Source organism: Streptomyces sp. NPDC051561 (assembly GCF_044454195.1).
Taxonomy (GTDB): domain Bacteria; phylum Actinomycetota; class Actinomycetes; order Streptomycetales; family Streptomycetaceae; genus Streptomyces.
This window is the reverse complement of record NZ_JBITDM010000011.1, coordinates 1-56,414: the sequence shown is the minus strand read 5'-3', so window position 1 is coordinate 56,414 and position 56,414 is coordinate 1. Positions and strand designations below refer to the sequence as shown.

The following is a 56,414-nucleotide window of genomic DNA, read 5'->3' as shown; positions in this document are numbered from 1 at the left end:
GGGCGGTCCGTCCCGCAACCACGAGCACACCAAGGCCATGATGTACGGCGACCCGCAGCTGTGGGCCGACCTGGTGGACCGGCTGGCCGCCATCACCGGCGACTTCCTCAAGGTGCAGATCGAGGCGGGCGCGAGCGCCGTCCAGCTCTTCGACTCCTGGGTGGGCGCGCTGGCCCCCGCCGACTACGTGAAGTCCGTGATGCCGGCTTCGGCGAAGGTCTTCGCGGCCGTGGAGTCGTACGGCGTGCCGCGGATCCACTTCGGTGTGGGGACGGGCGAGCTGCTGGGGCTGATGGGGCAGGCCGGTGCCGATGTGGTGGGCGTCGACTGGCGGGTTCCGATGGATGAGGCCGCGCGCCGGGTCGGTCCCGGCAAGGCATTGCAGGGCAACCTCGACCCGGCCGTTCTCTTCGCGGGCCCGGAAGCGCTCATGGCGAAGACGGACGAGGTGCTGGAGGCGGCCAAGGAGCTTGAGGGGCACGTGTTCAACCTGGGGCACGGGGTGCTGCCGTCGATGGACCCGGACGCGCTGTCGCGGCTGGTGGAGTACGTCCACACGCAGACCGCGAAGTAGTCCCGGGGGTACGGAGTTCCCGGGGGGGGGGGGGGGGGGGGGGGGGGGGGGGGGGGGGGGGGGGGGGGGGGGCGCGCCGCGCCCCCCCCCCCCCGCCCCCCCCCCCCCCCCCCCCCCCGCCCCCGCGCCTAGTGACCCGCCTTGCGGACCGCTGCCACCGCCTTGCGGGCGGCCACCAGGACGGGGTCCCAGACCGGGGAGAACGGTGGGGCGTAGCCCAGGTCCAGGGCGGTCATCTGATCGACCGTCATACGGGCGGTGAGGGCGACGGCGGCGATGTCCACGCGCTTGGCCGCACCCTCGCGGCCGACGATCTGGACGCCGAGCAGGCGTCCCGTGCCGCGTTCCGCGGTCATCTTGACCGTCATCAGGGAGGCGCCGGGGTAGTAGCCGGCGCGGCTGGTGGACTCGATGCGGACGGTCACGAACTGGAGGCCCTCCGCGGTGGCGTCCTTCTCGCGCAGGCCGGTGCGCGCGATCTCCAGGTCGCAGACCTTGCTGACGGCGGTGCCGACCACGCCGGGGAAGGTGGCGTAACCGCCGCCGACGCCCGAGCCGATCACCTGGCCGTGCTTGTTGGCGTGGGTGCCGAGGGGGATGTGGCGGGGGCGGCCCGAGACCAGGTCGAGTACCTCCACGCAGTCGCCGCCGGCCCAGATGTCGTCGTGGCCGCGGACGCGCATGGCCAGGTCGGTGATCAGTCCGCCGGAGGGGCCGAGCGGGAGGCCCGCGGCCTTGGCGAGGGTGGTTTCGGGTTCGACGCCGATGCCCAGCACGACGACGTCGGCGGGGTAGGTGGTCTCCTCGGTGGCCACTGCGCTGACCCGGCCGTCCGCGCCGGTGAGGATCTTGGTGACCTCGGCGTGGGTGACGGTGGTGATGCCCAGACCGTTCATCGCCTCGTGGACCAGGGCGCCCATGTCGGGGTCGAGGGTGGCCATGGGCTGCTCGCCCCTGTTGAGGACGGTGACCTCGTAGCCGCGGTGCAGGAGGGCCTCGGCCATTTCGACGCCGATGTAACCGGCACCGACGACCACCGCGCGGCGGCCCTCGGTGCGCTCCAGGGTTTCGATCAGGGAGCGGCCGTCCTCCAGGTTCTGCACGCCGTGTACGCCCGGGGCGTCGATGCCGGGGAGCGGCGGGCGGATCGGGCGGGCGCCGGTGGCGATGACGAGTTTGTCGTACGAGGTCCAGGAGTCGTTGCCGGACTCCAGGTCGCGGGACTTCACCCGGCGGCCCTCGACGTCGATCTCGGTGACGGCGGTGCGCATTCTGAGGTCGATGTCGCGGTCGCGGTGCTGTTCGGGGGTGCGGGCCACGAGGTCGTCCGGGGAGGCGACGTCGCCGCCGACCCAGTAGGGGATGCCGCAGGCGGAGTAGGAGGTGTAGTGGCCGCGTTCGAAGGCGACGATTTTCAGTTCCGCGGCGGGCTTCAGGCGTCTGGCCTGGGAGGCGGCGGACATGCCGGTGGCGTCGCCGCCGATGACGAGGAGGGTTTCCTGCCTTGTGGTGGTCATGGGGACACGGTAGACACGGTGGGGTCTGCTTCGGGGGTGCGGCGGGGTGGGGCTTTGCGCCTGCGGCGGGGTTTGCCCCTCCCCGCCCCTTCCCTGAACCGCTGGCCGCGGGGCTGGGGTGGGGCGGGGAGGGGAGTGGCGCTCGGTGGGGGTGGCCGCCTCGGGTTACTTCATTTCCGGGTTGGGGGCAGGCGTCTCCGGGGCGGGGGTGCCCTGGGCCGGGACTCCCCGCGAGGGCGGCGCCTGCGCAGGCGCCCCCTGGGGCGGGTTCCCCTGCGATGCGCCCTGTGTCGGGCTCCCCTGCGAGGCGCTCCCCGCAGGGCTCCCCTGTGAGGCCCCCTGTGACGGGGTCCAGGTTTCTGGTCGGTGTCCGGGGCCCGACGGGTAGTTCGTGGGGTGGTGGGGGAAGGCGGGGGCGCGGTGGGTGCGGCGGGGGACGTGGGGGGCGATCAGGCGGCGCCACAGGAGGTAGAGGAGGACCAGGGTGACGGCGAAGGGGGCCACGGCACCCAGGACCATGGCGATCCAGCGGACGGTGGTCAGGAAGGCCTGCCAGCCGCCGTCCAGTGCGTCGAGGAAGCCGGGCTCGTCCTCGACGGGCGGTTTCGGGGCTGCCTTCTTCGGGGGTGCCTCGGAGACGACCAGGGTGATGGTCGCCATGGCGGTGCGCTCCTTCAGGGAGGCCTGCTGGGCCATCAGGCGGTCCAACTCGCCCTGCCGGTTGGCGAGTTCCGCCTCCAGGGAGACGATGTCGGTCAGCTTGTCCGCGCGGTTCATCAGGTCCTGGACGCGGGCCACGCTGATCCGCTGCGACTTGATGGCGCTCTCGGTGTCGACCACCTCGTTGGTGACGTCCTTCGCGTCCGACTTGCGCCCGAGGAACTTCGCACCCTTGTCCTTGAGAGTGGCGCGCTCCAGGGCGGTGAGCGTCTCCGAGTACTTGTCCTGGGGAACGCGCAGCGAGATGCGGGAGTAGATGTGGCCGCGGGAGTCGCGTTCGGTGGACTCGTTGCCGACGTAACCGCCCACCGATTCGGCGGTCGTGCGGGCGTCCATGAGGGAGGCCGTCGCGTCGGACACCTGGATCTGCAGTTCGGTGGTGCGGATGATGTGGAGCTGGGACGGGGCCCTGGGCGCGGTGGGCGCCTTGGGGGCGCCGGGGGCTGCCGGAGCGTTCGGCTTCTGCGGTACGGAGCCCTCGTTGCCCGGGTTGGCCCGGTCGGCCGCCCCCGGCTTCTGCGCCGGAGCGGCCGCGTCCCGCCTGGCGTCGCCGCCGTCCGAGCTCGCGCTGTTGCCGCTCGCCCCGCACCCTCCTGCCGCGAGCGTCGCGGCGACCACGGCCGCGCCCACGAAGGACAGGCGCCTCCGACGCCTTGCCGCACGAGCTGTCGTACGTACTGCTGCACGCATTTCGGTCCCCCCGGAAGTGGTGAACGATGTTGCAGGTTCGACGTACGGGACGGGCGTGCGGGTTGCCCTTCGCCGGTTCCGAAGAGGCTCCGAAGCGGTCACGGTCGGGACTCGAAGGGCGGATTCCGGGACTCCGGGGGGCGGCGGTGACGGGCCGCCACGAGTACGTACGGGCGTTTGAGACAGTGGGGGCATGAACGGTACGGACGCCACGGCCCCCACCACGCCCCATGTCGTCGTCATCGGCGGCGGCATCTCCGGCCTCGCGGCCGCCCACCGGCTCATCGGTTCGGGAGCCCGGGTGACCGTCCTGGAGGCAACCGACAGGCTGGGCGGCAAGCTCAGCGCCGGTGAGATCGCCGGAGCACCGGTGGACTTCGGGGCCGAGTCGATGCTGGCCAGACGGCCCGAGGCGGTGGCTCTGGCCAGGGAGGTCGGGCTCGGGGAGCGGCTCCGGCCGCCGTCCACGGCCAGTGCCTCGCTCTGGAACCGGGGCGCGCTGACCCCGATGCCCAAGGGCCATGTGATGGGCGTTCCCGGCGATCCCTCCGTACTGACCGCAGTGCTCTCGGCCGCCGCGCTCGCGCGCGCCGAGCAGGACCGGACGCTGCCGCGCACCGAGGTCGGCGACGACATGGCGATCGGCGAGTACGTCGCCGCCAGGCTCGGCCGGGAGGTCGTGGACCGGCTGGTGGAGCCGCTGCTCGGCGGGGTGTACGCCGGTGATGTCTACCGGACGTCGATGCGGGCCGCCGTACCTGCCCTCTACGACGCGGCGACCTCGTACGACTCCCTGCTCGAAGGCGTGCAGGAGCTTCAGCGGCGAACGGCGGCCAACCAGCAGACCGGTCCGGTCTTCATGGGCATCGACGGCGGCATCGGCACCCTCCCGGACGCGGTCGCCGCCGCGGTACGGGCCGGCGGCGGACGCGTCCTGACCGAGACGCCCGTGCTGGACCTGGCCAGGGAGGGCGGCCGCTGGCGCATCCGTACCGACGAAGCCGTCTTCGAGGCGGACGGGGTGGTGCTCGCCGCGCCCGCCTGGTCCGCCTCCGCGCTGCTCGCCGAGGAGTCCCCGGCCGCCTCGGCGGAGCTGTCCGCGGTCGAGTACGCGTCGATGGCGTTGGTGACCATGGCCTTCTCCCGCAAGGAAGTCGAGGCCGTGCTGCCGGCCGGGTCCGGGTTCCTGGTGCCGCCGGTGGACGGGCACACCATCAAGGCGTCCACCTTCTCCACCCACAAGTGGGGGTGGGTCGACCAGCACGCCCCCGACCTCTTCGTGCTGCGCACCTCGGTCGGCCGTTACGGCGAGGAGGAGCACCTGCACCGCGACGACGCCGACCTGGTCGAGGTGTCGCTGCACGATCTCGGGGCCGCCACCGGCCTCGCCGCCGCGCCCGTGGAGACCCGGGTGACCCGCTGGATCGGCGGGCTGCCGCAGTACCCGGTCGGCCATCTCGGAAGGGTTTCCCGCATCCGCGATGCCGTGGCGAAGCTGCCCGGACTGCGGGTCTGCGGAGCCGCGTACGACGGTGTCGGCATCCCCGCCTGCGTCGGCAGCGGACAGCGCGCGGCGACGGAGATCATCGACGAGATTTTGGCCACGCCCACCCTGGTGGAAGGCACGGCGAACGGCGCGGGACAATAGCCACATGACTGCTCAGGAGAACGCCGCGAACGAGGCCCCCGCCAAGGCGCCGAACGCCGGTAAGAAGGCCAAGGACCTCAACGAGGTCATCCGCTACACCCTGTGGTCCGTCTTCAAGCTGCGCGACGTGCTGCCGGAGGACCGCGACGGCTACGCCGACGAGGTCCAGGCGCTCTTCGACAAGCTCGCCGCCGAGGACGTCACCGTCCGTGGCACCTACGACGTCTCCGGCCTGCGCGCCGACGCGGACCTGATGATCTGGTGGCACGCGGAGACCGCGGACGAGCTGCAGACCGCGTACAACCTCTTCCGCCGCACCAAGCTCGGCCGCGCCCTGGAGCCGGTCTGGTCGAACATGGCGCTGCACCGCCCCGCCGAGTTCAACAAGTCGCACATCCCGGCGTTCCTGGCCGACGAGAACCCGCGCGACTACGTCTCGGTGTACCCGTTCGTGCGCTCCTACGACTGGTACCTGCTGCCCGACGAGGACCGTCGCCGGATGCTCAAGGACCACGGCATGATGGCCCGCGGCTACCCCGACGTGCGCGCCAACACCGTCGCCTCGTTCTCGCTGGGCGACTACGAGTGGCTGCTGGCCTTCGAGGCCGACGAGCTCTACCGCATCGTCGACCTGATGCGTCACCTGCGCGCCTCCGAGGCCCGGATGCACGTCCGCGAGGAGGTGCCCTTCTACACCGGGCGCCGCAAGAGCGTGGCGGACCTGGTGGCCCAGCTGGCGTAAGCGCCCGCGCACAAGTCACCCCGCGCGTACGGTTTTCCGTAGGACTCGTACGGTTACGCGTACTACGCAAGGCGAACCGCGCAGGGCGTACAGCAGAAGACTTGGTGGCGGGGACGGGGACCATGGGTGCGTGGTCCCCGCCTCCCGCCACCCCAGCCCGGAAGATCAGACGGCGGCCGGCATCCTCTTGGGGACGGCCCTGTCCAGCGACACCGGGTTCGGCTCCCGGTGCGGCGCGCAGGCAGCGCGCCGCACCGGTGTTCTACCGGTCAGCAGGTACGTCTCCAGGTGCGTGTTGACGCAGGCGTTCGCGCCGCCCGCGATGCCGTGCGTACCGGCGTCCTTCTCGGTGATCAGCACCGAGCCCGCCAGCCGCTTCTGGAGTTCCAGGGCGCCCTTGTACGGGGTCGCCGCGTCCCGCTCGGCGGCCAGGATCAGTGTCGGGGGCAGTGCGCCCTTCGCCGCCCGGACCTCGACCGGACGCTGCCGGGGCGCGCTCCAGTACGCGCACGGCAGGTTCATCCACGCGTTGTCCCAGGTCTCGAACGGGGCGCGCTTGGCGAGTTTGGTGTTGTCGCGGTCCCAGGTGGCGAAGTCGGTCGGCCACGGGGCGTCGTTGCACTCGACGGCGGTGTAGACGGCGGTGCCGTTCTCGTCGTCCTTGGCCGCCTCCGGGCGGGGCGAGGCCATGTCGATCAGTGGCTTGGGGTTGCCCTTGCGGTACTCGGCCAGCGCGGTGGCGCGCTGCGCCCACACGTCGTCGTAGTAACCGGCCGTGAGGTACGCCGCCTGGAGCTGGCCGGGGCCGACCACGCCGCCGGCCGGCCGGTGGGACAGCTCGGCGCGGATCCGGGCGTAACTGTGCGCGACCTGCTCGGGTGTGGAGCCCAGCCGGTACACCTTGTCGTGCTTGGCGACCCAGGTGCGGAAGTCCTCCCAGCGGTCCTCGAAGGCGGCGGACTGGGTGAGGTTGTTCTCGTACCAGATCTGGCCGGGGTCGGGGTTGACCGCCGAGTCGAAGACCATCCGGCGCACGTGCGAGGGGTAGAGCGTGGCGTACAGCGCGCCGAAGTAGGTGCCGTAGGAGGCGCCGATGAAGTTGAGGCTCGGCTCGCCGAGGGCGGCCCGCAGGACTTCCAGGTCACGGACGTTGTTGAGCGAGTGGTAGTGGCGCAGCGCCTCGCCCGCGTTGCGCGCGCAGCCCCGGGCATAGGTCTTGGCGCGGGCGATCCGTTCCTTCTTGTACGAGGCGGAGGGGTGCGACGGGGCCTGGGTGGGGGCCTGGGCGAAGTCGGCGGGGTCCATGCAGGAGAGCGGGGCGCTGCGGCCCACCCCGCGCGGGGAGTAGCCCACCAGGTCGTACGCCGCCGCGGCCTTCGTCCACTCGGGGAGCCGGGAGACCAGCGGGAAGTACATGCTGGAGGCGCCGGGGCCGCCGGGGTTGAAGACCAGGGCGCCCTGGCGGGGGGTGGCCGTGGCCTTTCCGGACGACTTGCCGTTTCCGGTGGTCCTGCCCGTGGCCTTCAGGCGGCTGACGGTCAGTTCGATCTGCTTGCCGTGCGGCTTGGCGTAGTCGAGCGGGACCTTGACCGTGCCGCACCGGATCGGGTCGGGCAGGTCCTCCGAGGCGGGGCACTTCTCGAACTTGATGCCCTGGGCGAGGGCCCGTCCGGCGGCGAGAGCGGTGCCGTGCGCCTCGGGGGAGGGGGCCCGGGAGGCGGGATCGGCGGGGGCGGTCAGGCTGCCCGCGGGGGCCGCGGCGAGGGCGGACAGGACCAGGGAGCCGAGGGTGGTGGCGGCTCCGTACAGCGCTAGTGCTCTCATCGCGATCCCTTGCTGGTGCGGCGGCCACAGCCGTGGCGGATAAAAGGGATAATTGGCAAGGTAGTTGACGATGTAAAGCACCTGTGTGCGGTGTCGGGGTCATTGACCCCGATGCGCCAGGGGCTGACGGCCGCGCGGCCCGGCGAGCGCGGAGCGCAGCTGCGGATCGGGTATCGCCCGTACGCCACGGACGGCGACCGCGGCGAGCAGTGCCTGCTCCGGACCCGCGTCGGGGTCCGGTCCACGCGACAGGGCGCGCAGCAGCTGCTGCCCGGAGAGGGACGCCCAGCGGGTGTACGGGTGGACCTCGACGCGGGCGATGGCGAGCGCGCCCAACGTCAGTACCAGTGGCAGCGAGAACCAGAGCGCCGCCGCGTCCCGCTCCTCGGGATCCTGCGGCAGTACGAGGACGGAGACGACCCCCAGCACCAGGGTGAGCAGCGTCGCGCCGCGCACCGCCCGGACCCCGGCGGACAGCGCCCGGCGGGAGTTCGCGGGAACGGCCAGCCCGCTCGCCACCAACCGTTCCGCGAGCACCCGCACGGCGTCCGCCTCCGCCACCGCCCTGCGCACCTCGGCGGTGCGCGACTGCCCGCCGGGTCCGGCCGCGCCGATCACGGCACGCTCCAGGGCGTCCTCGCCGTGCGGCGCGACCACGGTGGTCCAGCCGGTGTGGGCCAGCATCAGCCGGCGGCGGGTGTGCAGGGTGAGGAGCGTCAGATCGGCGACCCGGCCGGGGCCGCCGGAGAGGAAGGCGGCCTCGGGAAGCGTCAACGCGTCCTCGGTGAACGGGACATCGGCGAGGGTGTCGGCGCACGCCTGCGCGGCGAGGCACAGCCGGGCGCAGGCGGCGATGACCGCGACCCAGGAGACGAGGAGGAACAGGACCCAGAACATGCCGGATTCTGATGCGGGGTCCGGGCCCTGCGCTATGGCGTGTCCATGATGTGGGCGGGGTGTTGTCGATCTGTGACCGGGGGCGGGGGGAACTGTGGGGTGGTGGGGGTTTTGCGAGGCCAGGGGCTCGGGCAGGGTGAGCTGGAGGTGACGCCTACGGACCGGGCCGTGAGGTCAGGAGCTGCCACCGCCTCCACCGCAACTGCTTCCGCCGCCCCCTCCGCAACTGGAACCGGAGCTGCTGCCTCCGCAGCTGCTGCCGCTCGAACCCCCGCAGCCGCCGCCGGAGCCGCAGCCACCTCCACCGCCGCCCGAGCAGCCGCCGGAGCCGCACGAGGAGGAGGCGCCGCAGGCCGTGCCCGCGCCGCCGCCCGGGACCGAACCGGCGCACCACATGACGGGGACCAGGACGGGGGCGGCCTGCGACGACGACGAGGTGTGCACGAGGTCGGGGCGCTGACGCAGGGCGATGCGGAGCTGGTCGCGCAGGTCGGGGTCGGTCAGGCTGCGGATGCCGTTGACCGCGACCTGCTGCTCCGGTGAACCCGCCACGGAGGGGTCGGTGCGGTGGGCGAGCAGGGCGTTGCGGCCCGCGACGCTGACCCGGTGGTTGGCCTGGGCGGCCACCACGAAACCGGCCGCCGCACCGCCGAGCAGTGCGGGAATCGTCCCCAGCGCGAAGGGAATCCGCTCCAGGAAGTCGCTGGGGGAACCGGCGGCGGTCTGGAGGGCGAAGGTGACGAAGACCAGGACGGGGAGGACGGTCAGGCAGACCACTGCCTGGACCAGGCCCCAGCGGCGCCAGCCGCGGGCCCCGCCCGGTGGCAGCAGCAGCCCGCGCGCGGCGAGCCCGTCACCGACCTCCTGGACGGCGGGGTGGCGCATCACCGCGTAACGCAGCTGGTGCAGCGCCCCGTTGGGCGCCGCGTCGCACTCCTGGAGCACCGCGCGCTCCACCGGGTCCCGGGCCGTCCGGTACCGCACGACGACGATGCCCGGTCCGCCGACGGCCAGCCGCCCGTCCGTGTGCAGGGCGGTCAGCGCGGTGTCCACGACGCGGCCGGGGCCGCCGGCCAGGAAGGCGGCCTCCATGACGTCGTGCACGGCGGCGGGGCGGCCGCCGCTGAGGCGGCTGCGGGACCGGGAGAGGGTGACCAGCAGGATTATGCTGGAGAGACCTACGGCGCAGTAGAGCAGGACGAGGAGGACGGCGTTCATACGGGCTTCGCCTCCTGGGTGGTGTTCCGGTCCTGAGGCGTGGAGTGCCGGTTTTGGTGACCGATGTGCGGCTCCTGGCGGGACGGTGTGCCGCTCGGCCTGCCCCGGCGGGGCAGGCCGCGGACGGTTGCCGCGCGGGCGGCGCGCAGCAGGCGGGTGGCGCGGGTCGGCGGGCGGGCCGAGGCGCGGTCCTGCCACCAGTGGGTGAGGGCGCGGCGGGCCGTCGGGTCGAGAGTGCCGTGTACGAGGGTGTGTTCGGCGAAGTCGAGGGCGTCGCGGCGGTAGCCGGAACGGAGGGGGCGGGAGAGGGCGTACCCGAAGAAGGCCTTCCGGTAGTCCTCGCCGAGGATCCGGGGCAGTTCGGGGGCGACCTTGGCGACGATGCCGGCGCGCTTGGCGGTGAGCGCGCGGGACTGGACGCGCAGGCGCGGGCCGTCGAAGCCCTCGGGGACGGGGGCGCCGGAGACCAGGGCGGCCAGGAGGGCGGTCTGGGCCAGGGCGAGGCGTTGGCGGGTGGGGGCTTCCTGTGCGGGTGTCTGTGCCTGTGCGGGTGGGTTGGACGCGGGGTGGTGGGGGTGCCGGGGTGCGGTGGTCGCCCGCGCGGCCCCTCGTGCTTCCGGCGGGGTGGGGGTGGCGCTGGAGATCTCGACGGTGGACCGGATCAGGTCCAGTTCGGCCGCCAGTACCTCCGGTGCGGGGAAGTTCTCGTCGCGTTCCAGCAGGACGCCGGGTGGGGAGACGCGGGAGCGGAGCTCGGAGAGGACGTCCAGGACGGGGCGGGTGACCGGGTGGGCGTGGGTGTCGTGCCAGACGCCGTCGCGTTCGATGCCGCCTGCCACGTGGACGTAGGCGATGGCCTCGACGGGGAGCTCGTCGAGTGCCTTGGCGGGGTCCTCGCCGCGGTTGACGTGGTTGGTGTGCAGATTGGCGACGTCGATGAGCAGACGTACGCCGGTGCGCTCGACCAGTTCGGCCAGGAACTGGCCCTCCGTCAGCTCCTCGCCGGGCCAGTTGATCAGCGCCGCGATGTTCTCCAGGGCGAGCGGCACCGGCAGCTGGTCCTGGGCGATCCGGACGTTCTCGCACAGCACGTCCAGCGCGTCCCAGGTGCGGGGGACGGGCAGCAGGTGGCCCGCCTCCAGGACCGGGGAGGCCGTCTGCGTGCCACCCGCCCGTACGAACGCGATGTGCTCGGTGACCAGCGGCGCCCCCAGCGCCTGGGCCCGCGCCGCCAGGTCCGCCAGCCGTCCGGCGTCGGGGCGGTCCGCGCCGCCGATGCCCAGCGAGACGCCGTGCGGGATCACCAGGGTGCCGCGGGACCGCAGCCGCAGCAGTGACTCGGGGAGGTGGCCGGGGCAGATGTTCTCCGCGACCACCTCCACCCAGTCGACGCCGGGCAGCGCCTCGATCGTGTCCGCGATCTCCGGGCGCCAGCCGATGCCGACACCGAGCCGCGGGACCCGGTGGCCGCCGGCCGAGGCCCGCGGCAGGGCCGGTGCCTGGGCCTGTGGCGAGGCCGGTGCCGGGGCCTGCGGAAAAGGCTGCGTCGAGGTCTGCTGCGTGCGCTGGTCCATCTCGTCCCCCTGTTCGTGCTGTGCAGGGGTAATGGCCCCGGCGTGCGGTGGTGAACCCACCCGGTGGGACGTTCAGAGGTTGATTTGAGGTTCCCGGACCGTCGCTGGACCGAAGTCCACGGCTGGGCGCCGGACCGGAGCCTATGGCTGGGTGACCGGGTTGCCGATATCGCCCGCCGGCGGTGCGGACGGCAGTGAGGTGAAGTCCTGGGTGCCGGTCGGCGAGGCCGGGAGGGGGGCCGGGACCCGCGATCCGGGCACCGGCGGGGGTGGTCCGGTGGGGCTGGCGGTCGCCCCGCCCGCCGCCTCGTTGGCGATCGCGTCGAAGTCGACCAGGCCGGTTGCTTCGAGCATGGTGATGTGGTCCAGGACGGTCTGGTTGGAGGCGTCCGCGAGCTGGCGGATCAGCGCGTTGCGGGTGCTGTTGCGGACCTGGGCGATCACCGCGAAGACCTTGCCGTGCGCCCGCCGCAGCAGGTTCGCGAAGAGACGCTCGTACGTCGGCCCCGAGGACGCCGTCAACTGACGCAACCAGCCCTGCTGTTCCTCGGTCGGCTGGTTCGGCAGCTCGATGCCCAGCTGGGCGGCCACCGTACGGGCCCGCGCGTCCAGATCGGTGTGACCGACCACGAGGTGGTCCCCGGCCGCCTTCACCGACTGGCTCGGCGCCCGCTCGATGGCCTGCTGCCCGGCCGGGAGTTCCCAGAGCCCGGCCAGCCGTACCTTCACCAGCAGGTCCCGGTCGGCCGCCGACAGCGGCCCCCACTTGGTGGCGACGGTCGACGCCGCCAGGTTGGCCTGGCCGGTGCCGGAGCGGTCGGCGTACGACCAGACCGGGAAGGCGAGCGCGGCCAGGGTGGCGACCAGCGCGGTGATGATGAGTGCGGTGCCGTTGACGCGCCGTAACAGGGCGAAGGCGGCACCGGACATGGAGGTGGACATGGACAAGATCGCTCCCGGACCCTTTGCTTCGTGCCGGGGCGCCCGGTTCTCTGAGTCTCCGGGCGCCCCTCGTACCGTGCCGACTCCATCGCCAAGTGCCTTGATCGTTCAGGAGCTTGGACGCATTCATGGGTACGTGTGATGCACCTGACGTGTTCAACCGGTGGATACGGTCAACCTCGGCCAAGCAACTCCGGGCCGGTATCTCCTTGTGGTACCAAAACCCGGCAGGCCAGGATGACCCGTATGAAGAGCGATCTTTTTGCGGCAGAGAACATGGCCCAGCCGGCGCACACCCCCGGCATGACCCTCCAGAACGCCAAGTCGGTGAAGTACGCCGTCAACGGTGAGATGCACGCCCGGCAGGGCGCGATGATCGCCTACCGAGGCAACCTCCAGTTCGAGCGCAAGGGGCAGGGCATAGGCGGCATGCTCAAGCGGGCCGTCACCGGCGAGGGCCTGCCGCTGATGGCGGTGCGCGGCCAGGGTGAGGCGTGGTTCGCGCACGAGGCGCAGAACTGCTTCATCGTCGACATCGAGCAGGGCGACGCGCTCACCGTCAACGGCCGCAACGTCCTGTGCTTCGACCCCACCCTCAGCTACGAGATAAAGATGGTGAAGGGCGCCGGCATGACCGGCGGCGGCCTCTTCAACAGCCTCTTCACCGGTTACGGCAGGCTCGCGGTCGTCTGCGACGGCACCCCGCTGGTCATCCCGGTCACCGGGCAGCTGCCGGTGTACGTCGACACGGACGCGGTGGTCGGCTGGAGCGCCCAGCTCAACACCTCGCTGCACCGCTCGCAGTCGGTGGGCTCGATGATCCGCGGCGGCTCCGGCGAGGCGGTGCAGCTGATGCTCCAGGGCGAGGGGTTCGTGATCGTACGTCCCAGCGAGCTGACCCAGCCGAAGGCGACGGCGAACTGAAACTCATCGGCGTAGGACGACGCTACGGTCTGAGCGGGGACTGGGTGCTCCGCTCGGTCGGCCTGGAACTCCACCCGGGTTCCCTGGTGCGCTTCCAGGGCGCCAACGGCACAGGAAAGTCGACCCTGTTGAGGGTGCTCGCGGGAATCGACGCGCCGACCGAGGGGCAGGTGGACGGCCGCCCGTCCCGGGTCGGGTACGTCCCCGAACGCTTCCCCGGCGGCCTCCCCTTCACCGCCCTCCGCTACCTCACCCACCTCGGCCGCATCCACGGCCTCGGGCGCACGGAGGCCAGGGCGCGGGCGGGGGAGTGGCTTGAGCGATTCGGGGCGTCGGGTCATGCGCGGACCCCGGTCTCCGAGCTGTCGAAGGGCACGGCACAGAAGGTCGCAGTGGCCCAAGCGCTGCTGGCGGCACCGGAGTTGCTGGTACTGGACGAGGCGTGGACCGGACTAGACGAGGCGGCGCGGGGCGAGCTGGACAGGGCGGTGGCCGAGCGGGTCGCGGCCGGGGCGACGGTGACCTTCGTCGACCACGACCCGCAGCGGCTGGCCGGAGTGGTGGACGTGACGTACCGGGTGGAGGGGGCACATGTCGTGCCCGTCAACTCGGCTGCCGAGACGGCGAACCCGGGCCCGCTGGTACGGATCGTCGCCGCCGGGCCGGCGCTCCCCGCCGGGCTCCCCGGGGCGCCCTCGGCCGCGCCCGGCCCCGACGGCACCACGGTGCTGACCGTGGCGGCCGTCCACTCCGACGGCGTACTGCGCGGCCTGCTCGGCGCTCAACCCCCTTGGCATGTAAGGGAGGTGGCCGCCCTGGACGACGTAACCCGGTCCGAGGACCGCCGGCCCAAAACCTGCCTCCAGCCTGACGAGAAGGAACGGGAACAAGTGTGACCGCGCTCCTCCGCTACCAACTCTCCCTGCTCGCGAGGTCGCAGCGGTGGCTGGCGCCTGCCCTCCTCTATGCGGCGTTCCTCGCCATCGGCGTCCAGGGCGGGCAGCCGATCCTCGACTCGCTCGGCTACGGAGCCGCCGTCCTGCTGCCCGTCGCGGCCTGGCTGGTGCGGGTCTGCGTGACCAATGAACCCCCGGCCGCCCGGCACTGCGCAGCGGCCGCCACCTCCCCGGGCCGCGCCCATCTCGCCGCCCTGCTCACCGCTTTCGGATGCACGGCGGCGCTGGGTGTGTTCGGCACCGGACTCGTGGTGGCGATCAGCAAGTGGTCCGACACCGGGGACACCGTCCGGATCTCCCCACTGTCCGCCGCCGGAGCAGGCCTCCTCGCCGTCCTCATCTGCGCACTCCTCGGCGCGGCCGTCGGCGTGCTCTGCAACTGGCCACTGCTGCGCGGCACCGGCTGGGGCGTCACGCTCACCGCGCTGGGTGCCCTGCTCACCCTGGTCACCGCGGGCTCACCGGCCCGCAGTGCCGTCACGGGCCTGGTCACCGGTTCGCACAGCGGGACGGTGCCGCTGCCCCTGCTCCCCCTGCTGCTCGCGACGGTCATCGCCGGGGCGGCGGGCGCCGTGGCGTGCACGCTCTCCTCGCGCCGCGCCTGAACGCCGCTGCGCCCGGACATCGCACTCCGGCACCCCCCGCCCCCGTCCTACCGCCGCTGCGCGATCAGCTCCGACACCTTCACGAACCGGTACCCCTTCTTCCGGAGCTCCGGCACGATCCGCCTGATCGCCCGCTCGGTTGTCGGCGCCGCACTGCGCGTGCAGTGCATGACGACGAGCGACCCCGGCCGCACCCCGGCCAGGACCTGTTCCGCCACCGCGTCCGCGTCCGTCGCGAAGGCATCCCCGCTGATCACGTCCCACTGCACCGCCGTCACCTCGGCCGGTCCGAGGTTGCGCAGCGCCCGGTCGTCGTAGCACCCGCCGGGGAAGCGGAAGTACGGCACCACATTGCGCGCCCCCGCCTTGCGGAACGCCGCGAACGCCCGGTCCACGTCCGCGCGCATCTTCTCCGGGGCGACCCTCGGCAAGCCGTAGCAGTCCGCCTTGAAGGCGTGGTGACTGTAGGAGTGGTTGGCGATCTCGAACAGCGGATCCGACCCGATCGCCCGCGCCTGGTCCGGGTACTCCTCGGCCCAGCGCCCGGTCATGAACACGGTCGACGGCACCTTGAACCGCCGCAGCGAGGCGATCAGCTGCGGATTGTCGAACCGCTCGCCGCCCGCCGCCCGCGCCCCCTGATCGGAGGTCATGTCCGCGTCGAAGGTCAGCGCCACCACCTTCTCCCTGACCCCCTTCCTGGCCCGCTCGAAGACGGGGGTCAGCCCCCCGGGGCCGGCGGCGACGGTGGGAGGAGCGGTCGGCGAGGCCGATCCCCGGGGCTCGCCGGGCTTCTGCGGAACGGGCGACTTCTCCGGTACGGAGGCGGAGGGCGCCCGGCGCAGCTCGGCACCGCCGTCCCCGTCACGGCTCCCCGCCCCGCATCCGGTCAGGACCGCACCTAGTACCGTCACCGCGAGCATTCGACGTACAAAAATGGTCACTAACGGAAAGTATCTGATCAACCGCGAAGGGTCGGACATCGGCACGTCCCCCGTCCGGCGGTGAATACTCTCCGGATGACCTCACTCCCCCTCCCGGGCACGGACCTCGCCGTCCGCCGCGCCACCGCCCGCGACGCCAGACATCTCACCCGCCTCGTCCGCACCTCCCGCGCCTACGAGGCCCCGTACGAGTCGATGGTCGCCGGCTACCGGGTCGGCCCGGACTACATCGAGACCCACGAGGTCCATGTGGCCGTCTCCGCCGACGGCACGGTCCTGGGCTTCTACGCGCTGCTCCTCGACCCGCCCGAGCTGGACCTGATGTTCGTCGCCGACTCCGCCCAGGGCCTGGGCATCGGCCGCCACCTGATCACCCACCTCAAGGCCCGCGCCCGCGAGGCGGGCATCGAGGAGGTGCGGGTCGTCTCCCACCCGCCGTCGGAGGGCTTCTACCGCAGCGTGGGCGCGGTCCCGGTGGGAACGGTCCCGGCGAACCCGCCCGCGGTGCGGTGGGACCGGCCGGAGCTCAGCATTCCGATCCTGTGAGACACCGGCTCCGACGTCAGGGGGCCTCCAAAAGCCTCCGCCGGCACTCCTCGATGTCGAAGTCCGCCTTCGGGTACTGCGGATCGAGGGCCTCCAGATGCTCGCGGAGGAGGTTGCTGATGGCCCAGTTGCGGTACCACTTGCGGTCGGCGGGGACCAGGTACCAGGGGGCCGCGGGGGTCGAGCAGCGCTGCAGGGCCAGCTCGTAGGCCTCCTGGTAGGCAGGCCACAGGGCGCGTTCCTCGATGTCGCCCGGGTTGAACTTCCAGTACTTCTCGGGGTTGTCGAGGCGTTCCAGAAGGCGGCGCTTCTGCTGCTCGTGACTGACGTGCAGGAAGACCTTGACGATCGTGACGCCGCTTTCCGTCAGGGTCCTCTCGAAGTTGTTGATCTGGTCGTAGCGGCGCTCGATCTCCTCGGGCGGGGCGAGCGAGCGGACCCGGCCGATCAGCACGTCCTCGTAGTGCGAGCGGTCGAAGATGCCGATCTCGCCGGCCTCCGGGAGGGCCTTGGTGATGCGCCAGAGGAAGGAGTGGGAGCGTTCTTCCTCGGTGGGGGCCTTGAAGGCGCGGATGCGACAGCCGGAGGGGTTGAAGTGGCCGATGACATGCTTGACCGTGCCGCCCTTGCCGCTGGTGTCCATGCCCTGGAGGACCAGGAGGACGCGGCGGGTGTCACCGGCGGTGCTCGCCGCGTAGAGACGTTCCTGGAGGTCGGCGAGGCGGGGGCCGATGGCGGTGGTGGCGGCCACCCCCGCTGCCTTCTCCCGCGGGCCCACGGGGGTGGCGTCCGCGGCGTACGAGGAGAGGGTGACGGGGGCGGCGGGGGCAAGGCGCAGGGCGTCACGCACGCGGAGTGGGTCGGGGAGCGGCGGCCGCGTCGACGGCGTGCTGCTCGCCCGCGCGGGCTTCGGCTCCTTCGCCGTCCCGCGGCCCTTCTCCTCCCCGCTCTCCTCCCCCCTCTTCTCCTGCTTCCGCTCCCGCTGCTGTGCGCGCTTCGACTCGCTCTTCTGCCCGGACTTCTCGGCCACCGCGTACCCCATCAGAATCGGTCGGGTCGGATCCCTCGGATTCCCCGATCGTGCTCCGATTCCCGCCGGTGCGCGACTGCTGGCGCACACCCGTGTGGTGGAAGAGCAGATTGAGCAGGAACGCGGCGCACGCGGCGCCGGTGATGCCGCTGCCGAGGATGATCCGCACCCAGGACGGGAAGCCGTCGTAGACCCCCTCCACGAATTCCGGGAGCAGCCCGATACCCAGGGCGACGGCGGCGACGGTGAGATTGCGGTGGTCATCGAGATCGACCCGGCGCAGGGTGTTGACGCCGACCATGGTGACGGTGGCGAACAGCATCAGGCCCGCCGCGCCGATCACCGGTCCCGGCAGTGCCGCCACCAGTTCGCCGAGCCGGGGCACCAGGCCGAGCAGCACCAGCATGCCGCCGGCCACCGCGGTGACGTACCGGCTGGAGACACCCGTCATCCGGATCAGGCCGACGTTCTGGGTGAAGACGGTGTCCATGAAGGAGTTCATCGCGCCGCCCAGCACGCCCGAGAGGCCGTCGGCGGCCAGTCCCCGTGCCAGGTCCTTGTCGGAGACGGTACGTCCGGTGCTCTCGCCCACCGCCATCATCGTCGCCGTCGACTCGGTGAAGATCACCAGCATCACGACGCACATCGAGATCACCGCGGACGGCGGGAACTGCGGCGCCCCGAAGTGGAAGGGCGCGGTCAGCCCGAACCAGTCCGCGCCCGCCGCGCCCGCGAAGTCGGTGAGCCCGAGCGGTATCGCGACCAGCGTGCCCAGTACCAGGGCGAGCAGGATGCCCACCTGGCTCAGGAAGCCACGGGCGAAGCGGGAGAAGAGAACGATCACCACGATGACTCCGGCGGCCAGCGCGAGCCGGGCGGGCGAGGCGTAGTCGGCGGCCCTGTGGTCGTTGCCGGTGATCAGGACGCCCGCGACATCGAGCAGCGACAGTCCGATGACCACGATGACGACGCCGCTGACCAGCGGCGGGAAGAACCGCACCAGCCGGGCGAACGGCACCGCGATCAGCAGCCCGAAGAGCCCGGCCGCGAGCATCGACCCGTACACGGCCTGCATGCCGTACTCGCCGTGAATCATGATCATCGGGATGACCGAGGAGAAGGTGGCGCCGGTGACGATCGGCAGCCGGATACCGAGGACCTTCCCGACGCCCAGGCTCTGCACCAGCGTGATCAGACCGGCCACCAGCAGATCCGCGTTGATGAGGAGCCCGATGGTGGCCCGGTCCAGACCGGCCGCCGCGCCGAAGACCAGCGGCACGGTGACGCAGCCGGTGTACATGATCAGCACGTGCTGGAAGCCGAAGGCGGCCAGTTTCCCGAAGCGCGGGCGGCGGTCGACCGGGTGGAGCGCGGGCGGCGCGGCGGGCGGCGGTGCGACAGGCGTGCGGGACGACGGTTGTGCCATGGCGGGATGCCCTCCGGGGACGGTGCGGCGGATGGAGAGCATTGACGCAGCCGCTCTTTGAGGGCGTGCGGCGGCGGGGTTACGTCGGTGTTACTGGCACGAGTAAGCGAATGGGGGTGAGTGGGCGGAAGGGGCGGTACGCGAGGGGCCGCCCCCGGCGCACACGTTGTCCCGTGCACGTCGCCGGGGGCGACCGAAGCCCTGCGTCAGCGCGTGTCCCAGTCCAGTCCGGTCCAGCCGGACGAGCTCAGCCGACCCGGCTCAGTCGTCCCACGGGCCCGTCACCGCGAAAGTCGTCCCCGGTGTATAGCAGTTGAGGTACATCGTCGACTCGTCCGGGGAGAAGGTGACGCCCGCGAACTCGCCCCACTCCGGCTTCTCCGGCGTACCGATGTTCTGCCGGCCGCGAGCCATCGCGTACACCTTGCCGCGCCTGCTCAGCCCGTACACGTGCTGCGCGCCGTCGCCGTCCTCGCACACCATCAGACCGCCGCTGGGGGCGAGGCAGATGTTGTCCGGGGACTCGCCGGGGAGCTGGATGTCGGTCGACGGGCCGAAGACGACGACCAGGGTGAGACGGCGGTGGCGCGGCTCGTACTTCCACACCTGACCGAAGTGGTCGCGGGCCGAGCCCTCCTTGGACCGGGCGAAGCTGGAGACGAAGTAGACGCAGTCGTCGCCCCAGTAGCAGCCCTCCAGCTTCTGGGCGTGAGTGATGCCCTTCTTGCCGAAGTCCTGGAGCCGGATGGGTGTTTCCTTGGCGAGCGGGTCCGGGACCGGCACCCACTCCACCCCGCCGAAGCACTTCCCGGTCTCGTGCACGGCCGACAGGTCCGGCACGCCCGGAACCCGCATCGCCTCCAGCTCGCCCCCGGCCCGCAGCGAACCGACGCCGCCGTGCGGCTTCTTGGGGAGGAAGCGGTAGAAGAGGCCGAAGGGGCGGTCGAACGCGTCCTCCGTCTCGTACACGATCCCGCTCCTCGGGTCGATGGCGATCGCCTCGTGCTGGAAGCGGCCCATCGCGGTGAGCGGGACCGCCCCCGTGCGGTGCGGGTCGGACGGGTCGACCTCGAAGATGAAGCCGTGGTCCTTGGTGTAGCCGTTGCTGCCTGCCTTGTCCTCGTTCTCCTCGCAGGTGAGCCAGGTTCCCCAAGGGGTGGGCCCGCCCGCACAGTTGACCGCGGTGCCGGCGACGCCGACGCGCTCCTCCAGGACGTTGTTGCGGCCGTCCAGGGTGAGTGCGGTGCAGCCGCCCTTGGCGGCGGGGTCGTAGGTGAGACCCGGCACGGTGGGGACGCCGAGCTTGGCGGACATCCGGTTCTCGTGGTTACGGACCAGATGGACGCGGCCCCGCTTGCCTCTGAGGGCGGTCATGCCGTCGTGGTTGCTCGGCACCTTGCCCTCGCCGGAGCGCAGCGGGTCGCCCTCGCGGGAGAGCACCTTGTAGCGAAAGCCCTTGGGGAGGTCGAGCAGCCCCTTGGGGTCGGGCACCAGGGGCCCGTACCCGGCCCGGTGGTGGCCCCCACCGCCGCGGGGTGCGGCCAGTGCCGTACCCGCGAAGACTTCGGAGAGGGCGCCGGTGAAGGCGATTCCCGCGCCCAACGCGCCCGTACGGGCCAGGACCTGACGCCTGGAGGCGTCGGCGGGAGAGGTGACGGACGTGTCCTGCTCGCTTGCGGAACGCTCTTGTGCAGACATGGGTAACTCCCTGTTGGCGGACAGGAATGTGACCCGCACGTGTGTACCACGCAACTGATGACACGTGAACCGGTCGCGCAGGAAACGTGCGGGTCACCCTGCCACAGAGCCTCGGTCCGAGGCGCTCAACAGGCCCGGGTATCAGACGGATTCGACCGTCAGCGTGATGGTCGTGCCGGTCAGTGCCTGGCTCACCGGGCAGTTCTTCTTGGCGTCCTCGGCGGCGGCCCTGAAGCCGTCGGCGTCCAGGCCCGGGACCTCGCCGCGCACGGTGAGGTGGATGCCGGTGATGCCCTCGCCGGGCTGGAAGGTGACGTCCGCCTTGGTCTCCAGGCGGGTGGGCGGGGTGCCCGCTCCGGTCAGCCCGTGCGACAGCGCCATCGAGAAGCAGCTGGAGTGGGCGGCGGCGATCAGCTCCTCGGGGCTGGTCCTCCCGTTCGCCTTCTCAGCGCGCGAGGGCCAGGAAACGGCCTGGTCGGCGATGCCGGAGGAGTCGAACGAGACGGTGCCGGAGCCCTTGAGGAGCTCGCCTTCCCAGACGGTGTGTGCGGTACGGACGGTGGCCATGACGGCGGTCCCTTCAGCAGTGGTCGGGTGGTGCGACAGACCGGGGCGTTTCCTCCGGCCGCCGACCGCCCCAACCTACTGCGCCGCAAGCGTCCGTGCGGACCCGAACGGCCCAGCGCCACCACCGGGCCCTCGCGGCTCCGCTACTCCGCCACCAGCCCCTTGGCGTCCCGGGCGAGGGCCGTCAGCCGGGAGATCGCCCGGAAGTACTTCTTGCGGTAGCCGCCGTTCAGCATCTCCTCGCTGAAGAGCTGGTCGAACGGCACCCCGGACGCCAGCACCGGCACCTCGCGGTCGTACAGCCGGTCCGCGAGCACCACCAGTCGCAACGCCGTCGACTGGTCGGGCACCGGGGTCACCCCGGTCAGGCAGACCGCCCTCAGGTCGTCGGTGAGGGCTCCGTACCGGCTCGGATGGACCTTCGCCAGGTGGTCGAGGAGCGCCGGGAAGCCGTCCAGGCTGGCGCCCGCGGTCGCGTACGCCGCCTTCTCGACCTGCTCGTCGCTGTACGGAGGCGGCGCTTCGGGCAGCCCGCGGTGGCGGTAGTCCTCACCGTCGATGCGCAGCGGCCGGAAGTGGGCGGACAGGCCCTGGATCTCGCGGAGGAAGTCCGCGGAGGCGAACCGGCCCTCGCCGAGCTTGCCGGGCAGCGTGTTGGAGGTCGCGGCCAGTGCGACGCCCTGCTCCACCAGCCTGCTGAGCAGCGAGGACACCAGGACCGTGTCGCCCGGGTCGTCCAGCTCGAACTCGTCGATGCACAGCAGCCGGTGCCCGCTCAGCGTCCGCACCGTCTGCTGGAAGCCGAGCGCGCCGACCAGATTGGTCAGCTCCACGAACGTCCCGAAGGCCTTCAGCGACGGCTCGGCGGGCGTCGCGTGCCACAGCGAGGCGAGCAGGTGGGTCTTGCCGACGCCGTAACCGCCGTCGAGGTAGACCCCGCGCGGACCGGCCGCCTTCTTCTCGGGCTTCTTCCCGAACCAGCGGCGCTTGGCGCCCCCGTCCGCCGGGGCGCCGAGGCCCGCGGCGAAGCCGCTGAGCACCCGTACGGCCTCGGGCTGGCTGGGCTGACCGGGGTCCGGGATGTACGTGTCGAAGCGCACCGCGTCGAAGCGCGGCGGCGGCACCATCTCGGCGACCAGGCGGTCGGCGGGGACGTGCGGCTCACGGGCGCACAAGGACAACGGAGCCGCTTCGGATATGGGGCCGGGCCCCTGAGCGGCGGTGGAGGACGACACAACCGTCCACCTTAAGGGCCCCGGCGTGCCGTGCCAGACTGCCCGCATGCGACGCCTGTTCCCTGTGACCGAAGTGACATCCTCCAGTGCCGCCCCCGGGGCCGCCTCCAGTGCCGCCTCCGGGGCCGCCCCCGGGACCGCTCCCGCCGGTGATCACGCGTGGGACCTCGACGAGCTGGCCGATGCCTATGCGTACCCCGAGGACGCCGAGGTCTGGCTGCGCGCCAACATGGTCTCCTCGCTGGACGGGGCGGCCCAGCACGACGGCCGTTCCCAGCCGATTTCCGGCGATACCGACATGCGTATCTTCGGCACCCTGCGCGCTCTCGCCGATGTCGTCGTGGTCGGTGCGGAAACGGTACGCCTGGAGGGCTACCGCCCGGCCCGCGCCCGCGAAGCCTTCGCCGAGCGCCGCAAGGCCGCAGGCCAGGCCCCCGCCCCCGCCATCGCGGTGGTCAGCGCGAGCCTCGACCTGGACTTCACCCTGCCCCTCTTCACCTCCCCGCTCGTCCCCACCCTGGTCCTGACCGGGGCCACCGCCCCCCTCGACCGCATCCGGGCCGCCCGGGAGGCCGGTGCCGAGGTGCTGATCGCGGGGGACGGCGCCCGGGTGCAGATGGACAAGGCGGTACGGGCGCTGGCCGACCGGGGGCTGCGCAGGCAGCTCACCGAGGGCGGGCCGCGACTGCTCGCCCAGTTCATCGCGGACGGGGTGCTGGACGAGCTGTGCCTGACGGTGTCGCCGATGCTCACCGCGGGGCGGGCCCAGCGGATCTCGGACGGGCCCGGGCCGGCGGTTCCGGAGCGGTTCGCGCTGGCGTCGGTGCTGGAGGAGGCCGGGTTCCTGTTCACCCAGTACCGTCGGAATTGACCCAGTAGTGGATCATTCGACACTGTAAGTCCGGAGCTGGCATCGACCGGATTCTCCTTGCGGATCAGCAAGGCGGAATTCACCGTTCCGCTTAGCTTCCGTTGGGCACACTTACCTGGCGGTCCTCGTGTGCGTACGGGGAAGGATGGTTTCCGCAGGGTTTCGCAGCGGCCGGGCGCGCAGGCGCCCCGGCCCAGGGCCGCGACGTACAGGCGTAACGGTCGGAGAAGAGAAAGGGCGCCCGGACATGTTCACGAGCGTATTGATGATCGAGAAGCCCCTCACGGCGGCCGACGTGGAGTTCGTGACGACCCTGCACGGCGACGAGGAGATCTCGTTCGTGGTGCTGATGCAGCCGCGCGGCGACCAGGCTGACGTACTGCTCAGAGCCATCGACGACGTGGCCCTGGGCGAGCTGGACGAAGCCGTCCACGAGGGCGACGAGCCCGAGGGCGCGCAGGCCAGGCCCATGGCCGAGAAGGCGATGGCGGTCTCCCTGGCGGCGCTGCGCCAGGCGGGCAGCGAGGCGGTCGGCCGGATCGTCGAGGACCACCCGCTGGACCTGCTGAAGTCCGTGGTCGAGGAGACCGGCGCGGACGAGGTCATCGTGCTGACGGCGCCGCACTACGTGGAGGAGTTCTTCCACCGCGACTGGGCTTCGCAGGCACGCCACAAGGTCGGCGTACCGGTGCTCAAGCTCTTCTCGCACAGCGAATAGGCTGAGGCGCCCCCGGTGCGGACGGGTTCCCCGGAATCCCGCCCTCCGCCGGGGGCGGCAGCCACCCCGTACACCCGCCGCACCATCTGGAGACTGACGCATGGCACCCGGTATCCCCACCGCCCTTGACCGACCGCACTTCATCGGCATCGGGGGCGCCGGAATGTCGGGCATCGCCAAGATCCTCGCCCAGCGTGGCGCCAAGGTCGCGGGCAGCGACGCCAAGGAGTCCGGCACCGCCGCATCCCTGCGCGCGCTCGGCGCCACCGTCCACATCGGGCACGCGGCCGGCAACCTCGCCGACGACGCCACCAGCGTGGTCGTCTCCTCCGCGATCCGCGCCGACAACCCCGAACTGGTGCGCGCCGCCGAGCTGGACATCCCGGTCGTCCACCGCTCCGACGCTCTCGCCTCCCTGATGGACGGCACCCGCGCCATCGCCGTCGCCGGCACCCACGGCAAGACGACCACCACCTCGATGCTGGCCGTCGCCCTCACCGAGATGGGTCTGGACCCCTCGTACGCCATCGGCGGCGACCTCGCGGGCCCCGGCACCAACGCCCTGCACGGCGAGGGGGACATCTTCGTCGCCGAGGCCGACGAGAGCGACCGCAGCTTCCAGAAGTACGACCCCCAGGTCGCCATCGTCCTCAACGTCGAACTCGACCACCACGCGAACTACGCCTCGATGGACGAGATCTACGAGTCCTTCGAGACTTTCGCCGGCAAGATCGTCCCCGGCGGCACGCTGGTCATCAACGCCGACCAGGCCGGCGCGGTCGAGCTCGCCACCCGCCTGCGCGCCAACGAACTGCTCAACATCGTCACCTACGGCGACTCCGCCCAGGCCGACGTCCGCGTCCACAAGATCACCCCGCGCGGTCTGGCGAGCGAGGTGACGGTCCTGCTCAACGGCAAGTTCCTCACCTTCACCGTCTCCGTCCCCGGCGCCCACTACGCCCACAACGCGGTCGCCGCCCTCGCCGCCGGAGTCGCCCTCGGCCTGCCGGCCCACAACCTGGCCTCCGCCCTCGGCAAGTACACGGGCGTCAAGCGTCGCCTCCAGCTCAAGGGCGAGGAGTCCGGCGTCCAGGTGATCGACTCGTACGCCCACCACCCCACCGAGATGACCGCCGACCTGGAAGCCATGCGCGGAGCCGTCCCCTCCGACTCCCGCCTCCTGGTGGTCTTCCAGCCCCACCTCTTCTCCCGCACCCAGGAACTCGGCAAGGAGATGGGCGAGGCCCTCGCCCTCGCGGACGCCTCGGTCGTCCTCGACATCTACCCGGCCCGCGAGGACCCGATCCCCGGCATCACCAGCGCCCTGATCGTCGACGCCGCCAAGGCCGCCGACGCGGACGTGACCGCCGTCCCGGACGCCGCCACGATCCCCGACGTCATCGCGGGAATGTCCCGCCCCGGCGACCTGGTTCTCACCATGGGCGCGGGCGACGTGACCGACCTCGGCCCGGAGATCCTGGCCCGGCTCGCGCAGAAGTAGATCCTGGCCCGCCAGGCACAGAAGTAAGCCAGGCACAGAAGTAGGCCTCGCGCAGAAGTAAGGGGACACACACCATGCCGTACGACATCGAGAAGCCCGACGAGCAGTGGCGCGAGGAACTCACCCCCGCCGAGTACGCCGTCCTGCGCCAGGCCGGAACCGAGCCCGCGTTCCGTGGCGAATACACCGACACCAAGACCACCGGTGTCTACTCCTGCCGCGCCTGCGACGCCGAACTCTTCCGCTCGGACACGAAATTCGCCTCGCACTGCGGCTGGCCGTCCTTCTACGACCCCAAGGACACCGACGCCGTCGAGCTGATCTCCGACACCTCGCACGGCATGGCCCGCACCGAGGTGCGGTGCGCGCGGTGCGGCTCGCACCTGGGGCACGTCTTCGAGGGCGAGGGGTACCCGACGCCGACGGACCAGCGGTACTGCATCAACTCCATCTCGCTGCGGCTGACGCCGGACGAGGGCGCGAGCTGAGCCCTGCCGGTTCTGCCGGACCTGCCGATTCCTGACGTGCGAACGCCGTCCCGCTGTTCAGTGGGGCGGCGTTCGTGCGTTCGTACAGCAGTGGCCGGCCGGGGGCGGCGAGGTGTCCGGCTGAGCGGATACTGAGGTGCCGGAGGAGGACCCGAGGGGTCCGAGGGAGAGCTGAGGGGGGCCGTGGGGGTGCTGGGGGGAGCCGGGGGGACGCTGACGGCGTCCGCCGTGACGCGGGCCGGATCGCCGGTGCGGGTGCTGCGGGCTCTGGTGTTCGCGGCGGTGTGCGTGACGCTGGCGGCGGCGGGACACGCGCACATGTCCGGACGGGACATTCCGCTGGGTGGGCTGCTGGTGGCCTTCGGGGTGACCGGTGTGCTCGCTTGGTGCGGGGGTGGACGGCAGCGGGGGGCGCTGTCCATGGGGGGTGGGCTGCTCGCGGATCAGGGGGTGCTGCATGTGGTGTTCGGGGGAGCGCAGGCCCATTCAGCGGGTGGGCACGGGGGTGGGCACGGGGGTGGGCAGGGGCAGGGGTCCGGGTACGCGCATGCCGGGCACGAGGCCATGGGCATGGGGGCGGACGGTGCGCTGGAGGCGGCGGGGGCGGCCGGGCACGGCGCGCTGGGGATGATGGCCGCGCATGTGCTGGCGGCGGCTCTCTGTGCGCTCTGGCTGGCTCGGGCGGAGGCTTCGTTCTTCCGGATCGCCGGGGCTGTCGGGCACCGGGCCTTCGTGCCGGTGCGGCTGGTGCTGGCGGTGGTGCGGCTGCCTGAGCCGAAGGTTCCGGTACGGCGGCGGGTCCGTCCCCGCCCCTCCCGTATGCACGGCGTGGTACTCGCGTACTCACTCTCGCGGCGCGGTCCGCCCGGCTCTCCGGCATTTCCTGTCACGGCCCCCGGAGCAGCAGCCGTCTGACGCGTCGTCTGGCCTGGGGTCGATTTCCCCATGTCCGTACGAAGCCTCAGGATCACCATGAACACTGGTATTCCAGTACAAAGAGAACAAGAAGAGGAACAAGACGAGGGGCAGGGTGCGGCGGAGGCCGCCGGGGTGTCCCAGGCCCGGGCGGCACGGCCCGGGTGGAGTGCGCTGCGGCCGCTCGTCCTTCGGGTGCACTTCTACGCGGGGCTGCTGATAGCCCCGTTCCTGCTGGTCGCTGCGGCCAGTGGGCTGCTCTACGCGCTCTCCTTCCAGGCGGAGAAGATCGTGTACAGCCATGAGCTGAGCGTTCCGGTCGGCGATCGGAGCGTTCCGGTCGCCGAACAGGTCGAGGCCGCCCGCAAGGCGTATCCGCAAGGGACGGTGACTGCCGTCTGGCCCTCGCCGGAGGACGGTGCGACCACGCGCGTGCTGATGTCGGGCCCCGAGGTCGCGGAGGGCAAGTCCCTCGCGGTCTTCGTGGATCCGTACACCGCCGAGGTGCGCGGGAAGCTGGCCAGCTACGGCAGTTCGGGTGCGCTGCCGCTGCGTACCTGGCTCGACGAACTGCACCGGGACCTCCACCTCGGAGACCTCGGCCGCAACTACAGCGAGCTGGCCGCCAGCTGGCTGTGGGTGGTCGCGCTCGGCGGGCTGCTGCTGTGGTTCGGTCGCAGGCGTACGTCGAAGAGCGCCCTGTTCAAGCCCGAACGCGGCGCCAAGGGGCGGCGCCGGGTGCTCACCTGGCACGGCTCCGTCGGCCTGTGGGCGGCGCTCGGACTCGCTCTGCTCTCCGCGACCGGCCTGACCTGGTCCAAGTACGCGGGCGAGAACATCGCCTCGGTACGGGAGCAGCTGGGCGGATCGACGCCCGTGATCGAGGCCGGGCTGCCCAATACGGCGGACGCGCCAGGCGGTTCCGGGGGGCCCGGTGGATCTGGTGGGACCGGCGGGTCCGGGGATTCTGGAGGGACCGGCGGGTCCGGTGGGGTCGGCGATCACTCGGAGCACTCGGGCCAGGGCGTCGTCGGCAAGGTGGGTGAGGACGTCGGTATCGACAAGGTGCTCGCGTCCGCGCGCGCCGCCGGTGTCGCGGGGAGGCTCGCGGTGACCCTGCCTGGCGAGGGGAAGGGGTACGTCGTCAAGGAGACGGACACCCAGTTCCCGGTCCACCTCGACGCGGTCGCCGTCAACCCCTACGACGGCAAGGTGGTCGGTGAGCTGCGGTTCGCGGACTATCCGTTGCTCGCCAAGCTGACCCGCTTCGGCATCGACGCGCACACCGGGGTGTTCCTCGGAGTCGTCAACCAGCTGGCCCTCGCCGCCCTCGCCCTCGCCGTGGTCCTGCTCATCGTGTGGGGCTACCGCATGTGGTGGCTGCGCAGGCCGACGAAGGGCCGCAGGACCGGCGCCGGGCGGCCCGCGCCGCGCGGGGCGCGGCGGAAGGTGCCGCTTCCGTGGCTGCTGCCGCTCTGCGCGGTGACCGCGCTGGTGGGCTGGTTCGTGCCGATGCTGGGGGTCAGTCTGGTGGCGTTCCTGGTGATCGATGCGGTGCTGGGGAGGGTCGCCACAGCACGGGCGTAGTCCGTACGGCCATGGCTGAAGGGGCTGTGGCTGATACGGCCGAGGGGGAGTTCTGCGCTGCGCCAGGGCTCCCTCTCTCCGTGCTCCCCCTTTTCCGCGCTGCCTCTCCTCCGTGCTGTCTCTTCTCCGTGCCGCCCTTCCTCCGCTGCCGTGCCGCCCGCCCCGTCACCGCCTCCCGAAGCGCCTCGCCAGCCTGCCGAAGGCGCCGCCGCCGGGGCGGTGCCAGGACCGGAAGTCGGCCGCGTGGGTGCCGCCGGAGCGGTCCAGGTGCTCGCTCACCACGCTGATCTCACGGCTGGTCAGATGCTGGAGCGCGGCCCGCAGTACCTCCTCCAGGAGTTCCGTCCTGGTCTCGTCCCACAGCGGGCTCGCGCCCGGGTGGGAGTTCCAGGCGGTGAAGCAGTCGGCCAGATAGGACGGGGTGGTGCGGATCCGGTCCTGGACGGTGGCGGTGCGGGCGGTGGCGGCGTACGCGCCGAGCAGGTCGGGGTCGGCGGAGCGGGCGAGCGCGTTGAGTTCGCCGAGGGGGCGCTGTTCGGAGAGCAGGTCGCGGGAGAGCAGGGCGAGGACGCGCTGGAGGACGGGAACCTCCACCGGGTGGGCGGCCGAGCGCAGGGTGAGCACGGTGGCGACCGGGCCCGCGCCCGCGCGGCCCTCGGCGAGGGACTCGGCGAATTCGAGCAGGCGCAGAGCGCCGAGCTGGCGGGCGTCGATCTCGTGCGGGAAGGCGCGGATCAGGTCGGTGGCGAGGGGGGTGACGTCGGGGTCGTCGGCGGGGCCTTCGAGGGCGGAGCGGATCAGTTCGGGATAGGTGCCCGCCGTGCGGTGGGCGTCCGAACCGGTCTCGCCGAGAATCCAGCGGGCTTCCTGCGGGGTGGGGAGGAGGTCGCCCGGCCAGACCAGCCGGAAGCCGGTGCGCAGCACGAGCGGCTCGACCATGGGGGAGACCCCGGCGGCCCGCAGCACGGTGTGCAGGGTGGAGTCCCGGTCGCCGGCCGTCTGCGACTCCGCGCCCGGCTCGGGGAAGGCGGCGCACATCCGGAGGTGGGGGAGCCCCTCCGGCACGCCGGGGATCAGGTCCGCCGTGTGGAGGAGGCGTACCAGGGAGAAGGGGTTGTCGGGGGCCAACTCGTCCAGGTGCACCAGGAGTTGGGCGTGCAGCGAGGAGTGCTGGGCGAGGGCTTCGCGGACTGCCGCGCTGCGTGCCCGCTCCGGGTCGGCGAGGAGGTCGTTGGCGAGCTGGCGGGCGAGTTCGGGGACGGCGGCGGGGTTGTCGTCCTCGGTGGCCAGGAGGGCGGCCAGGGGGGCCAGTGTCTCGGCGGGGACCTTGCCGTCGATACGGACGGCGAGACGCTCCAGGGCGTCCAGTTCGCCGTCCGGGCGCGAGCCGGGGACCGGGGCGCAGAGCGCGCCGAGCAGGGCCGGCCAGTCGCCCGCGCTCAGCCCGTCGGCGTGCTCCTCGGCCCAGGAGGCCGCTGCCGTACGTCCCAGGGAGTCGAGCGGCACCCCGGCACCGAGCGCCGTCGCGGCCAGCGGACCGGCCTCGAACTCGCCGTCGTGCAGGGAGGGTTGGGCGGCGGCCCGCTTGAAGAGTTCGGGCCGACCGGCCAGCCAGACCTGCGCCGCCACCCTGGCCCAGGAGTCCACCGTGCTGTCCTGGGCGGCCTTCGCACCGTGCACCCGGAACCCCGACGCAGGGAACACCACATCCGGTGAGGTGCCGACGAGTTGCTGGAGCGCGTGCTCCGGCCGTTCCGCGTACGTGGTGAAGGTCAGCCCGTGCGCGTGCTCGCGCGGCAGTGCGGCGCCCAGTACCGCCACCCAGCGCGCGATGTCCGCCGGGTCCTCCTCGATCAGCACCACCTGCTCCGCCCGGGGGTCCTCGCAGAGGCTGCGTACGTCCGCCAGTACGCCCGCGAGGCGTGACCCGCACCCGGAAGCGAAACCCGCCAGCCCGTCCCGGTCGAAGAAACCGGCGGCCGGGGTCAGGATCTCCAGTACGGGCAGCGCGTCCCCCGGGCCCGGCGGCAGCTGTCCCCAGCGCGGCGAATCCCAGGCGGTGACCGGCAGTGCGCCGCCGGGCAGTCTGCTGCCGGCGGGCAGATGGACGGCGTGGGTGTACGCACCGCCGGTGTCCGGGTCGGTGCTGGTGCGGCTCAACAGGCTACTGCCGTCGGAGAGTTGGCTGAGGGAGAAGGCGGAGGCGGGGAAGGCCGCCAGTACCTCCTCCGCCTCGTCGAGCAGGTCGGCCGGGACCTCGGGGCTGACCGCCGTGAACCCGGCGGCCGAGGTGTAGTGAAGCTGGGCCAGGCTCATCGGTCGTTCGCTCCCTCGGTGCGTGGTGCGGTGGTTAGGGCGAGTGCGACACCGTGCCCGGCGTCCTGTACCGCTTGTGCCGTCGAGAAGTCTCGCACCCCGCCCCTCGCCGACCCAAGATCACTACTCCCTGCGACGGACCCATACCAGCAGATCCGGGCGCCCCCTGCTGCGCTTTGCGGGATTTTCATGCACGTAAGAGTGCCCGCGCGAGGGGGTGAATCCGTGCGGGTCCGCCTCTTGTGGCCGCTCCCCGTGTCCGCCTATCGTTTGGGCTCAAATGGAAATAGTGCGAAGCCGCCCGGTGCGTACGCGCCAAGTCGCAAGCGGAGCCAGGACCGACGTCGCGAACCGGGCCGTGCGCCATGTCGTGAACCACGGAGGTACCCCACAGTGGACATTTCATACGAAGGCTGGCTGCTGCGGGCCGAGGCGCTGCGGCATCCCACGGGGCATCACATCGACGGCCGCGAAGAGCCGGGCGGGGGCGCGGAGTTCGCGGTGGTGTCCCCCCGTAACGGCCGGCGGCTGACCGCTGTCGCCGATGCGGGGGCCGCCGAGGTGGGCCTCGCGGTCGCCGCCGCCCGCCGGGCCTTCGACCACGGGCCGTGGCCCCGGCTCGCGCCCGCCGAGCGCGGCCGGGTACTGCTGCGGCTCGCGGATCTCGTCGACGAACGGCGCGCGGACCTCGCGCTGACGCTCAGCCTGGAGATGGGCAAAACCATCTCGGACGCGTACGGCATCGAGCTGCGCGCCCTGGTCAGCACCTTCCGCTACTACGGCGGTCTGGCCGACAAGCTCACCGACGAGGCCCCGCACACCGCCCCCGACGCCCTCGCCCTGGTCACCCGCGAGCCCGCCGGGGTGGTCGGCGCGGTCGTCCCGTGGAACTTCCCGCTCACGCTGGCCGGCTGGAAGGTCGCCCCGGCGCTGGCCGCCGGATGCACCGTCGTACTGAAACCGTCCGAACTCTCCCCGCTGTCCGCCCTGTTGCTCGGCCGTCTCGGTACGCAGGCGGGGCTGCCGGACGGAGTGCTGAACGTCGTCGCGGGCGACGGACCCACGGCGGGCCGCGCCCTCGGCCTGCATCCCGGCGTCGACGTCCTCGCCTTCACCGGCTCCACCGCCGTCGGCCGTCACTTCCTGCACTACGCCGCCGACTCCAACCTCAAGCGGGTCTGGCTGGAGCTGGGCGGCAAGTCGCCCAACATCGTGCTGCCCGACGCCCCCGACCTGGACCGGGCCGCCGCCACCGCCGCCTGGGGCATCTTCTTCAACCAGGGCGAGATGTGCACGGCGCCCTCCCGGCTGCTGGTGCACTCCTTGGTCGCGGACCGGGTGGTGGACGCGGTCGTCGCGCGGGCGCGGGCACTGAAGGTCGGCGACCCGCTGGACCCGGCCACGGAGATGGGTGCGCTGGCGGGGGAGCGGCACCTGGCGAAGGTGGCCGGACACGTCGCCGCAGGCGAGGCGGAGGGTGCCCGACTGCGGACCGGAGGGGTGCGGGTCGACGGGGTTCGGATCGACGAGGGGAGTGGACGCGACACAGCGGGTGAAGGGAAGAGCGGCGGGGCCTACTTCGCGCCGACCGTCTTCGACCGGGTGGGCCGGGACTCGCGGCTGGCCCGCGAGGAGATCTTCGGTCCGGTGCTGTCCGTCTTCACCTTCGACACCGTCGACGAGGCCGTGGAACTGGCCAACGACACCGACTACGGCCTCGCCGCCGGACTCTGGACCGCCGACCTCACCACCGCGCACCAGGTCTCGCGCAAGCTGCGGGCCGGAACGGTCTGGGTCAACTGTTACGAGGAGGGCGACCTCACCGTCCCCTTCGGCGGGATGAAGCAGTCCGGCAACGGGCGCGACAAGTCGGCACACGCCCTGGAGAAGTACACCGAGCTCAAGACGACGTGGATGCAGCTGTGAGGGGCCGGGCGGGCGCGGCCGCCCCGGTGCGGCCGCGCCCGCTGATCGCCGTCCCGAACAGGTTCGCCGCGTCGACCTCCGCGCTGCGGTACGCCGCCGAGGTCACCGCCCGCGCGGTGATCGATGCCGTCTGGCGGGCGGGTGCGGAGCCCTTCATGCTGCACCCGCACGCACCCGGCGGCGTGGCCGACCGGACCGAGGTGGCGGCCCGACTGGCGCGCTGCGACGGTGTGCTGCTGCCCGGCGGCGGCGACCTGGCCCCGTACCGCTACGGCGCGGGCGACACCCACGAGAGCGTCTACGACGTCGACGACGAGCAGGACGCCTTCGATCTGGCCGTCGCCCGCGCCACCCTCGACGCGGGCCTGCCGATGCTCGCGATCTGCCGCGGCCTCCAAGTGGTCAACGTCGCCCTCGCCGGCACCCTGCGACAGGACATGGGCGGCCCCGAGCGCGAGCACCGCCACCTCGTCCACCGGGTCGCGATCGAGCCGGGCTCGACGGTGGCGCGCGCCGCCGGTGCCGAGAAGGTGGACGCCTCCTGCTACCACCACCAGAGCATCGAGGTGCTCGGCACCGGTCTGCGCGTCACCGCACGCGCCGCCGACTCCACCATCGAGGCTCTCGAACTCCCTTCGGGGCGCGGCTGGTTCGCAGCCGTTCAGTGGCACCCGGAGGACACCGCGGCCCAAGACCCCGCCCAGCAGGGCCTGTTCGACGCCTTGGTGCGCGCAGCCGGGCAGAACTGCTGACCTGCCCCCTCGCCGCGGGCTGATCCGCGGGTCAGTCGCAGAGAGCGGTGTCCAGCAGGCGCTGGATCTCGGGGCGGCCCTTCTGGGCGGCGTCCGGGTAGGTGGTGACGGCGATGGCGGCGGCGCGGCCGTCGTCGGTCGCGGCCGGAGCGGTGGCGTAGCCGAGGTAGGCACCCTCGTGGCCCCACATCAGGCCGCCGCAGCTCAACGGCCTGCTGGCCACCCCCAGCCCGAACCGGGTGCCCTTCGGGTACCCGGCCTCGGCCGGCACCTCCACGGTCCTGCGCATCTCGGCGAGCTGGGCGGGCTTCAGCACCCTGCCGTCGAGCAGGGCACGGAAGAAGCGGGTCAGGTCGCTCGGGGTGGTGATCAGGGCGCCGGCGGCCCAGCCCGACGACGGATCCATCTCGGTGACGTCCACCAGCGGCGCACCGGGCTCCGTCGAGGCGTAGCCGCGCGGATGGGGGTACGGGACGCGCTGGTCGCCCACGGCCGGGAAGGAGGTGTGCCGCAGCCCGACCCGGTCGATCACCCGCCGGGTGATCTCCTCGCCCACCGGCCGCCCGGTGACCTGCTCGACGAGCAGCCCGGCCACCACGTAGTCGGTGTTGGTGTACTGCCAGCCCTTGCCGGGCGGGAACGCCGCCTTCTGCCGCAGCGCGAGGTCGAGCAGGGAGCGGGGGTCGCGGTAGCGGTGGCGGGTGGTGACGAAGTCGCCGATGTACGGGGAGTATTCGGGCAGCCCGCTGGTGTGCTGGAGCAGTTGGCGCACGGTGATCCGGCGGCCGTCGATGCCGTCGCCGCGCAGCAGCCCCGGCAGGTACGTCTCGACCGGGCCGTCCAGGGCGACCTTGCCCTCGGCGACGAGTTGCAGGACCACGGCGGCGGTGAAGGACTTGGTGACGCTCGCGGCCCGGATGTGCCCGTCGACCGGCGCCTTGGCCCCGGTGCGGATGTCCCCGACGCCCGCGGCGGCGTTGCGGGTGCGCCCGTCGCGGCCGGCGGTCGCGGCCAGCGCGGCGGGATACCCGGTCTCGTTCACCAGCCGGTCGAGGCCGCTGCGCACCGGGTCGGCCGCGGTTCTGGGCTGCGCGGCGGAGGTGGTCAGGGTGCCCGCGAGGGCCAGGGCGGATGCGGTCACGACGACCGCGGCGGTGATCCGACGGGGATGGGAGCGCTTCGCCATAGCGAGACCTTTTTCGTATGCGGAAGTGGCAACGGGTCTCAGCTTGCGGGCCACGACGGGCGGCGCACCATCCAGCCAGCGTCAGAAGGTCAACTGGGGCCACCCTCAGTGTGGTTGGGGCGACAGCGGGGTTGCGCGGTCCGGCGATGCGCCGCCCCGCGCGACGCGAACTCCCGTGTCGGAAGGATGAGTTACGGCTTCGTCGCCCGTCGTCCGCTCCGGCGCGGCGCGGGATCCTCCCCGTTGAGCAGTTCACGGCGGCGCTCCTCGCCGTGCTCCTCCACCTGGACGACGATGCGGCGCAGCGCGTCCGCCGTCCGCTTGCATTCGTCGACGTCCAACTGCTGTGCCACGAAAGCCTCTTCGGCGTTCAGCTCGGGGAAGACCCGGCGCATCAGCGCCTCGCCCTTCTCGGTGAGGCTGAGCAGCACCCGGCGTCCGTCGGAGGGGTGGCTGGTGCGCCGCACCAGCCCGCGGCCCTCCAGGGTTCTCGCCACGCCGGTCAGCGTGCCCTTGGAGATGCCGGCCTCCTCGGCGACGTACCGGGTCTCCTGCTCGCCCCAGATCCACACCACCCACAGCACCACGAACGCCGTCCAGGTGAGGTCCGAGCCGCGCAGCACCGAGTTCTCGAAGTGGCTGCGGACGGCGGCGGCGGCGCGGTGGATGTTGGCGATGACCGCCATCTGCTCGTGCTGGATGGGGATGCCGCCGAGCTTGGACTCGACCAGCTTCTCGGTCTCGACGATGGAACGCTGGCCGGGCACAGGCTCTCCTTCGGGCTGGTTGGTCGTTCTTCGGGCTCATTTGTCGTTCGGTACCAAATTGTACGGGTGGCCGCACCCCCTGGTCAGGGGCTCGGCCACCCGTACGCGCAGCGGGTCCCCGCTGGTCAGCCCCGCTTCGGTGCGCGGACCCCGCGGAACTCCCAGTCGCCGCCGAAGGCCGTGGAGACGACCTCCTCCGACTCGGTGGGCTGGGCGCCGCAGTCGTCGCGGACGGGGATCGGGCCGGAGACGATGTGGTTGCTGAGCCTGCCGAGGCCCTCGACCTCGACCTCCACGACATCCCCCGGCTGCACGGGGCGGGAGTTGGCCGGCGTACCGGAGAGCAGTACATCGCCCGGGTGCAGGGTGATGGTGCGGGCGATGTCGGCGACCAGGTAGTGCATGTCCCACTCCATCTCGGAGGTGGAGCCGTCCTGGACGACGACGCCGTTGACGTACGTCCGCAGGTACTTGTCGCGGAAGTCCCAGTCGGTGACCAGACCCGGTCCGAGCGGGCACAGGGTGTCCGAGCCCTTCACCCGCAGCATCGAACCGGCGTCGGTGTCGCGGAAGTCGTGCAGGCCGTAGTCGTTGCCGATGGTGTAACCGGCGATGTGGTCACCGGCCTCCCCGGGGGAGATGTTGCGAGCGGTCCTGCCGATGACGATGGCCACCTCGCCCTCGTAGTTGAGGTACTTGCAGCCCTCCGGGCGGACGACGGCACCGTGGTGGGAGTTGAGGGCGGAGGTGGGCTTGTGGAAGTAGGTGGGGGTGGGGGCCAGGTCGAGCTGGAACTCCTCGACCCGGCTGCGGTGGTTGAGGTGTACGGCGATGACCTTGGACGGGACGACCGGGGGGAGGTGGTGGGCGTCGGCCGCCTTCACCCGGCGGCCGTCCGCGGAGACGAGTTCGTCGCCCTCGCGGACGGTGTGGACGACGGCGCCTTCGAGGAGGACGCGGCGGTACTCAGGCATGGGAGGACTCCGGTGAAGTCTGTTCGCGAGCAGGCGAGTTGGCGGTCCAGCCGCCTTGTGGGCGGTCGAACCAGATGTGGATCTGGCCGGTTCCGACAGCGTTCTCGTACGCGCTGTAGAGGCGGCCGGGAGCGGTGCAGCGCTCCTCGCCGAGGGCCCCGGCCATCATCAGGTAGTGGCCGAAGCGGGCCTCGGGCTTGAAGACGTGGAACTCCGGCATGGTGCGGAGGACCTCGTCGTGCCGACCCTCCTCGAACCAGGCGATCCGCTCGCGGTCGGCCTCGCGGGCACCGGCGCTGAAGATGTGGCGGGGGTCGCTGGACTCGTGGGAGCGCAGCTCGCGCAACGGCCAGAAGGTGTGCGAGAGCGCACCGGAGGCGATGACGAGGACCTTGCGGTCGGTGGCGGCGACCGCGTCAGCGAGTGCCCGGCCGAGCCGCAGATTGTCCTCGGTGCCGGCGGTCTGGCAGACCCCGATCGACACCCACTTCTTGTCCGGGAGCCCCTCGCCGAGGTACTTCCAGAGGTTGATCGTGGCGTAGTACACGGGCAGGTACGGGTCGTCGATCGGGGTGATCCAGGTCCCGTGCCGGTCCGCGAACCCGGCCAGTTTCCGGGCGAGTTCGGGGTCGCCGGGGTAGTCGTAGGGCATCCGGCACATCCCGCGCGGCAGCTCCTCGGAGGTGAAGAGCCCGGCGCGGCGGTCCTGGGCGGCGACGACGAACTCGACGGTGGTCGCCCAGTGCGAGTCCAGGACGACCACGGTGTCGTAGTCCAGCTTCTCGAAGACCTCCTCGCGGAGCCTGCGCAGTCCGGGGACCAGACTGATCTCCCTGCCCTCGTTGAGCTCCTTGCGGGTCTCCTCGGGCAGAACGATGGTGGGGACGTGCGAGAGCAGTCCCGCACCGACGATTTCACCCATGGCGGGTCCACCCTGCTTCCTGAGCGGTGACGGTGTTCTTGATGTCGCAGTAGAAGTCGAAGCTCCAGGTGCCGCCCTCCCGGCCGGCCCCGGACTGGCGGGAGCCGCCGAACGGGGCGCGCAGGTCGCGCACGTAGAAGCAGTTGACCCAGACGGTGCCCGCGACGAGGCGCCCGGTGACGAGGTCCGCGTGCTTCCTGTCGCCGGTGACGACGGTGGCGGCGAGGCCGAAGCGGGTGCCGTTGGCGAGAGCGACGGCCTCGTCGTCGGAGGCGAAGGTCTGGAGGGTGAGGACCGGGCCGAAGATCTCCTCCTGGACGGCCTCGGCGTCCTGCGGGAGGCCGGTGAGGAGGGTGGGGCGGTAGTAGAGGTCACCGAGGTCGTGGCGGGGGCTGCCGCCGATGACGGCCGTACCGCCGGCGGCGATCGCCCGCCGCACGAACCCGTCGACCCGTTCGAGCTGGCGCGGGTGGATGGTGGGCCCGATGTCGGTGGCGGGGTCGCGCGGGTCGCCCTGGACGAGCGCGTTCGCCCGCTCCACGAAACGGCGGGTGAACTCGGCTGCGACGGACTCGTGGACGAGGAGGCGGGTACCCGCGAGGCAGACCTGGCCCGCGTTGTCGTACTGCTCCACCGCCAGCTCGACGGCCAGGGCGAGGTCCGCGTCCGCGAGGACGAGGAGGGGCGACTTCCCGCCGAGTTCGAGGGAGGTGGGGGTGAGGTTCGCGGCTGCGGCCGCGGCGATGTGCCTGGCGGTCGGTACGGAGCCGGTGAAGCTGATCCGGCGTACGTCCGGGTGCTCGACCAGTGGCCGGCCGGCCTCGGCGCCGTACCCCTGCACGAGGTTGAGGACACCGGCGGGCAGCCCCGCCCGGTGTGCGATGTCGGCGAGCAGGGAGGCGGTGAGCGGGGACCACTCGGCGGGCTTCAGGACGACGGTGTTGCCGGCGGCGAGGGCCGGGGCGACCTTCCAGCTCTCCATCATCAGTGGGGCGTTCCACGGGGTGATCAGGACACACGGTCCAGCTGGGTCCCAACTGACGTGATTGCGACGGGTGTTGGTGTCGAAGTCAGGGTGGGAGAGTTCGTTGGTCAGCCAGTCGGCGAAGAAGCGGAAGTTGTGCGCGACGCGGGGCATGACGCCACGGCGGTGGGAGCGGAGGAGGGCGCCGTTGTCGAGGGTCTCGATCTGGGCCAGCTCTTCGAGCCGCTTCTCGACGCCGTCGGCGATGGCGTGGAGGATGCGGGCCCGCTCGGCGGGGCCGGTCGCGGCCCAGCCGGGAAAGGCGGCCTTGGCCGCGGCCACAGCTGCGTCGGCTTCCTCGGCGCCGCCCCGGGAGACCTCGGCGAGGGCGGCGCCGTCAATGGGGGAGTGGTCGGTGAAGGTCGCGCCTGAGGCGGAGGCGACGCGACGGCCGCCGATCCAGTGGCGGGTGTCGACGGGGATGCCGGCGACGGTGGCGGTGTGGGACATGGGGGCTCCTTGCTGTGTGGGCTACGGGAAAGTCCGTCCAGGAGTACGGGGAACCGCGCGACCAGCCCCCGGGGCACCCGCGGAGCAACCGGGGCCGGGGGCGCTCGCTCCCCCAGTGGCACCCCGCCGCTATCCCGCCCCCGACGTCCCCGACTCCAACAGCCGCCCCCCGTCCCAGCTCACGCCCACCTGCCGGTAGTACGCCCCGATCGGCTCCCGGATCTCCAGCCGTGCCAGTTCCTCGGTCGGCGAATCGAAGAGGGAGAGCTCCGCGTCCGCCGCCCAGGCCGGGCCCGCCTCGAAGGATGCCGCGCCCGTCTCGACCAGCTCGTCCAGCGCCAGGCCCTTGCCCTTCTCGATGGAGGGCAGCCAGCGGTGGTGGATCATCGGGTGGCCATTGACGAAGCCATGGGCCGCACTCTCCTCGCGCAGGGTGAAGGTGGCCTCCGCCAGCCGCCGGTCCGCCGCCGCGAGGGTCGCACCGAAGCGCGCGCCCGCCTCGATCCGGGGCGCGGGCCCGTACGGATGCGGCCGGGTCTGGTGGATCGACCCCAGCTTCTTCGGATAGCCCTGGTGCAGCCCCCGCGCGAGCGCGAAGTCCTTGTCGACCCAGATGTAGACGCAGCGCGAGTACGTCCGCCCCAGGTACGCGCACCGGACGACCGCGAAGGCCTCCCGGTACTGCGCCCGCACCGGGTCGAGCAACTCCTCGCGCGAGGACGAGCAGGACTGCCAGTCCGCCCAGATCAGCGCGACCGCCCCCGGGTCCTCTTCCGCCAACTCCAGTGGTGCGGGCAGCAGTTCACGTACCCGCTGCGGATCCGTCCGGTACTCGACGGTCAGCAGGTCGCCGGAGTACTGCCACGGCGGCGCGGGGATCAGGGACGCGGCGCCGGTCGCCGTCTTGGGGTGGAAGTAACCCCGGACTGTGCTGTTCACGAGAGTGCTCCTAGGGAGAGGGGAGAGGAATTCAGTGCGGAGCGGTACGCCGCCGCCCCGGCCACCGCTGCCGGGCCGCCCAGCGCGACCACACCCACCAGCCGGCCGTCCGCGTCGTGGTAACCCGTCACCAGATCGCCCGCGCCGTCGGCATCCGGGTCGCCGTGCAGCACCCGTACGTCCCCGACGCCCAGCGCGGGCGCGCCGAAGGACTGGATCCGGTACGTGTACTGGTCGCTCCAGAAGGAGGGAAGCGGGGCGAAGGGGTCGGCAGTCTCCTGCCCGAGCAGCACCCGCGCCGCGTGCTTCGCACTGTCGCCCGGCACCGACCAGTGCTCGACCCGCCGGGCCACCGTGTCGTACCGGGGGTTCGGGAACCGCGCCACATCGCCGACCGCGACGACACCGGACGCACCCACGGCCCGCAACTGCCCGTCGCAGAGCACCCCGTCGCTCAGGTCGAGCCCGTTGCCCGCCAGCCACCCGGTGTTGGGCAGCGCGCCGACCGCCTCCACGACGGCATCCGCCGGTACCCGGGTCCCGTCGTCCAGTTCGACACCGGTGACCCGGCCGGCGTGCCCGGTGAAGCGGGTCACCGTACGGCCGAGCGCGAAGCGCACGCCCTGTGCGCGGTGGCGCTCCAGGAGTGCCCGGGCCGGCAGCTCACCCAGCGGGCGCCGCAGCGGCAGCGGCTCCGGTTCCACCACCGTCACTTCCGCACCCAGGCCGCGCGCCGTCGCCGCGACCTCGCACCCGACGAACCCGGCCCCGACGACGACCAGTTGGACGCCCGGACGCAGTGCGTGCCGCAGGGCCAGCGCATCGTCGATCGTACGAATGACGTGGCGGCCCTGCGCCGGCCCCGGCCCCGGACCCGGTACGTCGAGACGGCGCGGCCGCAGCCCGGTGGCCACGACCAGGCCGGCGTACGGCAACTCCTCGCCGTCGGCGAGCCGGACCACGCGCGTGGCGAGGTCCGCCGAGACGATCGCCCCGCCGAGCCGCCACACCACATCGGCGACGGCCGCCTTCGGCCGGAAGGTCACCGAGTCGAAGGACGCCTTCCCGGCCAGCACCTCCTTCGACAGCGGGGGCCGGTTGTACGGCATGTGCGGTTCGTCGCCGACGACCACCAGCTCACCGGTGAAGCCGTTGCGGCGCAGTTGTTCGGCGGTGCGCAGACCGCCGAGGGACGCCCCGGCGACGACGATGCGGTCGGTCCTCACGCTGCGACTCAGTCCTCGATGGTGATGGCCTGGAGCGGGCAGACGTCCGCCGCGTCCTCGACGTCCTCGCGCAGCGAATCGGCCGGCTCGGCGACGTACAACAGCTGCCCTTCCGCGTCGAGTTGGAAGACGTCCGGGGCCGAGAAGGCGCACTGGCCGTGGTTCTGACAGACCTTCATGTCCACTGCGACCTTCATGAGCGGTCCTCCCGGGAGGGTGAGCGGCGACGGCGGAATCGTTTGAGTTCAAACAAGTTAATCCCCGTACGGGGCTCGGTCAACCGCCCTGCGGAGAGGGGGGATTCGGTGGGCGCCCTTGTGCCGCGCGGAGGCTCTGCATATCTTTTGGAGTCAAACGACCTGGAGGAGTCCCCGGTGAGCGCAACGCAGTCCGGACCGCAGTCCCCGGCGCAGCCCTCGCTGCCGCCCGGGATCAGTCAGCACCTCGAACGTCTCGCCGCGCAGGGCCACGACATCGACGTGGTACGGGTGACCTACCCCGACCTCCTCGGCACCGACCGCGCCAGGGACGTCCTCGTCGAGCACCTGCCCTCGGCTCTCGGGCACGGCCTCGCCTTCTGCCGTGCCGTCTACCACACGACGCCGCGCGGTGACACGGTCGACGTCCCGGGCGGGCTGGACGCCGGTCTCCCGGACATCGTCGTACGCCCCGATCTGTCCACCCTCGCGGCGCTCCCCTGGGAGCCGGGCGTGGCCTGGTGCCTGGGCGAGGTGAGCGATCCGGTGACCGGCGCCCCGGCGCCGGAGTCGCCGCGCGGCGTCCTGCGGAAGGTCCTCGACGCGTGGACCGGGCACGGTCTGACCCCGGTCGTCGGCCCGGAACTCGAATACTTCCTCTGCGAGAGCGACCCCGACCCCGCCTCCGCCACCGGCTGGCGCCGCTACGCGGAAGCCCCCGGAAACGTCTACACCGCCGGGCTGCGCGGCGACCCCGACCGCCATCTCCTGCGTACCCTCCGCCAGCTCCGCGACCTCGGGCTCGCCGTCATCGCGGGCAACCACGAGTACAGCAGCGGCCAGTTCGAGATCAACCTCAATCACTCCGAGGCCCTGGACGCCGCCGACCGCGCCTTCCGCTTCAAGGCGGCCGTCAAGGAACTGGCCCGCAAGGAAGGCAAGTTGGCCACCTTCATGGCCAAGCCGTTCAACGACGAGGGCGGCTCCGGCTTCCACCTCCACCTCTCCGCCGTCGAACCCGGCGACGGCCGCAACGTCTTCGACGACCCCGCCGCCCCGCACGGCCTCTCCGCCACCGCCCGCCACGCCCTGGCCGGCCTGCTCGCGCACGCCCCCGCGCTGGCCGCCCTCCAGAACCCCACCGTCAACTCCTACAAACGCTTCGGCCCGGACACCCTGGCCCCCTGGCTGATCGACTGGGGCCTCGACAACCGCAGCGCCATGATCCGCGTCCCCCCGGAGCGCGGCCCGGCCGCCCGCCTGGAACTCCGCCTCGGCGACGCGAGCGCCAATCCGTACCTGATCATCGCGAGCACCCTCGCCGCAGCCCTCCTCGGCATCGTCGCGAAGGAGGAGCCACCGGCCCCGCTGGAGGGGTACGGCTACGACACCGGCAAGGCCCCCCAGCTCCCCGCCACGCTCCCCGCCGCCCTGGACGCCCTGGTCGCCGACGGCCCGCTCACCGGACTCCTCGGCACGGAGTTCACCGCCGCCTTCCTCGCCTACAAGCGCAACGAGGTCCAGCGCTTCCAACAGCACGTCACCGACTGGGAGTTCGGCGAGTACGCCTACCACCTCTGAGAGCCCGTGTCCGAGCCGCGCCACTGCCCGCGTCCGAGCCCGTGGCACGCGTACCGCCTCCGACAGCCGCGTCCGAGCCCCCGCCACGTGTGCCCCTTCCGAGTCACCCTGGAGCCCCCATGTGCGACCCCCTCCCGCTCGTCCCGCTCTCCGCCGTGAACCTCGCCGACCCCGACAACTTCCTCGACGGCGAGACCCCCTGGCGGATGCTCGACACCCTGCGTCGCGAGGACCCCGTCCACTGGCAGCCCGAACCCGCCCCCAACAGCGGTTTCTGGGCGGTCACCCGGCACGCCGACATCGTCGCCGTCGACCGCGACCCCGAGACGTACACCTCCACCCGTTTCACCAACCTGGAAGAGGTGGACGACGACCAGATAGCCATCCGCCGCTCCCTCCTCGAAACCGACGGCCTGCGCCACCAGGCCATGCGCCGCCTCCTGCAGAAGCCCTTCACCCCCAAGGCGGTCGCCGCCTACAGCGACTTCCTCCGCGTCCTCACCCGCCGCACCCTGGACGCCGCCCTCGCCAAGGGCGCCTTCGACTTCGTCGAGGAGATCTCCGCGGACTTCCCCATCAACGTCCTCGCCCGGATGCTCGACATCCCCGCCGACGACACCCAGCAGCTCATCGACTGGGGCAACCGCATCATCGGCAACACGGACCCCGACTACGCGGACGTACTCCTGCACAGCGAGGACAGCGAGCAGTACCGCGACCTCCCGTTCCGCAGCCCCGCGTCCCTCGAAGTCTTCGCCTACGGACGGAAGCTGGCCGCCGAACGCAAGGGCGGGAACGGCACCGACCTGGTCAGCCTCCTGGTCAACCAGACCCCCAGGGACGGGATCCCCCTCACCTCCCACGACTTCGACAACTACTTCCTGCTCCTGGTCGTCGCGGGCAACGAAACCACCCGCCACGCCATCTCCCACTCCATGCTGGCCCTCATCCAGCACCCCCAGGAACTGGTGAAACTCCAGGCGGACCCGTCCCTCGTCCCCGGCGCAGTGGAGGAGTTCCTCCGCTGGGCATCCCCCGTCTACCACTTCCGCCGTACCGCCACCCGCGACACGGAACTCGGCGGCAAGCACATCAGGGCGGGCGACAAGGTCGTCCTCTGGTTCGCCTCCGGCAACCGCGACGAGGCCGTCTTCGCCTCCCCCTACTCCTTCGACGTCACCCGCACCCAGATCGACCACGTCACCTTCGGCAAGGGCAGCCCCCACTTCTGCCTCGGCAACTCCCTCGCCCGCCTCGAAATCCAGATCCTCTTCCAGGAGCTGCTGCCCCGGATCTCGTCGATCCGGCTGACGGGCGAAGTACCGCGCGTACGCAGCAACTTCGTGAACGGGATCAAGCGGCTGCCGGTGGAGGTCACCCTCGCCTGACGCCGGTACCGGCCCCGGTACCGGCCACACACGCACAAATTTCCTGGCGCGAGCCACCCGAGACCCCTACCTTGACCCGGTGATGACCCAGATGATCGTTCTCAACGGTGGCTCCAGCTCGGGGAAGTCCACCCTCTCCCGGTGCCTCCAGGAGGTGCTCCCCGGGCACTGGCTGAGCCTCAGCGTCGACACCTTCGTCGACGCGCTCCCCGCGAATCTCCAGGGAGCCGAGGCCGGGATCGCTGTCGGTCCGCACGGCGAGGTCTCCGTGGGCCCGGAGTTCCGCCGCCTCGACCGGGCCTGGGCCGAGGGCGTGGCCGCGATGGTACGGGCCGGGGCCCGGGTCGTCCTGGACGAGGTCTTCCTCGGCGGCCCGGCCTCCCAGCACCGCTGGCTCACGGCCCTCGACGGCATCGAGGTGCTCTGGGTCGGCGTCCGCTGCGAGGCGTCGGTGGCCGCCGCCCGCGAGGCGGCGCGGGGCGACCGGGAGCCCGGGATGGCCGCCGGACAGGCAGACCTCGTGCACGAGGGCGTGCGCTACGACATCGAGGTGGACTCGGCGCGGAACGGGGCGATGGAGTGCGCGCGGCTGATCGCGCAGCGGGCGAAGTGAGGGCGGTGGTGCGGGCCGCCTACCCTGACCCCCATGTCCCTTGAACTGCACCGCACTTCCGTGGTCGCCGACGCCCACAACGACCTCCTCATCGCCGTCACCGCCCGCCCCCCGAAGCGCTGGGCGAGCTTCTTCCGTGAGCGGTGGCTGCCGCAGTTGCAGGAGGGCGGGGTGAATCTCCAGGTGCTGCCGGTGTTCATCGGGGACGCGTACCGTCCCGAGGGCGCCCTCCGCGAGACCCTGCGCATGATCGAGTGCGCGCATGTGCTCGCGGAGGGCAACCAGGACTCCGTACGGCTGTGTCTCGACGGGGACGACATCGATGCGGCGCACGCGGCCGGGAAGATCGCGTTGGTGCTGGCGCTGGAGAGTGCGCCGGGGGTCGACGCGAGCGTGGAGCTGTTCCCGACGCTGTTCCGGCTGGGGGTACGGGTGGCCTCGCTCGCCCACTGGAGGCGGACGGCGCTGGCCGACGGCAGCGGCGAGGACGCCACCGGAAGCCGTCTCACCGAGGCGGGGGTCGAGGCGCTCGGAATCATGGAGAGCCTCGGGATGATCTACGACGTGTCGCATCTGAGCGCGTCGGGAGTGCGGCACGTACTGGAGCTGGCGACCCGCCCCGTCATGGCCACCCACTCCTCCGCCCGCGCCCTGCGCGACCACCACCGCAACCTCACCGACGACCAGTTGCGCGGCATCGCCGCGACCGGCGGCACGGTCTGCGTGAACTTCCTCCCGGAGTTCCTCGCGGAGGATCCCGCCGACGCCACCCTGCACCGCCTCACCGACCACTTCCTCCACGTCCTGGACGTCGTGGGCCCGGACCACATCGGCATCGGCGCCGACTTCATCGAGGAGGTCGACCACGACACCATGCCGCGCTGCTGCGAGGAGGAGCCGTACGCGTACCCGTGGTCGCTCCCCGGACTGTCCGGGCCGCGCGGGCTGCCGTTGGTGACGGACGCGCTGGTGGGGCGGGGTGTACCGGAGGAGACCGTCCGGAAGATCCTCGGGGGGAATGTGCTGGAACTGTTCCGCAAGGAGCTGGGGCGGGGCAGGGCGGTGCAGTGCGGAGGAGGGGAGTGGCGCCGCACCTCCGGGACGACGCCGGCTGACTAAGCCCGGGCCACCCGCAGCGTCAGGATCTGGAACGGGCGGAGGGCCAGTTCCACGCCGCCGTCCTGCGAACTCAGTTCGTACGTCGGTGAGTCGGCCAACGGACGCTCCAGGAGGTCGGTCCCGGTGACCGAGGCGGCGGGGAAGCCGGGGGTCAGTGTGCCGGTGGCCCGGCCGCCGCCCGACTCGTAGAGGCGGACCACCACATCCCCGCTGCCGTCCTCCGCGAGCTTGACCGCCTCGACGACGATGCGGTGGTCGTCGACGGTGAAGAGGGGGGCGACGGGGGAGGCGCAGGCGTTGGAGACCGTACGTTCCGGGAGGTTGATCCAGTGGCCTTCGCGGACCGCGTCGGTGACGGTGGCGCCGGGGGCGAGGGCGAAGCGCAGGTGGTGGGTGCCCCGGTCGGTTTCCGGGTCGGGGTAGCGGGGGGCGCGGAGGAGGGAGAGCCGGACGGTGGTGGTCTGGCCGCCGTCCGCGCGCATGTCACGGGTGACGTCGTGACCGTAGGTGGAGTCGTTCACGAGGGCGGCGCCCCAGCCGGGTTCCTCGACCTGGATCCAGCGGTGGGCGCAGATCTCGAACTTGGCAGCCTCCCACGAGGTGTTGGTGTGGGTGGCGCGCAAGACATGGCCGAACTGGGTCTCGGACGCCGAACGGTCCGCCTTCACGTCGAGGGGGAAGGCCGCCTTGAGGAACTTCTCCGTCTCGCGCCAGTCGACGTCCGTGTCGATGTCCAGGACCTTCGAGCCGGACCGGAGGGTCAGGCGCTGGGTGACGGTCGAGCCCGCGTCGCCGAAGGAGCGGGTCACGGTGACGGCGGCCAAGTCGTCCGTGGAGGTGGTGAGTTCGAGGGTGTCGAGACCGGTGAGGTCGGTGACGTTGTGGCGGTAGAACGCGTCGATGTCCCAGGCGTCCCACATGTTCGGGAAGTCGGGGTGGAGCTGGAGCAGGTTGGCGGCGAGACCGGGGGCGACGGATTCCCGGCGGGCCGTGAGGTCGTACGCGGAGGTGACCAGTCCCCGGCTGTCGACGACGATGCGCAGCAGGTCGTTGGCGAGCTCGAAGCCGCCGTCGCGCGGGGTCGCGGAGACGGGTGCGGTGGTTCGCCGCGGTGCCGCACCCGCACCGCCCGCCGGAATCGAACGGCGATTGTGCGGAGCTGAGTTGAAGACCATGTGCGCGGAGCCCCGGCCGGCCAGCGCTGTCTGCGCGCCCACTGTGATCGACTCCAGGGCGGAGCGGATACGGGCGTAGGTCTCGCGGGCCTCGCGATGCACCCAGGCGATGGAGGAGCCGGGCAGGATGTCGTGGAACTGGTGGAGCAGGACCGTCTTCCAGATGCCCTCCAACTCGGCCTGGGGGTAGGTGTATCCGGGCACCCGGACGGCCGCGGTGGCCGCCCACAGCTCGGCCTCGCGGAGGAGGGACTCGCTGTGGCGGTTGCCCTGCTTGGTCCTGGCCTGGGAGGTGTAGGTGCCCCGGTGGAGTTCGAGGTAGAGCTCGCCCGCCCAGACGGGGGCGTCCGGGTACTCCTTCTCGGCCTTGCGGAAGAACTCGGAAGGCTTCTCGACGGTGACTATGGGGGAACCCTCCAGGTCGCGGAGCCGCTGCGCGCGCGCCAGCATCTCGCGGGTGGGGCCGCCACCGCCGTCGCCCCAGCCGAAGGGCGCCAGGGAGCGTGAACCCCGGCCCTTTTCACGGTAGTTGCGGGCGGCGTGGGCCATCTGCTCGCCGCCGAGGTCGGAGTTGTAGGTGTCGACCGGGGGGAAGTGGGTGAAGACGCGGGTGCCGTCGATGCCCTCCCACCAGAAGGTGTGGTGCGGGAACTTGTTCACCTGCGACCAGGAGATCTTCTGGGTCAGGAACCACTGGGAGCCTGACAGTTTGACCAGCTGCGGCATCGCCGCGGTGTAGCCGAAGGAGTCCGGCAGCCAGACCTCCTTGGTCTCGATGCCGAACTCGTCCATGAAGAACTTCTTGCCGTAGAGGAACTGGCGTGCCATCGCCTCCCCGCCGACCATGTTGGTGTCCGACTCCACCCACATGCCGCCGACCGGAACGAACTGCCCGTCCGCGATCTTCTTCTTGACCTTCGCGAACACCTCGGGGCGGTGCTCCTTGATCCAGGCGAGCTGCTGCGCCTGCGACATCGCGAAGACGAACTCCGGGTGGTCGTCCATCAGGTTGACCATGTTGGAGGAGGTGCGGGCCACCTTGCGGACCGTCTCGCGCAGCGGCCACAGCCAGGCCGAGTCGATGTGCGCGTGGCCGACGGCGCTGATCCGGTGGGCGGAGCGAGGGGCGGGGGAGGAGAGGACCCCGGCCAGCTCGGCACGGCCGGGTGCGGCGGTGCCCGCGACGTCGCCGAGGTCGATCGCGTCCAGGGCGCGTTCGACGGCGCGGAGGATCTCGAAGCGGCGCGCGTCGTCCTTGGCCAGGTTGCGCATGAGGGAGTCCAGCACCTCCAGGTCCTGGACCAGCTCCCAGACGTCGGTCTCGAAGACGGTGAGGTCCATCCGCTCGATGCGGTAGAGGGGATGGGACTGTGCGGTGAGGCGGTCGCCCTCGTACGTCGGGGCGTGGTCGACCAGAATCGGGTTCGACGAGGCCTCGACGTACAGCAGGACCTCCTCGCCGCCCTCGGCGCGGTCGCCGCCGATCCGCACCCAGTCGTTGCGCGGGTTGAGGGCCTTCACGGCTTCCCCGTCCGGGCGGTAGACCAGGCCCTCGCACTGGAAGCCTGGCATCTGCCGGTCGAAGCCGAGGTCGATGACGGCCTCGACGGTACGTCCCGCCCACGCGGCCGGAACCCGCCCGGTCACCCGGAACCAGGTGGTGCCCCAGGCCGGGCCCCATGCGTCGCCCGCTGCCGCCGGTTCGAACACGGCGGCCAGACCCTCGGCCACCGGGACGGGCTCGCCCGGCGCTTCCCAGCGTTCGACGGTGAGGGGCGTGGGGTGGGAGTGGACGGCGGGGCGAATGCGTTCCCTGAGGACTCGCTGGAGGCGGTGTTCCACGAGGCTGCGGTCGTCGTGCATGGGGGGCTCCGAGTGTGAGTGGTGAGTTGCCGGGTGGGGGCGCTGATCTGCCGGGTGGGGGGAGGGGGCGCGGCGGTCGGACAGAGGACAGAGAGGGGCGAACGTGGCTTCTGCCGACCGGACTTCGGAGGTGCTGCGGCGTTCGCCCGCCGAGGAGCGGCGGATGTAGTAGGCGTTGCCTGCCGCACCGCCGAGGAAACCTCGTTCGCAACCGCCGCCACGCGCCCCGTACCGGGGATGAAGTGGACAGGTCTGCCCCGGTTCGTCTCCGAGGTGTCGAACAGGTGCTCTGTCGCTATAGGATCTCGCGCGCGCATTCGAAGCGAATGCGTCTGCCGAGAGGAACCGTGCGGTGAGCAACAGTCCAGTGGCCGAGGGCGACCCGTCCGAGAGGGAGCCCTTCCTCCCCGACGAGGTCTGGGAACAGTTCGAGCAGGACAGTCTGGCCCGGATCAGGCAGGACGCCCCCAAGGAGCCGTCCGCCCGCGCCCGGATGGTGGCGGAACGGCTGCGCCGCGAGGACGAGTTGGCGACCCAGGCACAGAAGCGGCGCCTGGGCCGGAGGAAGAAGAGGGTGCAGGCGCGGCCCGAGGGCTGGCGGTCCTGGCAGGGCGGCAGCTCACGGGGCAACCGGGACTGGGTGGCGACCACGGTGATCCTCACCGTGCTGGTCGGCGTGCTGGTGCTGGCGTTCTATCCGTGGGGTCCCTCGTACTAGGTGCGTGAGGGAGCCGGGTGCCCAGCTCCCTTACCCCGGACGGCCTTTGACGAGGCGTCAGCCGCCCAGCACCACGCACGACTCCGGCGGCAGCACCAGCACCCCGTCCGGCCCCGGTGCCTCCACCGGCTCCCAGGCCGCCAGCACCCGGCAGCGCCCGTTGCGGCCCAGGCCGATGGTGGCGGGGTCCTTGGAGAGGTTCACCGCGACCCTGATGTCGCCCCTGCGGTACGCGATCCAGCGCCCCGCGCCGTCCGCCGAGTGTGCGGCCCTGACCGAGGCCAGATCGGGGTCCGCCAGGTCGGGGAGAGTGCGGCGCAGCGCGATCAGCTCGCGGTACCAGGCGAACAGCCGGGAGTGCGGTTCGCCGGAGAGCTCCGACCAGTCCAGACAGGAACGTGCGCGGGTACGCGGATCCTGCGGATCCGGAATGTCCTCCTCGGCCCAGCCGTGCGCCGCGAACTCCCGCCGCCTGCCGCGCCGTACCGCCTCGGCCAGCTCCGGATCGGTGTGGTCGGTGAAGAACTGCCACGGGGTGCGCGCACCCCACTCCTCACCCATGAACAGCATCGGCGTGAAGGGCCCCGTCAGCACCAGCGCCGCCGCACAGGCCAGCAGCCCCGGGGACAGGGACGCGGACAGCCGGTCGCCCAGCGCCCGGTTGCCCACCTGGTCATGGGTCTGGGTGTACGCGAGAAAGCGGTGGGCGGGAGTGCTCGCGCGGTCGACGGGGCGGCCGTGCGCACGGCCCCGGAAGGACGAGTAGCTGCCGTCGTGGAAGAACGCCCTGGTGAGGGTCTTGGTCAGGGCCTTGAGCGGGTCCCGGGCGAAGTCCGCGTAGTAGCCCTGGGACTCGCCGGTCAGGGCGGTGTGCAGGGCGTGGTGGAAGTCGTCGTTCCACTGCGCGTGCAGCCCGAGACCGCCCTGCTCGCGCGGGGTGGTGGTGCGCGGGTCCCCGAGGTCCGACTCGGCGATCAGGAAGAGCGGCCGGTTCAGCTTGCCGGACAGCGCGTCCACGGCCGCCGACAGCTCCTCCAGGAAGTGCAGCGCCCTGGTGTCCGCCAGTGCGTGTACGGCGTCCAGCCGCAGCCCGTCGAGCCGGTAGTCCCGCAGCCAGGACAGTGCGCTGCCCCGCAGATAGGCGCGGACCTCGTCCGAGCCGGGGGCGTCCAGATTGACCGCCGAACCCCACGGGGTGTGATGGGTGTCGGTGAAGTACGGGCCGAAGAGGGGGAGGTAGTTGCCGGACGGACCCAGATGGTTGTGCACCACGTCCAGTACGACGCCCAGGCCCAGTTCGTGCGCGGCGTCGACGAACCGCTTCAGCCCCTGCGGGCCTCCGTACGGCTCGTGCACCGCCCACAGCGACACTCCCTCGTACCCCCACCCGTGCGTCCCCGGAAACGGGCAGACGGGCATCAGCTCGACATGGGTGATGCCCAGTTCCACCAGGTGGGAGAGCCGCTCGGCTGCCGCGTCGAAGGTGCCCTCGCGGGTGTACGTCCCGATGTGCAGCTCGTACAGCACCGCCCCGGACAGTGGGCGGCCCGCCCAGGCGTCCCCCCGGACGAAGGTGTCGTGCTCCACCACCGCGCTCAGCCCGTCAGGGCCGTCCGGCTGGCGGCGGGACCGCGGATCGGGGTGGACCGGGCCGCCGTCCAGCGCGTACCCGTAACGGCTGCCGTCGGCGGCCTCGGCCCGTACCGTCCACCAGCCGTCCCGCTGCGGATCCCGCTCCATGGCGTACTCGGCGACAGCGGGACCCGGCAGGTGCAGAGTCACCCGCCCCTCGGCCTCTGGTGCCCACACCTCGAACAGCACTGGCGGCCCCTTCCGTCGGCGACGCGGCCCCCGATGCGGGCCGGCCCGGTCCCTACCGATGATTCGTGGCGCCGCCGCCTGCGGCAAGACCGCCGGATGCCGGACCGGGAACGGGAAGCCCCCCTCGGGGCGAGGGGGGCAGAGGGGCAGGCGTCTCAGCGCACCGGAGTCAGTCGCTCCACGTCATGTTCAGCGCCCGCTCGAAGTTGACGTAGCCGCCGCGCGCGAAGGCCTTCGCCATCGGGACGTTGGCGAGGTCGGTGGCGGCGCGGATGCGCGGTACGTCCTCGGCGGCCAGCACGCGGGTGCCCTCGGCCAGGATCTCGTCGATGTAGCCCTGGCCGCGGTGGGCCGGCAGCACGCCGAGGTAGGCGATGATCGGGTGGTAGTTGTTGCGGGCCGGGATCACGAAGCCGACCGGCTCGCCGCTCTCCGGGAGTTCGGCGACGCGCCACCACTCCTGCGGGGTCTTGAAGTGCGCGAACTCCTCGTCGTAGTGCAGCTCGGCTGCCTCGCGCAGACTCAGGCCGGACGCCAGGTCGGTCTGGGAGCGCGCGTCGAGGGTGCCCTCCTGCACGGGGATCATCAGGGTGATGAGATCCTCGCGGTCCTTCACCGGACGGAAGACGAGCCTTCCGGTCGGCTCCGCCACCGGGGTCCCCGGGCGCCACTCCAGCCGCAGCCGTTCCACCAACAGCTTTGCCCCGGACTCCTCCAGCACCTTCGTACGGGCTTCCACGACCTCGCGGGCCGCCGCGTCCTCGCGCCAGTCGCCGGGGACGTAACGGCTGTACTCGGGCCACTCGGACGCCTTCTCCGGAAGGACCGCCTCCGCCGCCTGCCGGAGCAACTCACGCCCGACCGCCAGGCGTTCGGCCATCGGCAGGGTGTCGTCCAGGTCGAAGAAGTCGAGGGACTGCGGGGTGTCGCCGCCCTTGCTCGTCCACCAGGCGATCCGGCCGAGCAGCCGGTCACCGTCGAGGGCCACCCACATCCACGCCGGGCGGCGCTGCCCCTGGGTGAGGTCGTCGGCCAGTTCGTGATCGAGGGTGTAGGAGAGCCGGCAGAACAGGTCGAGTTCCTCGGGACCTGCGAGCGGGCGGAAAACTATGGACAAAAGTGCTCCCGTGAAGGGTGGGTGAGGTGGCACGGACGTACCGGCACATGCCTGTGTGCTGCGGTTTTGCGCGCGCGGCACCATACCTCGCGGAGTTCGGTAACGGGAGGTGAATATTCCGGGGGCGGCCGGTGACACGGTGCGGGCCCGGTAGGCGGCCCGGATCACTCACGTAACACCTCTGCTGCAGGTCAACGGCCCGCTGGACACCCACCTCTTCCCGCCCGACAATCTTCCCGTGACGCCCTCCTACGAGCCCCCCACCTATTCGGCCCGGGTTTCCGACGCCGAACGGGACCGTGCGCTCTCCGTGCTGCGCGAGGGAGCCGCCCAGGGCCGGCTGTCCCACGAGACCTTCATCCACCGGATGGAACTGGCCCTGGCCGCCCGCCAGTCCTCGGATCTGGCCGTCCTCACCGCGGGGCTGGAGACCGAGCCCAACTGGTCCCGCCGGATGTTCGCGGCGGTGGGGCGCGCCTCCGCGTTCACCGTGCGGCTGCGCAAGGCGTGGACCACCGAGCGGCTGCCCAAGCTGCTCTTCCCGGAGCCCGGGCCTATTCCGCTGCGGATCGGCCGCGAGATGGGCAGCGGGCTGCGGCTCAGCCACGAGACCGTCTCGCGCCGGCACGCCGAACTCACCCACCAGAACGGCATCTGGATCCTGCGTGACCTCGGCTCCACCAACGGGACGTGTGTGAACGGGCGCCGGGTGACGGGGGTGGTCGTGGTCAACGACGGGGACCAGGTCAGCTTCGGGCGGATGGCTTTCCGGCTGTCGGTGACCTGACGGGGCGGTGGGCCGTTCGGCCTACCGGACGTCAAGTGCGCTGCCGCTGTGTGCCGATGGAGGCTGCGACGCGGGCGGCCGTCCGCGCGTACCCCGTGCACAGAACGGTGGCGGTCAACATGGCAGCAGTACGGACAGCAGTACGCAAGGCACTCGTCGCAACGGTGGCAGCGGCGGCACTCCTCGCGGGGGCGGGCGGGGCGACCGCGCAGACGGTTCCGGCCGCTCCCTCCGCGTCCACCGCTCCCGCCTCCCTCGGCAACTGGATGTACGTCGTGGTGATCGAGGGCGAGGACGTGGCCGGGGACATGAAGGGCACCGTGCTGCGCTGCCCGGGGCCCAGGAAGCAGTCCGTGGTGAAGGACGGCCACCAGGCCACCATGACGGCCTGCACGCAGCTCGACGCGGTCGACGGTGACATCTCCAAGATCAAGCGCGCCGATGTCGCCTGCCCGATGATCTACAAGCCGGTGACGGCACTGTCGTACGGGATGTGGGACGGCCGCCGGATGGCGTTCGCGAAGACGTTCCCCAACGAGTGCGTGATGCAGGCGTCGACCGGATCCGTCTTCAAGCTTGCCTGAGCCCTCAACTCGGGCTGTGTGCCGTGCGGTTGACCGCAGGTGGGCACGGGGGAAAACCCCAGCAGGATCTTACGGCTTGTATCAGTGACGTAGCACCACCCCCGGAAGGAAGCTGATCACACAGCAGCAACCTTCCGGGGAGGAGCCCTCATGCAGGGCAGGACGAGCAGTACCAGACAGCCGGTCACGGTCCGTACGGCGCGATGGTGCGCCACCCATCCGTGGCGCGCCATCGGCGGATGGATCCTCCTGGTCGTGCTCTGTGTCGGGGTGGGAACCGCGATCGGCACCAACAAGGGCCAGTTCTCCGACTTCTGGATCGGTGAGGCGGGCCGCGCCGAAGCACTCGCCTCCGAAGGGCGGCTGACCCCCGCCCCGGTCGAAGAGGTACTGATCAGCGGTGCGAACGGCACCACGGACGAGGCCGCCGCCCGGTCCGCCGCCACGGACGTCGAACGCCGGATGCGGAAGTTGCCGTCCGTCACCGACGTCGACGGTCCGGTCCGTTCCGGCAAGGCCGGAACCCTGCTGGTCACCGTCACCCTCCGGGGTGACAAGGAGACCGCGAAGGAGGACGTCGACGCGCTGCTCGCCCAGACCGCCGCCGTGCAGAAGGCCCACCCGGGCCTGCGGGTGGAGGAGACCGGCAGCGCCTCGATATCCAACGGGGTCAACGACCAGCAGGGCAAGGACCTCCAGCGGACCGAGATGATCAGTCTCCCGGTCACCTTCCTGATCCTGCTGTTCGTCTTCGGCGCGGTCATCGCCGCCGGAATCCCGGTGCTGCTCGCACTGCTCGCCTTCGCCGGAGCGGTCGGGCTCTACGGCCCCACCTCCTGGCTCTTCCCCGACGCGGGCGGCGCCGCACTGAGCGTGATCTTCATGCTCGGCATGGCGGTCGGCGTCGACTACTCGCTCTTCTACCTCAAGCGGGTACGGGAGGAACGGGCCCGCTCCGGCGGCGCCCTCAACCACACCGCCGCCGTCGAGCTGGCCGCCGCCACCTCGGGCCGTGCGGTCGTCGAATCCGGACTCGCCGTCGCGCTCTCCCTCGGCGGTCTCTATCTGATGGACGACGTGATCTTCTCGTCCATCGCCACCGGCGCGATCCTGGTCACCCTGGTCGCCGTCGGCGGCTCGCTGACCATCCTGCCCGCACTGCTCGCCAAGCTCGGCCCGAAGGTCGACGGCCGACGGGGCCGCCGCCGGCAGCAGCACAGCCGCACGGCCGGCGACGGGAACAGCACGGCCTGGAGTGCCCTGCTGCGCCCGGTGATGCGCCGCCCGCTCGCCACCCTGCTGATCGGCCTCGCCGCGACCGCCGCACTCGCGCTGCCCGCGCTGAACATGAAGCTCGGCACCGAGGGCAAGGAGACCTTCCCCGACAGCGTCCCCGCCGTCGCCACCTACGACCGGCTGACGGCGGACTTCCCCGACCGGGGCGCCTCGCACCTGATCCTCGTCAGGGCGGGCACCGATCAGGCCGCCGCCGTCGCGGACTCCCTGCGCCAACTCGTCGGCCGCGTCGAGGGCGACCCCCTGTTCGCGGTCAACGGAGCCACCGGGCCCCGCGTCTCGGCGGACGGCCGGACCACCCTGCTGGCCCTGCCGGTTCCGTACGGCCAGAACGCCCCCGAGGCAGCCCGCTCGCTGGAGAAGGTGCGAGGCCAGCTGGTACCGGGTGTGGCCGGCGCGGTACCGGGTGCCGAGGTCGCGGTCAGCGGCGAGATCGCCTACGGGGCCGACTACGCCGCACACCAGTCGGACCGGCTGATCTGGGTGATCCTCTTCGTCTCGCTCGCCTGCCTGGCCGTGATGTACGCGGCGTTCCGTTCGGTGGTCCTCGCGGTGCTCGGGGTGCTGCTCAACCTGGCGACGGTGATGGTGTCCTGGGGCGTACTGACCCTGGTCTTCCAGGGGACCTGGGCAGAGGGGCTGCTCGGCTTCGAGTCGGTCGGGTTCGTCGGGTCCCGGACGCCGCTGATGGTGTTCGCCCTCCTGGTCGGACTCTCCACCGACTACCAGATCTTCTTGGTCAGCCGGATCCGCGAGGCCGTACTGCGCGGAGTGCCCACCAAGCAGGCGGTGGTGGACGGGATCGCGGGCACGGCGGGAGTGGTCACCAGCGCTGCCGTGATCATGGTCTCGGTCTTCATCAGCTTCCTGTTCATCGACCGGATCGAGATGAAGCAGATGGCCGTCGGCCTGACCGTCGCGGTCCTCTTCGACGCGGTGGTGCTGCGCGCCCTGATCCTCCCGTCGGCGCTGGCCCTGCTGGGGGACCGGACCTGGTGGCCGGTACGGATACGCAGCGAGCGGGCCAAGTCGCTCGATGCGGCCGCCTGCTCGGGCCCGGTGGAACAGGGCGTCGCGGGCGCGACCGGGTATGCGGGAGCCGGACGGCCCTGAGCCGGCGGCAGCACATCGGGACCGGGAGCGCGGGACCCGCTGAACGGGGGCGCGCGACCACGGACGGGGGGGGGGGGGGGGGGGGGGGGGGGGGGGGGGGGGGGGGCGCGCGGGGCCCCCCCCCCCCGGGGGGCCCGCCCCCCCCCCCGGCCCCCCCCGGGGGCCCCCCCGCCCCCCCCGCCGCCCCCCCCCCCCGCGGCCCC

48 protein-coding genes (1 of these 48 running past the window's edge) are annotated in these 56,414 nt (G+C 71.8%); 23 read left to right on the top strand and 25 right to left on the bottom strand.

Features of this window, described 5'->3' with window-relative positions:
- On the top strand, positions 1-574 hold the 3' portion of the coding sequence (gene hemE, locus ACIA73_RS23850; protein WP_399440686.1) for a uroporphyrinogen decarboxylase. 491 nt of this gene lie to the left of the window's left edge; 574 of the gene's 1,065 nt are visible here — the last part of the coding sequence; the start codon falls outside the window, past its left edge; it ends in the stop codon at positions 572-574.
- 128 nt (positions 575-702) lie between these two features.
- On the opposite strand, the gene ACIA73_RS23845 is transcribed toward hemE, so the two are convergent.
- Positions 703-2,091: an FAD-dependent oxidoreductase gene (locus ACIA73_RS23845; RefSeq protein ID WP_399440685.1), complete on the bottom strand. Its 1,389-nt coding sequence runs from the start codon at positions 2,089-2,091 to the stop codon at positions 703-705.
- Positions 2,092-2,256: 165 nt separating this feature from the next.
- Positions 2,257-3,441, bottom strand: a complete 1,185-nt coding sequence (locus tag ACIA73_RS23840; RefSeq protein WP_399440684.1) for a DUF4349 domain-containing protein — start codon at positions 3,439-3,441, stop codon at positions 2,257-2,259.
- A 253-nt stretch (positions 3,442-3,694) separates the two neighbouring features.
- On the opposite strand from ACIA73_RS23840, the gene hemG reads away from it, so the two are divergent.
- Both hemG and hemQ read left to right on the top strand, forming a co-directional pair.
- Complete coding sequence (gene hemG / locus ACIA73_RS23835) at positions 3,695-5,149, top strand: protoporphyrinogen oxidase (protein WP_399440683.1); 1,455 nt, start codon at positions 3,695-3,697, stop codon at positions 5,147-5,149.
- 4 nt (positions 5,150-5,153) lie between these two features.
- Entirely contained in the window at positions 5,154-5,891 is a 738-nt protein-coding gene (gene hemQ / locus ACIA73_RS23830) for a hydrogen peroxide-dependent heme synthase (protein WP_399440682.1), read from the top strand.
- Positions 5,892-6,056: 165 nt separating this feature from the next.
- Here hemQ and ACIA73_RS23825 read toward each other — a convergent pair whose 3' ends face one another.
- The 5 genes from ACIA73_RS23825 to ACIA73_RS23805 form a co-directional block, all read right to left on the bottom strand.
- Positions 6,057-7,715 (bottom strand): alpha/beta hydrolase, encoded by a 1,659-nt coding sequence (locus ACIA73_RS23825; RefSeq protein WP_399440681.1) that lies wholly within the window; start codon positions 7,713-7,715, stop codon positions 6,057-6,059.
- 99 nt (positions 7,716-7,814) lie between these two features.
- Entirely contained in the window at positions 7,815-8,612 is a 798-nt protein-coding gene (locus tag ACIA73_RS23820; protein ID WP_399440680.1) for a TIGR04222 domain-containing membrane protein, read from the bottom strand.
- A 174-nt stretch (positions 8,613-8,786) separates the two neighbouring features.
- Complete coding sequence (locus tag ACIA73_RS23815; protein ID WP_399440679.1) at positions 8,787-9,830, bottom strand: TIGR04222 domain-containing membrane protein; 1,044 nt, start codon at positions 9,828-9,830, stop codon at positions 8,787-8,789.
- Positions 9,827-11,404: a DUF692 domain-containing protein gene (locus ACIA73_RS23810; protein WP_399440678.1), complete on the bottom strand. Its 1,578-nt coding sequence runs from the start codon at positions 11,402-11,404 to the stop codon at positions 9,827-9,829. Before ACIA73_RS23810 ends, ACIA73_RS23815 begins: the two co-directional genes overlap by 4 nt.
- 141 nt (positions 11,405-11,545) lie before the next feature.
- Positions 11,546-12,346 carry a DUF4142 domain-containing protein gene (locus ACIA73_RS23805; protein ID WP_399440677.1) on the bottom strand — a complete coding sequence of 267 codons (801 nt, stop codon included), beginning with the start codon at positions 12,344-12,346 and terminating at the stop codon, positions 11,546-11,548.
- A gap of 246 nt (positions 12,347-12,592) precedes the next feature.
- On the opposite strand from ACIA73_RS23805, the gene ACIA73_RS23800 reads away from it, so the two are divergent.
- From ACIA73_RS23800 to ACIA73_RS23790, 3 genes are read left to right on the top strand one after another with little or no spacing between them, the layout of a single operon-like run.
- On the top strand, positions 12,593-13,270 hold the full coding sequence (locus ACIA73_RS23800) for an AIM24 family protein (RefSeq protein ID WP_399440676.1): 678 nt from the start codon (positions 12,593-12,595) through the stop codon (positions 13,268-13,270).
- 44 nt (positions 13,271-13,314) lie between these two features.
- The gene (locus tag ACIA73_RS23795) at positions 13,315-14,166 is read left to right on the top strand and encodes an ATP-binding cassette domain-containing protein (protein WP_399440675.1); all 852 of its coding nucleotides are present in this window, start codon (positions 13,315-13,317) and stop codon (positions 14,164-14,166) included.
- The gene (locus ACIA73_RS23790) at positions 14,163-14,831 is read left to right on the top strand and encodes an ABC transporter (RefSeq protein ID WP_399440674.1); all 669 of its coding nucleotides are present in this window, start codon (positions 14,163-14,165) and stop codon (positions 14,829-14,831) included. The genes ACIA73_RS23795 and ACIA73_RS23790 overlap by 4 nt, the downstream gene beginning before the upstream one ends.
- Before the next feature lie 47 nt (positions 14,832-14,878).
- Here the strand turns inward: ACIA73_RS23790 and ACIA73_RS23785 are convergent, their stop codons facing one another.
- Entirely contained in the window at positions 14,879-15,754 is an 876-nt protein-coding gene (locus ACIA73_RS23785; protein WP_399440848.1) for a polysaccharide deacetylase family protein, read from the bottom strand.
- A gap of 96 nt (positions 15,755-15,850) precedes the next feature.
- Here ACIA73_RS23785 and ACIA73_RS23780 point away from each other — a divergent pair, with 96 nt between their 5' ends.
- Entirely contained in the window at positions 15,851-16,321 is a 471-nt protein-coding gene (locus tag ACIA73_RS23780) for a GNAT family N-acetyltransferase (protein WP_399440673.1), read from the top strand.
- A gap of 16 nt (positions 16,322-16,337) precedes the next feature.
- Here the strand turns inward: ACIA73_RS23780 and ACIA73_RS23775 are convergent, their stop codons facing one another.
- The 5 genes from ACIA73_RS23775 to zapE form a co-directional block, all read right to left on the bottom strand.
- On the bottom strand, positions 16,338-17,171 hold the full coding sequence (locus ACIA73_RS23775; protein WP_399440672.1) for a polyphosphate kinase 2 family protein: 834 nt from the start codon (positions 17,169-17,171) through the stop codon (positions 16,338-16,340).
- The gene (locus tag ACIA73_RS23770; protein ID WP_399440671.1) at positions 17,164-18,777 is read right to left on the bottom strand and encodes a nucleobase:cation symporter-2 family protein; all 1,614 of its coding nucleotides are present in this window, start codon (positions 18,775-18,777) and stop codon (positions 17,164-17,166) included. Before ACIA73_RS23770 ends, ACIA73_RS23775 begins: the two co-directional genes overlap by 8 nt.
- Positions 18,778-19,038: 261 nt before the next feature.
- Positions 19,039-20,475 (bottom strand): alkaline phosphatase PhoX, encoded by a 1,437-nt coding sequence (locus tag ACIA73_RS23765; RefSeq protein ID WP_399440670.1) that lies wholly within the window; start codon positions 20,473-20,475, stop codon positions 19,039-19,041.
- Positions 20,476-20,616: 141 nt separating this feature from the next.
- Entirely contained in the window at positions 20,617-21,042 is a 426-nt protein-coding gene (locus tag ACIA73_RS23760; RefSeq protein WP_399440669.1) for an OsmC family protein, read from the bottom strand.
- Between the two features lie 143 nt (positions 21,043-21,185).
- Positions 21,186-22,277: a cell division protein ZapE gene (gene zapE / locus ACIA73_RS23755; protein ID WP_399440668.1), complete on the bottom strand. Its 1,092-nt coding sequence runs from the start codon at positions 22,275-22,277 to the stop codon at positions 21,186-21,188.
- Positions 22,278-22,323: 46 nt separating this feature from the next.
- On the opposite strand from zapE, the gene ACIA73_RS23750 reads away from it, so the two are divergent.
- The 6 genes from ACIA73_RS23750 to ACIA73_RS23725 all read left to right on the top strand — a co-directional run bounded on the left by ACIA73_RS23750 (position 22,324) and on the right by ACIA73_RS23725 (position 28,357).
- Complete coding sequence (locus ACIA73_RS23750; protein WP_399440667.1) at positions 22,324-23,148, top strand: pyrimidine reductase family protein; 825 nt, start codon at positions 22,324-22,326, stop codon at positions 23,146-23,148.
- A 247-nt stretch (positions 23,149-23,395) separates the two neighbouring features.
- A complete protein-coding gene (locus ACIA73_RS23745; RefSeq protein ID WP_399440666.1) occupies positions 23,396-23,866 on the top strand; it encodes an indole-3-glycerol phosphate synthase in 471 nt (156 codons plus the stop codon).
- 100 nt (positions 23,867-23,966) lie between these two features.
- Positions 23,967-25,367, top strand: coding sequence for a UDP-N-acetylmuramate--L-alanine ligase (murC, locus tag ACIA73_RS23740; protein ID WP_399440665.1), 1,401 nt, complete (start codon positions 23,967-23,969; stop codon positions 25,365-25,367).
- Between the two features lie 74 nt (positions 25,368-25,441).
- Positions 25,442-25,855 carry a peptide-methionine (R)-S-oxide reductase MsrB gene (gene msrB / locus ACIA73_RS23735; protein ID WP_399440664.1) on the top strand — a complete coding sequence of 138 codons (414 nt, stop codon included), beginning with the start codon at positions 25,442-25,444 and terminating at the stop codon, positions 25,853-25,855.
- Between the two features lie 183 nt (positions 25,856-26,038).
- Complete coding sequence (locus ACIA73_RS23730) at positions 26,039-26,770, top strand: hypothetical protein (RefSeq protein ID WP_399440663.1); 732 nt, start codon at positions 26,039-26,041, stop codon at positions 26,768-26,770.
- A 57-nt stretch (positions 26,771-26,827) separates the two neighbouring features.
- A complete protein-coding gene (locus tag ACIA73_RS23725; protein ID WP_399440662.1) occupies positions 26,828-28,357 on the top strand; it encodes a PepSY-associated TM helix domain-containing protein in 1,530 nt (509 codons plus the stop codon).
- A 165-nt stretch (positions 28,358-28,522) separates the two neighbouring features.
- Here the strand turns inward: ACIA73_RS23725 and ACIA73_RS23720 are convergent, their stop codons facing one another.
- Positions 28,523-30,673: a GTPase-associated protein 1-related protein gene (locus ACIA73_RS23720; protein ID WP_399440661.1), complete on the bottom strand. Its 2,151-nt coding sequence runs from the start codon at positions 30,671-30,673 to the stop codon at positions 28,523-28,525.
- Between the two features lie 393 nt (positions 30,674-31,066).
- On the opposite strand from ACIA73_RS23720, the gene ACIA73_RS23715 reads away from it, so the two are divergent.
- Positions 31,067-32,599: an aldehyde dehydrogenase gene (locus ACIA73_RS23715; protein ID WP_399440660.1), complete on the top strand. Its 1,533-nt coding sequence runs from the start codon at positions 31,067-31,069 to the stop codon at positions 32,597-32,599.
- On the top strand, positions 32,584-33,351 hold the full coding sequence (locus tag ACIA73_RS23710) for a gamma-glutamyl-gamma-aminobutyrate hydrolase family protein (protein ID WP_399440659.1): 768 nt from the start codon (positions 32,584-32,586) through the stop codon (positions 33,349-33,351). Before ACIA73_RS23715 ends, ACIA73_RS23710 begins: the two co-directional genes overlap by 16 nt.
- Before the next feature lie 31 nt (positions 33,352-33,382).
- Here the strand turns inward: ACIA73_RS23710 and ACIA73_RS23705 are convergent, their stop codons facing one another.
- The 8 genes from ACIA73_RS23705 to ACIA73_RS23670 form a co-directional block, all read right to left on the bottom strand.
- Entirely contained in the window at positions 33,383-34,537 is a 1,155-nt protein-coding gene (locus ACIA73_RS23705) for a serine hydrolase domain-containing protein (protein ID WP_399440658.1), read from the bottom strand.
- A gap of 191 nt (positions 34,538-34,728) precedes the next feature.
- A complete protein-coding gene (locus ACIA73_RS23700; protein WP_399440657.1) occupies positions 34,729-35,304 on the bottom strand; it encodes a MarR family winged helix-turn-helix transcriptional regulator in 576 nt (191 codons plus the stop codon).
- A gap of 125 nt (positions 35,305-35,429) precedes the next feature.
- Positions 35,430-36,278: a fumarylacetoacetate hydrolase family protein gene (locus ACIA73_RS23695; protein WP_399440656.1), complete on the bottom strand. Its 849-nt coding sequence runs from the start codon at positions 36,276-36,278 to the stop codon at positions 35,430-35,432.
- Positions 36,271-37,200, bottom strand: coding sequence for a 3,4-dihydroxyphenylacetate 2,3-dioxygenase (locus tag ACIA73_RS23690; RefSeq protein WP_399440655.1), 930 nt, complete (start codon positions 37,198-37,200; stop codon positions 36,271-36,273). The genes ACIA73_RS23695 and ACIA73_RS23690 overlap by 8 nt, the downstream gene beginning before the upstream one ends.
- The gene (locus ACIA73_RS23685) at positions 37,193-38,674 is read right to left on the bottom strand and encodes an aldehyde dehydrogenase (protein ID WP_399440654.1); all 1,482 of its coding nucleotides are present in this window, start codon (positions 38,672-38,674) and stop codon (positions 37,193-37,195) included. The genes ACIA73_RS23690 and ACIA73_RS23685 overlap by 8 nt, the downstream gene beginning before the upstream one ends.
- 129 nt (positions 38,675-38,803) lie before the next feature.
- Positions 38,804-39,613 (bottom strand): acetoacetate decarboxylase family protein, encoded by an 810-nt coding sequence (locus tag ACIA73_RS23680; protein WP_399440653.1) that lies wholly within the window; start codon positions 39,611-39,613, stop codon positions 38,804-38,806.
- Complete coding sequence (locus ACIA73_RS23675; RefSeq protein ID WP_399440652.1) at positions 39,610-40,839, bottom strand: NAD(P)/FAD-dependent oxidoreductase; 1,230 nt, start codon at positions 40,837-40,839, stop codon at positions 39,610-39,612. Before ACIA73_RS23675 ends, ACIA73_RS23680 begins: the two co-directional genes overlap by 4 nt.
- A gap of 8 nt (positions 40,840-40,847) precedes the next feature.
- The gene (locus tag ACIA73_RS23670) at positions 40,848-41,036 is read right to left on the bottom strand and encodes a ferredoxin (RefSeq protein WP_399440651.1); all 189 of its coding nucleotides are present in this window, start codon (positions 41,034-41,036) and stop codon (positions 40,848-40,850) included.
- Positions 41,037-41,270: 234 nt separating this feature from the next.
- On the opposite strand from ACIA73_RS23670, the gene ACIA73_RS23665 reads away from it, so the two are divergent.
- The 4 genes from ACIA73_RS23665 to ACIA73_RS23650 all read left to right on the top strand — a co-directional run bounded on the left by ACIA73_RS23665 (position 41,271) and on the right by ACIA73_RS23650 (position 45,737).
- Positions 41,271-42,617: a glutamine synthetase family protein gene (locus ACIA73_RS23665; RefSeq protein WP_399440847.1), complete on the top strand. Its 1,347-nt coding sequence runs from the start codon at positions 41,271-41,273 to the stop codon at positions 42,615-42,617.
- Between the two features lie 119 nt (positions 42,618-42,736).
- The gene (locus ACIA73_RS23660) at positions 42,737-44,005 is read left to right on the top strand and encodes a cytochrome P450 (RefSeq protein WP_399440650.1); all 1,269 of its coding nucleotides are present in this window, start codon (positions 42,737-42,739) and stop codon (positions 44,003-44,005) included.
- A 91-nt stretch (positions 44,006-44,096) separates the two neighbouring features.
- Positions 44,097-44,618: a chloramphenicol phosphotransferase CPT gene (gene cpt / locus ACIA73_RS23655; protein WP_399440846.1), complete on the top strand. Its 522-nt coding sequence runs from the start codon at positions 44,097-44,099 to the stop codon at positions 44,616-44,618.
- A gap of 33 nt (positions 44,619-44,651) precedes the next feature.
- Complete coding sequence (locus ACIA73_RS23650; RefSeq protein WP_399440649.1) at positions 44,652-45,737, top strand: dipeptidase; 1,086 nt, start codon at positions 44,652-44,654, stop codon at positions 45,735-45,737.
- Here ACIA73_RS23650 and ACIA73_RS23645 read toward each other — a convergent pair.
- Entirely contained in the window at positions 45,734-48,775 is a 3,042-nt protein-coding gene (locus tag ACIA73_RS23645) for an alpha-mannosidase (RefSeq protein WP_399440648.1), read from the bottom strand. The genes ACIA73_RS23650 and ACIA73_RS23645 overlap by 4 nt on opposite strands.
- A 352-nt stretch (positions 48,776-49,127) precedes the next feature.
- On the opposite strand from ACIA73_RS23645, the gene ACIA73_RS23640 reads away from it, so the two are divergent.
- Positions 49,128-49,493, top strand: coding sequence for a hypothetical protein (locus ACIA73_RS23640; protein ID WP_399440647.1), 366 nt, complete (start codon positions 49,128-49,130; stop codon positions 49,491-49,493).
- Between the two features lie 57 nt (positions 49,494-49,550).
- On the opposite strand, the gene treZ is transcribed toward ACIA73_RS23640, so the two are convergent.
- The gene (gene treZ / locus ACIA73_RS23635) at positions 49,551-51,314 is read right to left on the bottom strand and encodes a malto-oligosyltrehalose trehalohydrolase (protein WP_399440646.1); all 1,764 of its coding nucleotides are present in this window, start codon (positions 51,312-51,314) and stop codon (positions 49,551-49,553) included.
- A 169-nt stretch (positions 51,315-51,483) separates the two neighbouring features.
- The gene (locus ACIA73_RS23630; RefSeq protein ID WP_399440845.1) at positions 51,484-52,425 is read right to left on the bottom strand and encodes a GNAT family N-acetyltransferase; all 942 of its coding nucleotides are present in this window, start codon (positions 52,423-52,425) and stop codon (positions 51,484-51,486) included.
- 244 nt (positions 52,426-52,669) lie between these two features.
- On the opposite strand from ACIA73_RS23630, the gene ACIA73_RS23625 reads away from it, so the two are divergent.
- From ACIA73_RS23625 to ACIA73_RS23615, 3 genes are all read left to right on the top strand, one after another.
- Positions 52,670-53,218, top strand: a complete 549-nt coding sequence (locus ACIA73_RS23625; protein WP_399440645.1) for an FHA domain-containing protein — start codon at positions 52,670-52,672, stop codon at positions 53,216-53,218.
- A 119-nt stretch (positions 53,219-53,337) separates the two neighbouring features.
- Positions 53,338-53,802 carry an SSI family serine proteinase inhibitor gene (locus ACIA73_RS23620; protein ID WP_399440644.1) on the top strand — a complete coding sequence of 155 codons (465 nt, stop codon included), beginning with the start codon at positions 53,338-53,340 and terminating at the stop codon, positions 53,800-53,802.
- Positions 53,803-53,952: 150 nt separating this feature from the next.
- The gene (locus ACIA73_RS23615) at positions 53,953-56,211 is read left to right on the top strand and encodes an MMPL family transporter (protein ID WP_399440643.1); all 2,259 of its coding nucleotides are present in this window, start codon (positions 53,953-53,955) and stop codon (positions 56,209-56,211) included.
- Positions 56,212-56,414: the final 203 nt, after the last annotated feature.

What these genes read in the sequence shown, in the direction of transcription:
- ACIA73_RS23660 (WP_399440650.1), top strand. Translation starts at nt 42,737, where the DNA reads ATGTGCGACCCCCTCCCGCTCGTCCCGCTCTCCGCCGTGAACCTCGCC.
- ACIA73_RS23770 (WP_399440671.1), bottom strand. Translation starts at nt 18,777, where the DNA reads ATGGCACAACCGTCGTCCCGCACGCCTGTCGCACCGCCGCCCGCCGCG.
- ACIA73_RS23650 (WP_399440649.1), top strand. Translation starts at nt 44,652, where the DNA reads ATGTCCCTTGAACTGCACCGCACTTCCGTGGTCGCCGACGCCCACAAC.
- ACIA73_RS23765 (WP_399440670.1), bottom strand. Translation starts at nt 20,475, where the DNA reads ATGTCTGCACAAGAGCGTTCCGCAAGCGAGCAGGACACGTCCGTCACC.
- ACIA73_RS23785 (WP_399440848.1), bottom strand. Translation starts at nt 15,754, where the DNA reads ATGCTCGCGGTGACGGTACTAGGTGCGGTCCTGACCGGATGCGGGGCG.
- hemQ (WP_399440682.1), top strand. Translation starts at nt 5,154, where the DNA reads ATGACTGCTCAGGAGAACGCCGCGAACGAGGCCCCCGCCAAGGCGCCG.
- ACIA73_RS23705 (WP_399440658.1), bottom strand. Translation starts at nt 34,537, where the DNA reads ATGGCGAAGCGCTCCCATCCCCGTCGGATCACCGCCGCGGTCGTCGTG.
- ACIA73_RS23720 (WP_399440661.1), bottom strand. Translation starts at nt 30,673, where the DNA reads ATGAGCCTGGCCCAGCTTCACTACACCTCGGCCGCCGGGTTCACGGCG.
- ACIA73_RS23760 (WP_399440669.1), bottom strand. Translation starts at nt 21,042, where the DNA reads ATGGCCACCGTCCGTACCGCACACACCGTCTGGGAAGGCGAGCTCCTC.
- msrB (WP_399440664.1), top strand. Translation starts at nt 25,442, where the DNA reads ATGCCGTACGACATCGAGAAGCCCGACGAGCAGTGGCGCGAGGAACTC.
- ACIA73_RS23695 (WP_399440656.1), bottom strand. Translation starts at nt 36,278, where the DNA reads ATGCCTGAGTACCGCCGCGTCCTCCTCGAAGGCGCCGTCGTCCACACC.
- ACIA73_RS23800 (WP_399440676.1), top strand. Translation starts at nt 12,593, where the DNA reads ATGAAGAGCGATCTTTTTGCGGCAGAGAACATGGCCCAGCCGGCGCAC.
- ACIA73_RS23825 (WP_399440681.1), bottom strand. Translation starts at nt 7,715, where the DNA reads ATGAGAGCACTAGCGCTGTACGGAGCCGCCACCACCCTCGGCTCCCTG.
- ACIA73_RS23685 (WP_399440654.1), bottom strand. Translation starts at nt 38,674, where the DNA reads ATGTCCCACACCGCCACCGTCGCCGGCATCCCCGTCGACACCCGCCAC.
- ACIA73_RS23620 (WP_399440644.1), top strand. Translation starts at nt 53,338, where the DNA reads ATGGCAGCAGTACGGACAGCAGTACGCAAGGCACTCGTCGCAACGGTG.
- ACIA73_RS23845 (WP_399440685.1), bottom strand. Translation starts at nt 2,091, where the DNA reads ATGACCACCACAAGGCAGGAAACCCTCCTCGTCATCGGCGGCGACGCC.
- ACIA73_RS23690 (WP_399440655.1), bottom strand. Translation starts at nt 37,200, where the DNA reads ATGGGTGAAATCGTCGGTGCGGGACTGCTCTCGCACGTCCCCACCATC.
- ACIA73_RS23615 (WP_399440643.1), top strand. Translation starts at nt 53,953, where the DNA reads ATGCAGGGCAGGACGAGCAGTACCAGACAGCCGGTCACGGTCCGTACG.
- ACIA73_RS23805 (WP_399440677.1), bottom strand. Translation starts at nt 12,346, where the DNA reads ATGTCCACCTCCATGTCCGGTGCCGCCTTCGCCCTGTTACGGCGCGTC.
- murC (WP_399440665.1), top strand. Translation starts at nt 23,967, where the DNA reads ATGGCACCCGGTATCCCCACCGCCCTTGACCGACCGCACTTCATCGGC.
- ACIA73_RS23645 (WP_399440648.1), bottom strand. Translation starts at nt 48,775, where the DNA reads ATGCACGACGACCGCAGCCTCGTGGAACACCGCCTCCAGCGAGTCCTC.
- ACIA73_RS23820 (WP_399440680.1), bottom strand. Translation starts at nt 8,612, where the DNA reads ATGTTCTGGGTCCTGTTCCTCCTCGTCTCCTGGGTCGCGGTCATCGCC.
- ACIA73_RS23780 (WP_399440673.1), top strand. Translation starts at nt 15,851, where the DNA reads ATGACCTCACTCCCCCTCCCGGGCACGGACCTCGCCGTCCGCCGCGCC.
- ACIA73_RS23810 (WP_399440678.1), bottom strand. Translation starts at nt 11,404, where the DNA reads ATGGACCAGCGCACGCAGCAGACCTCGACGCAGCCTTTTCCGCAGGCC.
- hemG (WP_399440683.1), top strand. Translation starts at nt 3,695, where the DNA reads ATGAACGGTACGGACGCCACGGCCCCCACCACGCCCCATGTCGTCGTC.
- ACIA73_RS23745 (WP_399440666.1), top strand. Translation starts at nt 23,396, where the DNA reads ATGTTCACGAGCGTATTGATGATCGAGAAGCCCCTCACGGCGGCCGAC.
- ACIA73_RS23815 (WP_399440679.1), bottom strand. Translation starts at nt 9,830, where the DNA reads ATGAACGCCGTCCTCCTCGTCCTGCTCTACTGCGCCGTAGGTCTCTCC.
- cpt (WP_399440846.1), top strand. Translation starts at nt 44,097, where the DNA reads ATGATCGTTCTCAACGGTGGCTCCAGCTCGGGGAAGTCCACCCTCTCC.
- ACIA73_RS23670 (WP_399440651.1), bottom strand. Translation starts at nt 41,036, where the DNA reads ATGAAGGTCGCAGTGGACATGAAGGTCTGTCAGAACCACGGCCAGTGC.
- ACIA73_RS23725 (WP_399440662.1), top strand. Translation starts at nt 26,828, where the DNA reads ATGAACACTGGTATTCCAGTACAAAGAGAACAAGAAGAGGAACAAGAC.
- ACIA73_RS23750 (WP_399440667.1), top strand. Translation starts at nt 22,324, where the DNA reads ATGCGACGCCTGTTCCCTGTGACCGAAGTGACATCCTCCAGTGCCGCC.